Genomic DNA, 56761 nt, shown 5'->3' with positions numbered 1-56761 from the left:
CCTGGCCATGCTGTTCGCGGGCGTCGCCCTGATCGCCGCGCTGCCCTTCACCGCGCCGAAGTCCCGCAAGTGGTACGGCATCGTCCTGTCCTTCGCCGTGTTCACCGGGTGGATCGGCGTCAAGACCGTCGACGACATCGTGCACACGACCCCGGCGGCCTCCTGGGCGCGCGAGCTGGCCCCGCTCGTCCACCAGCTCCAGCTCGCGGACGCCGAGAAGGGCCGCGTCGAGGTGGTCCCCGCCCGCTCGCACCGCGAGGCGTCCGCCCTCGCCCCGTACGTGAACCTCGCCCGGGGCTGGAACCGGCAGGCCGACATGGAGCGCAACCCGCTCTTCTACGACGACACGCTCAACTCCGCGAACTACCACGAGTGGCTCCAGCGCTGGGCCATCCGCTACGTCGTGCTGCCCAAGGGCGAACCGGACGGCGACGGCGGCCAGCGTGAACGCGAGCTCGTCCAGCGGGGCATGCCCTACCTCCGGCAGATCTGGGGCGACGCCAACTGGCAGCTCTTCACGGTCACCGACCCCACCCCGCTGGCCGAGCCGCACGCCGTCGTCGACCTGGCCGAGCAGGGCGAGATGACCATCGAGGTGAAGGAGGCGGGCCGCATCCTCATCCGCATCCCGTACTCGCCGTGGCTGAGCGTCGTCGACGAGAAGGGCAAGAGCCTCAAGGCGCCCCAGGAGACGAAGGCCTCCAAGCACCGCGCGAACGGCACCCCGAGGACGTACGACAACCTCAACGGCTGTCTGATGCCGACGGAGGAGACCGCGGCGGGCGACACCTGGACGGAGCTGCTCGCCCCGAAGCCGGGCACCTACCGGCTCGCGGCCCCCTACCAGCTCCCCCGGGGAACCCCGTGCCCGGAGGAACTGCGCTGAGCCCCCGCCCCGCACCCGAGGGCCTGTCCGACAACGCGGACAGGCCCTAGAACCGCTCGAAGGGCCCGCAGTAGGGCAGGCCCGCGTCCTGCGGCCGCCCGTCGCGGAAGAAGCGGACGAGCAGATCGCAGAAGTCCTGGGGCCGCTGGAGATGGGCCAGATGGCCGCACTCCCTGATCGTGGTGAACCACGCGCCCGGCAGGTCCGCCGCCACCGAGCGGACCATGTCGGGCGTGGTGAGCGTGTCGTGCTCGCCGGTGAACACCAGGTACGGGACGGCGGGAACGGGCGCCCGCCGGTACCACTCGTGGGCCAGCAGCCGCCGGTTCCGCTCGACGGTCACGGTGACGTCGTGCGGGCTCTGCGCCGCGAACTGCTGGTACATCAGCCGGGTCAGGGCGGCGTGCTTGCGTACGGTGCGGTCGCCGGGCGGCGGCACGAAGCACCGGACGAACTCCTCGGCGGTCTCCTCCACGCGCCCCTGCTCCAGGAGCTCGACCCAGCCCACGAGCGCCTCGGCGAACCAGCGCGGGATGTGGTCCGACATCCCCTGGACGGCGATCCTGCGCAGCAGCCGCGGATACCGCTGGGCCAGCCGGAGCCCGACCGCCCCGCCGTAGCACCCGGCGTACAGGTTCACCGGGCCGAGCCCCAGCTCGCGCAGCAGATGGCCCGCGCACTCGGCCAGGAAGTCGATCCCGTGCTCGGCCGGCAGGAAGTCCGCGTCCCCGAACCCGGGCAGATCCACCGTCACCACGGTCCCGAGTTCACCGAGCCGGCGCTCGTGCCGCATCCACGAGTACCGGGTCTGGTCGGACCCGCCGAGCACCAGCAGCGGCTCCGTGACGGGGGAGCCGTGGCGGGCGACCCGTGCGGTGTACCCGTAGCCCTCCCACGAGAGCCGGTACTCCGCCACTTCCGTGGACGCCCCGCCTCCCGGCACGGGGGCGAGAACGGGGACCGAGGAAGCGACAGAAGGCACAGCGAACTCCCGAGAGGGACGAGACCACCGAAACTCCCAACTCGTACACGGCTCCCGGGTGCGGTGCCCGCAATGTCACACGAAGGTGGGCGCTGCACCACACGAAGGTGGGCGCGGCGCGGCACCCGGGCCACGCCGCACCCTCGCCTCAGCTCACCTCACCTCACGGGGAACGCCACGTCGCACACCGGGTCGCCGGGACCGGCCGCGTCCCAGTCGGCGAAGTAGATCTCCCGGCAGGGGCCGTCGACGGACAGCCCCCGCTCGCCGGCCCAGACCTCGACCGCCTCGAACGCGGCGAGGATCTGCGGATGGGCGACCTGGGCCTTGGTGATGCGGGTGAAGGCGATGCGCCGGGCCGGTTCGACCCGCACCCCGGCCCCGGTGGCCCGGCCCTGCCGCTCCGCCCAGGCCCGTGCCGCGGCCTCGTCGGCGACCGGCACGCACGCCTCCGCGGGGCCGTCGCTCTCCATGCCGACCTCGGCGTGGTAGACGACGAACGGCGGCCCGGTGACGCCCCCGGCCTCGCCCGCGCCCTGCTCCAGCCGTCCCAGCGAGCCGGGGATCCACACCGGCAGCTCGGGCGCCAGGACGTGCCGCCTCTCGGTCAGCACGACCTGCTCGGGCACCTCGGCGGTCTCGACGGCGAACTTCTCGTACATCTCGGAACTCCTCCCGGAAAGACGTCCACGGAGGTAACCGGCGAGCGCCCGCTGCGAGGCGAACCGCGCCTCGGCGTCGTCCCAGTACGCGGCGAGCAGCGAGGCCGCCCGCGGACCCGGCGCCTCCACCACGTCCGCGATCCGCGCCAGCGGCATGTCCAGCTGGCGCAGCAGCGCGACGAGCCGGGCCCGTTCGGTCTGCCCGGCGCGGTAGTAGCGGTAGCCGCTGACCGCGTCGACGTACGCCGGGGTCAGCAGCCCCAGCCGGTCGTACAGCCGCAGCGCCTTCGCCGAGAGCCGCGCCCGCGAGGCGAACGCGCCGATCGTGAGCAGATCCTCGTCCACCCTGTCATCCTCCGTCACCGGGCGCCTTCCGCCCGGTGACAGGGACGCTCCCCCTTGCCCCAGGGGCAAGGTCAACGCCAGGGGCGAGGTGTCAGCCGATCGCCTTCTCGACCGCGGAGACCAGCTCGGCGGCCTCCGGCTCGGTCTGCGGCGAGAAGCGGCCGACGACCGTGCCGTCGCGCCCGATCAGGAACTTCTCGAAGTTCCAGCGGATGTCGCCGGAGTGGCCCTCGGCGTCGGCGGTGCCCGTCAGACGCTCGTACAGCCCGTGCCGCGCGTCACCGTTCACCTCGACCTTCTCGGTCATCGGGAAGGTCACGCCGTAGGTCGCGGAGCAGAACTCGGCGATCTCCTCGGAGCTGCCGGGCTCCTGGCCGAGGAACTGGTTGCAGGGCACGCCGAGGACGGTGAAGCCCTGGTCGGCGTACCGGGCGTGCAGTCGCTCAAGACCCGCGTACTGCGGGGTCAGCCCGCACTTGGAGGCCACGTTCACGATGAGGACGGCCTTGCCCGCGTACTGGGACAGGGCGGCGGAGCCCCCCTGGAGGGCCCCGATCTCGACGTCGAGCACGGAGGAAGCGGTGTTGTCAGTAGTCATAAGCGGATGCTAACTCCGGTAGGTGGCGCCTCAGCCGGTCCCGTCGGTCCGCCGGTGGCCCTGCGCTGTGACAAGCACCTCACCGGCCGCCGTCCGCGAGTAGAGCACCGACCGTCCCGCCCGCCGCCGCTCCACCAGCCGGGCGTCGAGGAGCACCCGCAGATGGCGGCCGACCGATCCGAGGCCCTGCCCGGTCACGGCGACCAGCTGGCTGGTGGACAGGGGCGAGTCGAGACGGACCAGGACCCCGGCCCTGGCCGTCCCGAGCAGCGCCCCGAGGCTCTCGGGCACGACCGCGCCCGCCGTGTCGGCCAGCGCCCCCGAGCACGGGTAGACCACGGCGTACCGGGCGGGCTCCTCCCAGGACACCCATCCGGCCGTCGGCGTGACGGGCACGAAGAGGAGCTGGGCGCCGGAGATCTCGCGCGGCGGGTACTCGTGCAGGTTGACCTGGAGGCGGTTGTCGCCGAGCCAGCGCGTGCCGGGCCGCAGCCCGTCCAGCGCCGCCGCCCAGCCGCCCTGGCCGAGCCGCGCGGTCCGCGCCACCACATCGGCCTCCAGGATCCGCCTCCGCCGCTCCCAGTCGGGGCGTACGGACTCCTCCCAGACGGCGGTGAACAGTGCGGCGGCCCGCTCCGGCAGGTCGTCGCGGTCCGCGAGCGCGGCGGGCAGCGGACCGCCCACCGCGCGGACGAGATGGCCGCGGGCCGCCCCGGGCGGGACCTCCCGCACCCGGGCGACCTCGGCCTCGAAGGTCTCGTCGCCGTACGGGGTCGGGGTGAGGAAGTCGGCGATCCACTCCCGGCCGAGCCCGCAGCGCACGAGCAGCGCGGTGACCGGGTCGGCGGCGAGCCGGGCGCGGTACGCCGGCAGATGGGCGTCCAGCCAGGCGCGTTCACCGGGGTGCGCGGCGGTGCCGACGTGCAGCAGTCTCAGGGCGGCGAACATCTCCGCGAGCGGTGACAGCACGAAACGGCTCCCGGCCAGGGTGTCGGCGTTCACCTGCCACCAGCCCACGCCCGCCCCCTCGCCCTTGATTCCCGGCCGCCGGCCTGCCTGCCCTTGGCTTGCCTGTCCCCGGCCGGCTTGTCCCGGCCGGGGCGCCTTGCCTGTCTCCGGCCAGCCTGCCTGGTTGTCCTCGGCCTGCCTGGCCTGCCTAACCTGCCTGGCCTGCCGGCCCGCCCCCGGCTCGTGTCACCGGACGTTTCGTTCCTGTGCGAAACAGTATCGGCCGCCCGTGCGCCCCCGCAGACTCCGCGGATGCGCAGCTACTCCGAGCTCTTCCGCACGCGGGAGTTCACCCCGCTGTTCCTGTCCTCCTGTTTCCGGACCACCGCCTCGACGGTGAGCGGTCTGGCCCTCGGCACCCTCGTGTACCGGGCGACCGGCTCGCCGCTGCTCACCGCGCTGAGCATGTTCGGCCCCTCCCTGGTCCAGGTGATCGGCGCGTCCACCCTGCTCTCGGCCGCCGACCGGCTGCCCCCGCGCGCCACGACGGCGGGCATCTCGTTCCTCTTCGGGCTCGGTACGGCGGCCATGGCGATCCCCGGTCTCCCGGTGGGGGCGGTCTTCGCGCTGCTCCTGTTCCTCGGGCTCGTCCAGTCCTTCGGCGGCGGGGTCCAGTGGGGCCTGCTGACCGAGATCCTCGCCAAGGAGGGGTATCTGCTGGGGCGTTCGGTGTTCAACATGATGAGCGGGATCGCCCAGATCACCGGGTACGCGACCGGTGGCCTCCTCGTCGCCCTGCTCTCCCCGCGCTCCACGCTCCTGCTGGCGGCCGGACTGTATCTGGCGGCGGCCGTGACCGCCCGGTTCGGCCTCACGCCCCGGGCGCCCCGGGCCCTCGGCCGCCCGTCCGTCGCCCGGACCTGGCGGGCCAACGCCCGCCTCTTCGCCTCCCCGGAGCGCCGCACCCTCTATCTCCTGCTCTGGGTGCCGAACGGGCTGGTCGTCGGCTGCGAGTCGCTGTACGTGTCGTACGCCCCGAGCCGGGCCGGCGTCCTGTTCGCCTTCGCGGCCCTCGGCATGTTCGCCGGGGACGTGACGACCGGGCGCCTGCTGCCGCCCCGGATCCGGGCCCGCCTGGGCATCCCGTTCCTGCTGCTCCTCGCGACCCCGTACCTCTTCTTCGTCCTGCGTCCCGGCGTGGCCGTGGCGGCCGCGCTCGCCGCCCTCGCCTCGGTCGGCTTCGGGTCGAGCCTGATCCAGCAGGAACGCCTGGTGGCCCTGATCCCCGACGAACTCAGCGGCCACGGCCTCGGCCTCCACACGGCGGGCATGATCACCATGCAGGGCGTGAGCGCGGCCCTGGCCGGCGGGATCGCCCAACTCGTCACGCCCGCCACGGCGATGACGGTGATGGCCGCCGCCTCGGTCGCCGTGACGCTGACCCTGGCCCCCGCACTGCTCCGCCACCGCACCGCGTCCCCCGAGGACCAACACCCGGAGCCGTCCACGGCACATGGACGACAATCGGAGGTGAACTCTCCCTGAACCAGGGAAAGTTGTACGACTCGGCTCACAACTACCCCTCCCCTGGGGGTGTCGAACGGGATGCCTGCGCACGTGTTCCCGGCGTGAACGTCCGGAGCGCGCCAGTGGGAGTCCACGGCCCCGGAACGGCACGTACGCCTGACCGCCGGGGCCGCCGAGCCGCACGAACCCAACGAGGGGGAACCATGTCCAGTCGTCGTACCACCGCCCTTCCGAGACTGCTGGCGCTGGCCGCCGCCACGGCCGCCGTGTCCGCGGCCGTCGTGGCCCCGGCGGCGAACGCCGCGACCGCCGCGACCACCAGGAGCGCCACCGCGGTCTCCACCGGCCAGAAGCTCTACTACACGGCAGCCGCCGGCCAGACGAACCACCTGAAGATCTCCTGGGCTCTCGGCGCGACCGACCCCGACTCCCAACTCTCCGACTACATCTACACGTTCGACGACACCGTGCGGATCTCCCTCGGCGCGGGCTGCGTCCGCCCCGCCTCCGGGGACACCACCCAGGCGGTCTGCACGGTCACCGAGCCGAACACCTCCGCCTCCGACCTCGACACCCTGATCGTCAGCCTGGGGGACGGGAACGACACCGCGACCGTGGACCCCGGCAACCGCGGCTACTCCCGCATCTACGGGGGGACCGGCAACGACACCCTCACCGGCCACGGCCGTGACGTCCTCTACGGCCAGGACGGCAACGACCACCTGTCCGGAGGCGGCGGCGCCTACGGCGAGGGCGCGTTCGGCGGCGCGGGCAACGACACCCTCACCTCCTGCGGCTACACCTGCCACGGCGGCTCGGGCAACGACGTCCTGAGCGGCGGTGTGAGCGAGGCCGACGGCAGCTACGTCGACCAGGACAACGGCCTGTACGGCGACGACGGCAACGACACGATCTACGGCAACGCGGGCGCCGACCTGATCCAGGGCGGCCGCGGCAACGACCGCCTCTACGGCGGCCCGGGCAACGACAAGATCTACGGCAACAGCGGCAACGACCTGCTCCACGGCGGCTCCGGCGCGGACACCCTCTCGGGCGGCCCGGGTTCGGACCGCGTCTACCAGAACTGACCGGGGCCGGCACCCGGTCCCCGGGCCACGCCGGAGCGGAGGGCCCGACGCGAGCGTACGAGGGTCTCCCCGGGCGCCGGTGTGCCCCCGCACGCTCTGTCCGGCGTGGCCCGGCGGGTGGAACGATCCCGGTGCCCGGTACCGGCGGGGGCACGCCTTTGGCCGCCGTGGAGATGTGAGCGGCGGCGCGTGCCTGTTTGCTGGTCCGAGAGCGGCGTCACCACTACGAGCAACAGGGAGCCGGACATGGCAATCGTGATGTCGATGCACTGGGCGGAAGCCACACCGGAGCAGTACGACACGGTGCGGGACGCCGTCCGGTGGGAGGAGATCCCGGCGGCCGGCGGACAGATGCACGTGGCCTGGTTCGACGCGCAGGGCCTGCACGTCACCGACGTCTGGGAGTCCCAGCAGGCGTTCGAGGCCTTCTTCGCCGAGCGCCTCGCCCCCGCCATCCAGAAGGCCGGCCTCCCCGGCGAACCCGACGTCTCCTTCAACCCGCTCCACCGCCGCTACATCGCCCCGGACATCAGCGGCGCCGCGTAGGACCCTGCCGTCGGGAGAAACGCGGCGGAGCGCGGTTGTCGTGACGGCGGGCCGGTGCCTGGTTCACCATGGGGTGTGCGATTCGATTCCGTTCCCATGCCGGCCACCGTCGAGGTCCGTCCCCGTGACAGCCGCGGTTATCCCGTGCCCGCCATCACCCCGTGGGAGGGCGAGCAGCCCCAGTTCGCGCTCACCGACTACGAGCGCAGCGCCGAGTGCGCGCGGCAGCGGCTGTGCTCGGTGTGCAACACCCTGATACCCAGGGGTCCCGTGTGGCGGGTGGTCGGTGCCGCGGAGAGCGCGGCGATCGGCGAGGCGCTCGCCGCCGGGCGGCCGTACCGGAACATGGCGGCGACCCTGGAGGCCCCGGGTCATCGCGCGTGCATGCTCTACGCCTCGATGGTCTGCCCGTATCTGGCACGGCCCAACGCGCGCCGGGGGCTGACGGCCGAAACCCCGGACGACATGACCGCGCATGTCGTCCGGGGTGCCGTCCGTGGAGAGATGGGTGCCGTGGTGGGCTACGGCGACTACGAGTTCGCCGTCACCAGGACACAGGTCCTGTTCCGCTTCCTCGACGTGGTCGAGTACCTGCCGCACGACACGGCCGACCAGCATCTGGAGGAGCTCCGGGCCGAACTGGCCCGTTCCGGCGGCCGGCCGGGCGACGGCCGGCCGCGGTAGCGGGCGGTCAGCCCCGGTAGGCGGGCAGCCCGGTGTGCGAGGAGACCTTCACGGGCGCTCCGAAACCGTGGGAGGTCCTGGTGATGGTGTAGGTGCCGTTCGGGGCCCGGAAGGCGATGGTCTTGCTGTTCGGCGACCAGGCGGGCTCGGTGTAGTCGGTGGTGGCGTGCGGGGTGACGTCCTTGACGACCGGGCCGGAGTTGCCGAACTCCTCGACGAAGAGGTGGTCGTGTCCGTGCACGGAGCGGACGAAGACGACGTCCTCGTTGTCGGGGGAGAGCGCGGGCTCGGACCCCTTGGCCAGCGAGTGGCCCTGCTGGCGCAGGTAGTCGTCGCGGATGTAGACCTCGCCGTCGTGGGTGTTCGCGTAGACGGCCATGCCGTAGTTGCCGCCCGCGTTCGGCCAGGTGTTGTCGGTCTGCGGGACGCCGCCCTCGCCCGGCTCGCCGTTCAGGCTGATCTTGGCCGGCGTGCCGTGGTTACTGGTGGCCTTGACCTTCTCCAGGACGGTCCTGCCGTGGATCTTGGCCGAGAAGATGAGGTTGTTCTTCGCGGGGATCTGGTTCTGCCGGTCGGCGGCGGCCACCTGCCAGGTGGGGTGGGACCAGGTCTGGGTGCCGGGGTTGGCGGCGACGGTGACGCGGTGGCTGCCGTCCGGGTCGGAGACGACGAGGTTGCCGTGCCCGTCGATGAACGCGGCCTTGCTGCCGCTGGGGTTCCAGGCCAGGTCACGGACGACGGTGCCGAAGTCGATCGACCGGCCGTTCACCAGGACGTGGCGCGTGCCGTCGCTGATGGTCAGTCCCCTGGGCACGGTGAGGGTGTGGGCGGAGGTGGCGGCGGCCACCATCGCGGCGCCGGCCCTGGCGCCGCCGGCGGAGGCCGGAGCGGCCATCGCGTTGGCGGCCGCGCCGCAGAGGGCGAGCAGTGCGGCGGCTCCCGCGGTGACGGCGGCTGCGGTGCTCCGACGGTTACGAGCGGACATCGAGGTTCCCCCAGAGATGTGTACGGCGCTGCGGAGAGAGTCGCGCGGGAACCGCCCGCCGGGACCGGAGCCGGTCCGCTCGACTTGCCGCCCTTCGCGATGAGGGAAGTCTTCCAACGCAGAGCGACGGATCTGTGCGTTCGCCGTCACAGCCGCGTAATAGCCCACGGGACCCCACCGGGCCGCGGCTCTCCCCGCGCCCCACGGAGCGGCCGCCGCTGCGGACCGCCCCGTGGGACAGCGTCGTACGCGCCCGGTGCCTCAGCCCTTGACGCTCTCGCTCTCCAGCACCGTGCTCGCGTCCCGCTGGCTCGGGATCGCCGCGAGCGCCCCCGTCGTGGCCGCCCGGCGCTGGTCGGCCGCCGCGCACAGATCACGGGCGGCGTCGTTGAAGCGGACGACGGACGGCGGGTCGGACGGGCCCAGCAGATGCAGCTTGAGCTCGGCGCGGGCCAGGGCGTACGGGTCCTTCTCGGGCTGCCGCACGGCTTCGAGCAGCGCGGGTACGCCGGAGGCGTCGGGAGTCAGGACGGCACCCGCCCTGACCGTGGGGAAGGTGTCGCGGAACTCCTGCTCGGGAAGACCGCTGGTGTTCGTGACGGCGTACGGCTTCTCGCTCGCCAGATAGTCGGAGATGACACTGGAGACATCGCTGACCAGTACGTCGGCGGCGTTGAAGCAGGCGTAGACGGTCGGGCGCGCCCCGATGACGACCTGGTGCTCCCACGCGGGGAACGAGGCCCAGTGCGCGGCCTCCCAGGCGGCGGTCGCGGCGGCCACGGCGGCCCCGCGCCCCGGCTCGGGGACGGTCTCGAGCAGCATCCGCTCCGCGTCGTCCGCGCTCGCCCGGAACGAGGACGTGGTCAGCCGGTCCAGTTCGGCGGTCCTGGCGGCCAGGTCCGCCGCGGCGGAGGGAGCCGGCCGCTCGGCGGCGTGCTCCGTGGCCCGCAGGGCGTTCGCGGCGCGGATCATCTCCTGGATGCGGAGGTCGGCGGCGCCCGCCCGGGGAATGACCGAGCCGGTCAGCGGGTGCGGCTTGTACAGGAGCCGGACCTTCGGGTCGGCCAGCAGGGCGCGGACGATGTTCTCGCCGGCCTCGATGATCGAGGTGTTGCCCGGGTTGCCGTCCCAGCCCTCCCAGGTGGGGGCGTAGAGGACCGTGGTGTACGGGCCGGCGGGCGCACCGGTGTGCGGCTCGATCGCGTCGAGCTGCGGGCGCCCGATCTCCACGACGTCCTTGTCGTCGACGCCCACGTTCGCCAGGGCGTACCGCTCGCGCGCCGCGGGACCGGCCACCCACACCTCGTCGTACGCCTTCGCGTACGGGTTGCAGCTGGACAGCTTGTCGCTCTCGCCGTGGTTGACGAAGGCGTGCTTGATGGTGGGGATGCGCAGCACCTGCGAGGTCTTGCCCGAGTTCGAGGGGTGGATCAGCATCTGCAGCGTGGACTGCTCCAGGCGCATCAGATCGGCGACTTTCGGCAGGCACACGACCGGGATGTCGGTGGAGGCGATCTGCTTCACCATGAAGCGCTCGCGCAGCACGATCAGCGGACGGCCCTCGATCCGGGCCAGCGGCTCCAGCCACATGTTCGCCTGGTACGCCGAACTCGTGCCGCCGGAGAAGTACATGCCCACCGTGGGCCGGTAGTCCGCGAGCCACTGCTCGAACCACTCCAGCGCCTGCTCGTCCGACACCGGCCGGCGTCCCGGCAGCAGCCGCAGCGCCAGTGTGCCGACGGCCACCGCGCCGAGGACCGCGGACACCGCGATGCCCGCGGCGGCCCACCAGGCCGAGGCGCCGGCCGCGTCGGTCAGCAGACCGGCCATCGAGGGCAGGGAGAACAGGAGGAGCCGCTGCCCGGAGCGTTGCATGAGCAGGGCCGGGGGAGCGGCGCTCAGCCCCAGGGCCGACGCGTCGACGTTCCGGGTCACCACGGGCAGGGTGCGGGTGCGGCGGACCATGATCGCGAGCGCCTGGCACGAGAAGTGCAGGGCGTAGAAGAGCATCAGACCGCAGATGAGGGCCAGGTACTTCGTCTCGTAGTCCTGGTCCTCGATGCGGATCAGGCCGGCCACCAGCAGCAGGTCCCGGACGACCTGGCGCACGAACACGGTGGCGTGCAGCTTGCCGAGGGTGGCGGCCGTACTCGGCTGCCAGCGGTGCATGGTGAAGTCCGCCGCCAGTCCCACGACGGTGGAGGCCACCAGCAGGGGGACGGCGGGGAGGAGGGCGCCCACCGCCTGTCCGGCGAACGACGATGCGAGCACCGTGGGCAGGAGGAGGCGGCCGGCTGCGACGCGCAGGCGAGCGGGCAGGTTTGATGCTGACACTTCGCGGGCTCCAGGCGTTTCAACATCCTTGAGCGTGCACCTGCTGACGGGCGCGGTCGGGTGATCACGATCCGGTAGGTGAACGGTAAGGGACGTTCTTACTTCGAGAAGGTGGTCGGACTTTACCTTCCGGATGGCCGGAATTCACCTGTGAGTCTGGCTTCATTTTCCTGTGAATCCGGCCCGCCGCGGCCCCGACCCGGGACGGACACCGGGGACCTCGGTCCTCCCTCGGGCGTGGATCCGGGAGCCGAGTAGTGCGTGTGCAGTACGCCGGACTGCCAGCAGGCGCACGACGACGGAACCGCGCCGGTCCAGGAGTCTTGTGGAAGATTCCCGAGACCAGATGTGGAGATCCCCTGTCATGACGTCCTTCCTCTACCGGCTGGGCCGGTCGGCCTTCCGGAAGCGCCGCTGGGTCCTGTTGCTGTGGGTGGCCGTCGTGGCCGTCGTCGGCTTCAAGGGCCTCACCGCGGCCGCCGGCTCCGACGATTCCTCGTCGATGCCGGGGATCGAATCCCAGAAGGCCTTCGACCTCATCGCCCAGCGTTTCCCCGGAGCCGCCGCGGACGGGGCCGGCGCGCGGATCGTCTTCGTCGCGCCTGACGGACAGAAGGTGACGGCCGCCGGCAACCGCGAGGCCATCGAGAAGACGGTCGCGGAGGCCGCGGCCGGCGGCCAGGTCGCGAGCGCGGTGGACCCGTTCCGGGCGAACGCCGTCAGCGAGGACGGGACCACCGCCTACGCGACGGTCACCTACAAGGTGACGGGCAAGGACCTCTCCGACGGCAGCAGGACCGAGCTCCAGCGGGCGCTGGGCGACGCGAGGAAGGCCGGTCTCACCGTCGAGTCCGGCGGCGACGCCGTCGCCGCGCAGACGGAGGCGGGCGGTATCGGGGAGGCGGCGGGCGTGCTGGTGGCCGCGCTCGTCCTGCTGGTGACCTTCGGATCCATGGCCGCGGCCGGACTGCCCCTGCTGACCGCCGTCATCGGCGTGGCCACCAGCATGATGGCCATCCTGGCCCTGAGCAGCGCCTTCGGCCTGTCGTCCTCGACGGGGACCCTGGCCACGATGCTGGGACTCGCGGTCGGGATCGACTACGCGATGTTCATCGTCTCCCGGTACCGGGAGGAGCGGGGCAAGGGGCACACCTCGCTGGAAGCGGCGGGCCGGGCCACCGGTACGGCCGGTTCCGCCGTCGTCTTCGCCGGACTCACCGTCGTCGTCGCCCTCGCGGGACTGTCGATCGTCGGTGTCCCCATGCTGACCAAGATGGGGCTCGCGGCCGCCGGAGCGGTCCTGCTGTCCGTGGTCATCGCGCTGACCCTGGTTCCCGCGCTGCTCGGGTTCTGGCCGGACGCGGTCCTGCCCCGGGCTCTGCACCGCCGGATCCGCAAGAGCCGTGGCGCCGGGGCGGCCACGTCCACGGGGGCGGCCAGCGTCTCCGGCGCGGCGGCCGGTCCCGGTGCGGGGGCCGGTCCCAGGGAATCGAGGTGGGCCCGCTTCGTGCTGCGTCGCCCCCTCCCCGTCCTCCTGCTGTCCGTCGTCGGACTCGGAGCGCTCGCCCTGCCCGTGGCCGATCTCCAGCTGGGCATGTCCGGCGACGAGGCCAAGCCCACCTCCACCACCGAACGCCGTGCCTACGACGACCTCGCGAAGGGTTTCGGCCCCGGCTTCAACGGCCCGCTGACCATCGTGGTCGACGCCCAGGGCGCCCCCGACGCGACCGGGGCGGTGAACACCATCGTGAAGAAGATCGCCGCGACGGACGGCGTCGTGTCCGTGTCCGAGCCCCGCTTCAACCAGGCCGGGGACACCGCGATCGTCTCCGCCACGCCGTCCACCTCGCCCACCAGCAAGCAGACGGAGAACCTCGTCCACACCATCCGGGGCGAGCGCGCGGGTCTTGAATCGGCCACCGACGCGACGTTCCAGGTCACCGGGACGACGGCGGCCAACATCGACGTCGCGCAGAAGATGCAGAGCGCGCTGATTCCCTACCTGGCCGTCGTCGTCGGGCTCGCCTTCCTGCTCCTGCTCGTCGTCTTCCGCTCCCTCGTGGTGCCGGTCAAGGCGGCCGTCGGATTCCTCCTGTCCGTCCTGGCCTCGCTCGGCGCGGTCGTCGCGGTGTTCCAGTGGGGCTGGGCGGCCGACCTCCTCGGCGTCGAACAGACCGGCCCGATCATGAGCATGATGCCGATCTTCCTCGTCGGCATCGTCTTCGGCCTGGCCATGGACTACCAGGTGTTCCTCGTGTCCCGCATGCGCGAGGCGTACGTCCACGGACAGAGCCCGGGCCGCGCCATGGTCACCGGATTCGGCCACAGCGCCCGCGTCGTCGTCGCAGCGGCACTGATCATGATGAGCGTGTTCTCCGGCTTCGTCACCGCCGGCGAATCGATGATCAAGATGATCGGCTTCGGACTCGCCATCGCCGTCCTCTTCGACGCCTTCGTCGTGCGCATGGCCTTCGTACCGGCGGTCCTGGCCCTCCTCGGCCACCGGGCCTGGTGGCTGCCCCGATGGCTGGACCGCGTGCTCCCCCGCGTCGACATCGAGGGCGAGGCGCTCACCCGCGCCGACGTCGAAGGCAAGGCACTCACCGGCGCCGACGTCGAAGCCGAGGCGACCGCCCACGGCGACACCCCCGGGGCGCAGCCCTCCGAGCGGTCACGGGAGACCGCCGGGATCTGAGCACACCCAGGGTGAGGGCCGCCGGCGACGTCGAGCGGCCCTCACCCGCCCGCACCGGCGGATGCCCCACCCACCGGCGGATGCCCCACCATGGAGCCGACAGCCACCGCAACCGGAGACCGCGATGCCCAGCACCGCCCGCCGTTTCGCTCTCGATCACCCGCGCGTCATGGACGCCGTGCTGATCACCTGCGTGCTCGCCTGCGTGGTCTCGGCGAGCTTTCTCGGTACCTGGTACATGGGCGAACCGATCCCCTGGTGGCCGGGGCTGGTCGTCGGCGTCGTCGCCACGACCGCCCTGCTGTGGCGGCGGACCCACCCTCGTCCGGTCGTCGTCGTCACAGGTGCCTGCGCCATCGCCGCGGTGAGCTTCGGCTACCTCACCACCATGCTGCTGCTCGCCCCCGTCGTGGTGGCGCTGTTCTGGCTCGCGCTCCTCGACGAGCGCCGGACCGCCCACCTCTTCGGTCTCGGCGTGATTGCGCTCATGGTCCCCGTCGCGATCCTTCAGGCGCCCCGCAACGCCAGCTTCATCATCGTGACGCTGAACCCGGCTCTGACCCTGCTCTTCCCCGTCGCCTGGGGCTCGGCCCTCCGGCTGCGCCGCGCGTTCACCGACTCGCTGCGGGCCCGTGCCGAACACGCGGAACACACCCGGGAGGAGGAGGCGCTGCGCCGGGTGGCGGAGGAACGCGTACGCATCGCGCGCGAGCTCCACGACGTCGTGGCCCACCATCTCACCCTGGCCAACGCGCAGGCGGCCACCGCCGCGCACCTCGTCCGCAACGACCCCGAACAGGCGGAGCGGCTGCTCACCGGCCTGAGCGGCACGACCGCCACCGCCCTGCGCGAACTGAAGGCGACGGTGGGGCTGCTGCGCCGCCCCGAGGACTCCGACTCACCCCTCCAGCCGGCCCCGAAACTCGAACAACTCCCCGCCATGGTGGCGGCCCTCGCGACCACGGGGATCGAGGTCGCGGTGACGACCGGGGGAGAGCCCCGGCCGCTCTCGCCCGCCGTGGACCTGACCGCCTTCCGGATCATCCAGGAGGCACTCACCAACGTCTCCAAGCACGCTGGTACCCGTACGGCACAGGTGGCGCTGACCTATACGGACGAGGTGCTGAAGATCGAGATCAGCAACGAACGAGGACATCCGGCCTCTACGACCCCTACGGCCCCTGCGTCTCCGTCAGCTCCGACGGCCCGGACGGCGAGGGCTGCCTCGGCAGCAGGTCCGACGGCCGCCTCGGCCCGGGCGGCCTCGACCACCCCGACCACCCCGACCACCCCCACGACCCCGTCGGCTCCGAAGAACCCTGGCCCGGCCGCCCCGAGGCCGGCGAACTCCGGGTTCGGACTCATCAGCATGCGCGAACGCGCCCTCTCCACCGGAGGCCGGTTCACCGCGGGCCCCCGCCCCGACGGCGGCTACACGGTCCTCGCCGAGCTGCCCCTCCACTTCTGATCCGGGAACCCCATGACCATTCGAGTGCTCCTCGCCGACGATCACGCCCTCCTCAGGGACACCTTCCGCATCCTGATCGACTCCGCCGGCGATCTGGAGGTCGTCGGTGAGGCGTCCGACGGCGCGGAGGCCGTCACCCTCGCCGGGACGCTCCGGCCCGACGTCGTGGTCATGGACATCCGCATGCCCGGCACCGACGGCCTGGCCGCCACGACCGCCATCTGCGCCGACCCCGCCCTCGCCCCCGTACGCATCCTGATCCTCACCACGTTCGAGACCGACGAGTACGTGGCCCGGGCGCTGCGTGCCGGAGCGAGCGGGTTCCTCGGCAAGGACGTCACGGCCGAAGCGCTCCTCGACGCGATCCGCACCGTCGCAGCCGGCGACGCGCTGCTGTCCCCGGCGGCCACCAAGATGCTCGTGAGCCGCTTCCTGGTCACACCCGAGCCGGCCGCCGGCACGGAGCTGCCGGAGCAGCTCGGTTCCCTCACCGCACGCGAACGAGAAGTGATGATCATGGCCGCGCGGGGCCTGTCCAACACCGACATCGCCGACGAGCTGTTCCTCAGCCCATTGACCGTCCGCACCCACGTCCAACGCGCCATGACCAAGCTCCACGCCCGCGACCGGGCCCAACTCGTCGTCGCGGCCTACCAGTCGGGCCTCGTCCAGTCCGGCCCACCCGCCACCCGTTGATGGTGGACGTAACGCACCACGGCTCTGCCGGGTCTTCGGGCAGGCGTTTCTAGTCGTCGAGCCAGGGGCCTCGGGTGATGTGCCGGTGAAGTCGCCCGTCCAGGCAGCTCACATGGGCCCAGACGAACTGTGTGCTCTGCTCTCCGGCCCGCGTGATCGCCAGGGTGACGCCGTCGCCGGAGTGGCCGACATCGGTGGTCTCCATACAGAACGCGCAGTCCACCGGCTCCTGGATGTTCATCCGACGACTGTAATCCGCACCAGGCGTCGCAGAAGGATCCGTCGGCTCTGGCGCTACCAAGCCGGTCGCGGATCTTGACGTTCCGTCGAGAGGTCCGCCGGGACACTGATGTCCGCGTCGGTCCGCCACAGATACCCCGGACTCGGCGGGTAGTCCTCGGCGTGTGGAGCCTGGGAGTGGAACCGCTGGGTGCGCGGGAGAGGTACTTCCACCAGCCTGCCGTCATGGATCATCCACAGGCCGAAGCAGTCGTCCTCCTCGTCATGGATCAGCACCTGTACATGCCCCGGGTCGGGCCACGGAAGCGATTCGAGATGCTTCAGGAGCCCGGAGCGTGCTCCCACACGGTTGAACTCGATGACCCATCCGCCGACGAACAGGTCGAGGGGTTCGAAGTGGCCGTACCAGCTGCGCGACTCGTCGGGACGGGTCAGGGGCTCCATGACCTCGTCCGCGTACTTCGCCAACACGATGACCTGCGCCATTCTGCTCATGCCGCAGTATCACTGCAGGAAGATCGTCACCAGCAAGCCCTTTTCGCCGCACCCACGCCTCGGCCGAGCCCGCGGCCGACTCCTTGCACTGGACGACGGTGTGGCTGCCCTGCCGGCGCAGCGGGCGCGTGACGCCTCGTATGTGCGCCCGGACCGCCCTCGTATGGCAAAGATTGTGTAGTGCGGCAATGCCCGGTTCCGCTCGCGGGTGGCGGATGTCCGCTCGACTAGCTGGGCGTTTGTCGCGAATTACGGGGGCGCGGCAGCGCGCGGCGAGTAAAGAAACCTTATTTACTTGAGCTTCGCCTGAGGGTGGAGTAATGCGCTCCGGTTCACGGCTACGGATTTCGTTGAGTCCCCCGCCGGGCCGTGGTTAGTATGAATGCACTCCCGGTTGATCAAGGCTTTCGCGAGGCCCCTGATTAACGGCGGAGTGGAGTACGTACTCGTCTGTGAATCGATTCTGTACATGTGCAGAATGACCGGTCCCCGGGCTCTGCTCGGCGGGGCCGGCATCGGACATCCGCGAACTGCCGTCGGAGCGCGGCGTCACGCCGCATGCCGCCGACGGCATTCAGTACTCGAAAGGAATCCATCATGAACGGCAAACGTGCCGTTTCCGCCGCGGTGATCGCGGCTCTCGCCGCGGGCGGTACCGCGGCGCTCACCGCCTCCAGCGCGTCGGCCGCCTCGCTGCCGCACCAGAAGACCGCGGCCCAGCACTCGGTCGCCACCGCTCAGGTCATAGGCAAGGGCGTGCAGCCGCAGTTCCTGCACGCGATCGCCCAGAGCGTGGCCGCGGCGACCGTCGTGAAGACCGCCGAGTACACCGTGAAGGTGGCGACCAAGCTGAAGTCGTCCAGCGACTCCTCGTCATCGAGTGAGTCCTCGTCGTCCTCCAGCGGCGGTCCAGCCATCAGCGGCAAGACACTGCACGGCGTGATCCCGGGCGACACCGCCTACGACGTCAAGTGAGCGAAGGCGTCGACGGTTCCGGGGCTTCGCGTGACGCGCGGAGCCGTGCGATCCCATGGCGTCGGACGACCACCGACGCCGCGTGACCTGCAGCGCCGGCTGACCTCCGGCGCAGGGGGAAGCGCCACGACATCGCCTGACCAGCGGTAGGACGTGGCGTGCGGCATCGACCGACCATCGATGCCGAGTGACGTGAGCCACCACCCGAGCGGTGGTGCGAAGTGACGTGCGGTGTCGTGCCACCACCGATGCCGATCGATCTCCCCCGTGCCGGGGCGGGGCGCCCCGCCCCGGCACGCAGTCTCACGCGTATCCACCACCCTCATTGACTTCGATCAACCTGGATGTGGACAGCGATGAGAGTTCTCCCGCGCCCACGCGCCGCAGAGGACGTACCCCGGACGGCGGGCGGGGCGCTTCCCGCGAACGTACGGATCAGCGCGCTGACGGCGCTGGCGGCCGTGACCGTCTACTGCTTGTGCTGCCTGGTGTACAACGCGCCCGGATCCCCCGCGAAGGACCGCGCCAAGGGACCCGTCACGGCCTTCATGGAACCGTACTTCTGGCAGGACTGGCAGCTCTTCGGCCCCACTCCCGGCAGCAGCGACGACCTCATATACCTACGGACCCGGATGAAGCTTCCCGGCTCCGGCCAGGTCGTCGAGTCGAGCCCTGTCGAAATCGAGCAGGCCATTGACAGATCGCCGCACGATTTCCCGGTGAACCCGACGAAGCTTCCCGGCGTACTCCTCGCATTCGACGCGGCGGCCAATCGCTACGCAGGAATCGCCGTCAAATTCAAGAAGCTCCCGGCGGCCAGGCGCGACGCCGCCCGAAAAATACTCGACAAGCAATTCGCGCCCGACTTCGAAGAAATGCGGCGCTTCTTCTCCGCGCAGGCGAAGACGCTCTATCCGAACGCTCGGATCATCTCTGTGCAGGCCACCTTCAAGAACCGTCCCATCATTCCGTTCTCGGAGCGGTACGAAGTGCCCAGACCCCAAGAGCACCAGCAGGGAATTCTGGCGACATCGTGGATGGACTACGTCCCGGGAGTTGCACGATGAGCGGCACGATCGCCCTGCTGGGCAGGGGATGGGGGGCCGGCACGGAGCGGCTGGACGCCGTCGTACTCCGCTTCGCCACCCGGAAGCACCGGCTGATCGGGACGGCCCTGCTACGCGTCGTCATCGGCTTCGCCACCATCCTGTACTGCCTGTCCGACTACTCGAAGCGGCGCTTCCTGTGGGGGCCCGAGTCCTACAATTCGATCTCCACGGCGAGGTCCGCGCTGCCACGCTGGGGTTTCTCGCTCTTTCTGTGGGGACATTCCACGGTCTGGTTCGAGATCGTCTTTCACGCCGTGATCCTGGTGTCCGCCGGATTCATGATCTTCGGCGGCCGTGTCCTCACCCTGGCGCAGGCCGTGCTGATGTGGTCGCTGCACAACAGGAACCAGGACGTGCTCGAAGGCGGCGACAACCTGGCCCAGATCCTCGTCCTCTTCATGGTCTTCACCGTCTCCAACGCCTACTTCGCCGTCGGCGCGAAGCGGCGCAGAGCCAGGATGCGGGAGCTGGAGCAGCCGACGACGTCCACCGTGCTGCACAATCTCGCCGCCTTCCTGATCGTCTTCCAGACGGCCGTGCTGTACTTCGCCGCCGGCTACTGGAAGATCACCGGCAAGGTGTGGCAGGACGGCGTGGCGATGTACTACATCAGCCACATCACCGGCTTCCAGATGTCGGCGACGTACACGCACCTGATGAGCAACGCCTTCCTCACCACCGCCACCAGCTACTTCACGATCTTCATCGAGCTGGCGTTGCCCTTCGCGATCCTGTCCGCCCGTTCCTGGGTCCGGAAGGCCAACACCCTGGCCCTGGAGGGCATGCACCTGGGCATCATGACGTGCATGGGTCTGGTGTGCTTCGGGCTGTTGATGATCGGCGCGGACTGCACGTGCCTGCGCGACGAGGACTACAGGTCGATCGCGCGGCGCTACCGGTCCGTCAAGGACCGCCTCGCGCAGCACGGTAGGTCCCTGCAGGCGGCGCGCGGCATGACATCCGTGGCGATGGCGGCGGACGGGGACGGTGCGGCCGGTGCCTGAGAAAGCGGGAACACCCGCGGAACCCCGCCGCACGGGACAGCCGGCGGCCGACCTGCTGTTCAGGTTCCTCACCGCCGAGCGCGCACAACGGGAGGTGCTCGCCCCGCGAGTCGTCGCCGCCGTGGGAGGCGAGCGGCTCGACCGGATCCTGGACGGCACCCGCGAACGCGTCGGCGAGATCACCGGGGTACGGGACCATCCCGACGGGCTGGTGATCGAAGGCACCAGGGGGCGTGCCCTCGCCTTCGCCACCACACGCGACGGCCAGGTGCTCGACGGGCTGCTGATCGCCCCGGGCCCGTACCGCTTGCCGCGGCTGCGCGTCCCGCACGGGGCGCGAGCCGCCCTGGTGTGGACCGTGTGGGTGCTGCTGCTCGCCGCCCGCATCGACGCGTGCTGGCAGGCCCCTTCCCGCATCGCCTGGTGCGGCCGTCTGCTCATCGTCGCGGCCGGCTACCTGCTCATGGAGGGCTGGCAGAGCCCGGCTCGGCTGCCGTGGTGGATACGCCGGCCCGTGGAAGCCGGCGCACTGGTGGCCCTTGCCTCCGCTTGCCGGCTGCCCGGGCTGCCCACGTCGGGCGGCGGTGAGGCCGAACCGGTGGTGGGCGTGGCCCTGCTCGCCGGCTTCGGATGGTTCCTGCTCCGGGCGCGCCGCCATCGCTGGGGGACCGCCGTGTCCCGGCCTCTCACCTTCCCCCTGCGGAACGGGGAGTGGTACATCGCGCAGGGCGGCGGGGCCCGCCTGAACCATCACGCGTCCTTTGCCGAGCAGCGCGGCGCCCTGGACGTGATCCAGGTCGGCCGGGGCGGTGCGCGCGCACGCGGCACCGGCCTGCGCGGGGAGAACGAGAGCTATCTCGTGTACGGGCAGAGCCTTTACGCCCCCTGTGACGGCACGGTCGTCTCCGCCGCCGATCACCTCGACGACCAGGAACCCGGCACGATCCGGTACCAACCCCCCTACGGGAACCACGTGTTCATCGACACCGGCGCCGAGATCGTCAAGCTCGCCCACCTGCGCCGCGGCACCGTGACGGTGAAGACGGGCGATCCCGTGCACGCCGGGCAACTGCTCGGCGAGGTGGGCAACTCCGGCAACAGCACGGAGCCCCACCTGCACATCCACGCCGAACGCGACGGCCTCGGGCTCGATCTTCGGTTCACGGGCGTCAGCGGCCCGCTGTGCCGGGGCCGGACCGTGCGCACGTAGGCCTCGGCCTCCTTCACCACCACGGCGGGCAGCGCGCCCGATCAGCCGCGCCGCCCGCCGAGCTCCGCGGGCCGTCCAGCCCTGCCCTGCCTAGCCCTGCCCTGCCGAGTTCCGCGGGCCGTCCAGCCGTGCCCCGCCCCGCCCTGCTCAGCTCCGCGTGCCGCCCTGCCCTACCCCGCCCTGCCCAGCTCCGCGCGCCGTCCAGCGCCTCGTCCCGAAGGGACCCCTTCTTGTCCTTCCTCGCCCGAATACGTCCCGGGCGTCGCCTGCGCCCTTACGTCGCCGCGGCGGCCTGTTCCGCGCTCCTGGGCACGGCGCCCCTCGCCACCGCCCACTCCGCCGACCTCCGCCACCCCCTGGCCGGGTCCCGGCCGGCGTACGCCACCGCGGCCGCCGACGCAGGGCCCGTCCCCGGCGATCAGCACGTCAGCGCCCGCCTCTACCTCAACTCCCGCGACCCGCAGGGCCTCACCGACCTCCTGCGTGACATCAGTGACCCGCACAGCCCCCACTACCGGCACTACCTCACCCCGCAGGAGTACCAGCGGCGCTTCGGCCCCACGGCCGCGCAACTCGCCGATGTCAGCGCGTGGTTGCACGCCTCAGGGCTCACCGTCACCCGGCGCACCACCCACTACGTGAAGATCACCGGCACCGCCGGCGCGGTGCGACGGGCCTTCGGCGCGAGCCTGCACCGCTACCGCACCGGCCGCGGCACGAGCCAGGCCCCCGCCGGCGACCTCAGCGTGCCCGCCTCCCTGGCCACCACCCTGCTCGGCGTGTCCGGTCTCTCCACCCCCGGCGCTGCCCGGCCCCTGTCGGCCCCCACCCCAACCCCTGCCCCCGCCCTCGGTGTCGCCGCCGACGGCGCGGTCTGCTCCGGCCACTTCGGGCAGAAACCCGCCACCGGATTCCCCCAGGCCCACGGCAAGATCCCCGCGTACGCGCCCTGCGCCTACCTTCCCGCGCAACTCCGCCACGCCTACGGTGCCGGCACGACCCGCGGCGCCACCGGGCGCGGCTCCACCATCGCCATCGTGGACGCCTACGGGTCCCCGGACATGCCCGCCGACGCCGACCGCTACGCGAAGATCGCCGGCGACCACGCCTTCAGACCACACCAGTACCGCCAGCACGTCACCCCCGCCGACTGGCACGTCAGCGACGCGTGCGCGCCCCCGGGCACCTGGGCCGGCGAACAGGCCCTCGACATCGACCTCGCCCACGGCCTCGCCCCCGACGCGGACATCCTCTACGTCGGCGCCGACTCCTGCCTCGACAACGACCTGATGGACGCCGAGTCGTACGTCATCGACGGCCGCCGGGCGGACGGTATCTCCAACTCGTGGGCAGAGATCGTCCACTCCGAGCCCGGACACCTCACACCCGCCCTCATCGATGCGTGGGACCTGCTGTTCGAGCAGGCCGCAGCCGAAGGGATCGGCGTCTACTTCGCGGCCGGCGACTGCGGCGACTCCTCACCCGACGCGGCCCGGACCGGCGTCAACTGCGATCCCAAGACCACCCGGGCCCAGGCCGACTTCCCCAGCGGATCCCCGTGGGTCACCTCGGTGGGCGGCACGACCCTCGCCCTCGACCGCCACGGCGACTACGCCTGGGAGACCAGCATGGGCGACGAGCTGTCCATCCTCACCGACAACGGCACCGCCTGGGGACCCGTCCCCGGGGTCTTCACCTTCGGAGGCGGAGGGGGCGCGAGCGACTTCCCGCAGCCCTGGTACCAACACGACCGGGTCCCGGGGCGCACCGGACACCGCACCACCCCCGACGTGTCGCTGGAGGGCGACGGGGCGCTGCCCGTCCTGATCGGCCTCACCGACGCCGGAACCTTCCACCTCATCGGATTCGGCGGCACATCGGCGGCCGCCCCTGCCTTCGCCGCCATCCAGGCCGACGCGCAGCAGGCCTGCGGACACCGGCTCGGCTTCGCCAACCCGCTCCTGTACGCCCTCCCGCGCGCCCACCTCTTCCACGACATCACCGATCAGCCGGCCGAGGCCGGGACACCACCTTTGACCGTGGTACGCGACGAAGGCCCCGACACCGACACCTCCACCGGCGAACAGCGCTACCTGCTCTACACGCTCGGCCACGACTTCGGCCTCCATGCCCGCCCCGGCTACGACGACGCCACGGGTCTAGGCTCCCCCACCCCGGCCTACCTGCGCTGGTTCCAGCACACCAAGGGCACCCTGAAGTGAACGCCGCCGCCTTCGCCATCGAGGTCGTGAACCTCGATGGCTTCGGCGCCTTCTCCATCAAGGAGCCTGAGATCTCTAGCAGTTGGTCGAAGCCTTCCTGGCCCAGGGACGCGCACTCGTCTGCTGGCGACGCCTGTCACAGCCGGTCCGAGCCCTCGCCCTCCCGCAGTAACCATTCCCGGACCGAAGGAGCACGGTCAAAGAGCTGGCTGACCTGCATGCCTTCTTCGCGTGAGGTCACCTTCGGCAGCGGGCTGAAGTCGTCAGGAAGCACGTCCAGCAGACTCCTCACGCGGTCTCCCGCGCGCAGAGTGATCAACAGTTCGCACCGTAGCTGACGTGGAACGTCAGGGCGGTGGGACAGGCTGTGCCACAAGGCCGGCCACAGGTAGTGGGTGCCGCCGGGCTCCGCATTCGCCTGCACCCAGAACGGGTCCAACCGCCGACTCAGGCCGAGGTCACACGCCCGCTCCTCCAGCCTGAACAGCGAGGCCGAATCAACGGCTTTCAGCTCGCGAGGCAGCAGTTGATCGAAGTCCATCGCCCCATGCTGCCCGACGACACCTCACGACGAGGAGTCGATCCCAAAGTGTCGTTGACGTCATCCGAGGTTGTGGTGATTGCGCCTCCAAAACATCCAGAAGGCCAGGAGCGCCACCGTGAGTATCAGCGCAAAGTTGAGAGCGTCCACGATCATGAGGACGGGGTGCGGCGCGTCCAGCAGACCGGGCACCTTGGCGCCGATCATCTCCACGCCCATGAGCAGGGGAAGCCAAGCGGAGAAGAAGCGCCTGCCCTGATCGGGACTTGCTCCCTTTTGAACCTTGGCCCGGTCCCACCACCAGGCGCCGAGACTCGCGAGGACTAACGCGCACCCCAGCGCCACTACGGACCAGTCCATGAAGCTGAGCATCACATCTCCCTTGGTCAGAAGGGGGATTGTCCTCTTGAGGGTGCCCCCACGCAATGATCCAACCGGGCTGCTGGCGGACGGGTAAAGAGCGCAGCCGAGGCTTGACCAGTAGAGAAAGCTGTAACTCAGTCGGTCGCGCGAGGCTGTCGTGTCCCGCTTGATGCTTGGAGGCCTGGTTTCGACGGGAGTTGGACGCCGTTGCCGGAAGCGCGAAACTCGTCCAGCAACTCGAAGAACAACTCCAGGGCAGGCCTGCCGGCCTGTTCCGCCGCGCGCTCGATCTCCACTGCCCAGCCCAGCGCGCTGGGGAACTGCATGCCCAGTCTGGTCCACAACCAGGCAGCGAACGGTCCCTGGCTCCCGGTGGAGAAGTCGGAGTCTTCATCGATGCCGTGGACACTCAGGGCCGCTTGGTATCCGAACAGCACGGACTCCAGATGCAGAAGCGAGCCCCCGCGCACCCACACGCCCGGACGCAGGCGTATTTGGTCCAAGAAGCCGTACACGTCGGTCAGCTCGCTCAGGTGGGTGGGATTTCGCCTGGCCTGCCCTGGCTCCTCTGTCATGCGGGGCACCTTAGCGACCATTCAGACGGTCGCCGCAGGTGGACCGCTGTCGCAAGGCTTGAAGTCTGTTGTGCATGAGTGAAGTTCGACGCCGCTGCGGTGAGCGAGAGCTTGGCGTCGCCTGCGGACCGGTGACGCGAATCCGCCGGGTGGTGCTGGTTCGTCATCGCGCTCGTCGCATCCCTCGGCGCGAACGTCGCCACCGCCGGGCTCCTCGACCTGGACCAGGTCCCGGCCCGGCTCCGCATCCTCGTCGCGGGCCGGCCCGCGGTCGCCTTCCTGGGCGGCACGCTCCTCGCCCACTCGACTCCAACGCCGCACGAGAAGACCGAGCACGCGGAGGACCAGAAGGACGCGCACGAAGTCGTACCAGAGCTCCCGCGCAACCGGCACCCGAACCGATCCCCACTCCGCCCGCCGTATCCGTCCCGGCCGCTCTGGTCGAGCACGCACGCAAGGTCGCCGCCGAACACCAGACCCGTATCCTCGGGCACTCGCAGATCAGCATCACCATGGATGTGCACACGCACGTCGTGCAGGACACCCGGCGCGAGGCCATGAGCCACATGGATCGGCTGCTCAGGAAACGGCGGCCTGGTCGTGAGCGACCGCCCGCGTTGCTGTCGGAAGCAGATGTCAAGGGCCCCGGACCATGATCGGTCCGGGGCCTTCTCCCTTGTGCCCCCCGGCAGGATTCGAACCTGCGACCCCCGCTTCAGGAGCGAGGTTGGTATGTGCTTGGGTGACCAGCGGCTTCGTCGTCTCTGGCTCATCTGGCGCCGAGTACCGTACCGTCCCGCGGTTCCCCGTGAGACCCCGTCCGTTCTGGCACGAGAGTGGCGCGCTATCCGCGGGGGTCGGGGACTTGCTTCCAGCCGTCGATCGACTTGGTCACGAACAGAACTCGATAGACCTCGCGGGTCCACACAGCGGCGCCCTCCCCGTACTCGGGGAGTTCCTCGAACGCTTCTTCTGCCGAGTCGTAGCTGTACTTCCGACCCTTCGCGTCCTTGATCATCCACTCTCTGCCGGGCAGCCCTGCTAGGTCGTGTTTTTGAAGTCGGTAGCCCTGCGGGGCGGCCGGCCGGGGAAGGTACGTCCGGCTATCCAGATGGTGAGGTCGTGGGCGATGCGGTTGATGCTGCTCGCGGTGGTGACTTCGTGCTCGCGGCGTGAGCTGTCGCGGCGGACGATCTCGTAGCCACCCTCATCCAGTACGGCGACTGAGGCGAACCACACGGGTTCGTCCTCGTCTGGCTGGACGACCACGAAGGTGTTGTCGGTGTCGTTGAGGTCGTCGATCAGCATGAACAGCGCGTCCTCGGACGGGTCATCGATGCGGTCGCCGTTTTCGCTGTCGGCGCCGTAGTACTTAGCCGCCACCGTGCCTCTCTCTCGCTCGCTCTGGCCGTGTCAGCATCGCACGCACGACCGACGGCTCCGGTCGGTCACAACCATTCACCGATCGCGGCGATCAGGACGGCCGCTTCGAAGCGGACGGCGAGTTTGTCGAAGCGGGTGGCCACTGCCCGGTTGCGCTTGAGCCGGTTGATCCCGCACTCGACGGCGTGCCGGGCCTTGTAGTCCTCGCGGTCGAAGACCGGTGGCCGCCCGCCAGCCTTGCCGCGCTGTTTGCGGTGGGCGGACTGGTCGGCGGGTTCGGGGATCGTGCAGCGGATGCCTCGCTTTCGTAGGTAGGCCCGGTTGGCGCGGGAGGAATACGCTTGTCGCCGCGCACCCGCAGTGGCCGGACGCGGGGCCGACCAGGCCCGGTGCGAGGAACGCGGATGCTGTCCAGGACAGCGATGAACTGAGGACTGTCACCGCGCTGACCTGCGGTCACCAAGAACGCCAGTGGCCGTTGGCCCTGTTCACAGGCGAGGTGAATCTTGGTGGTGAATCCACCCCTGGATCGCCCAGTCCATGGTCGTCGGGCTCGCTGCGGATGCCGCCCGGGGGTTCCTTCTGGGCCTGGCTGTTGCGACGGGCGCCTGCGGCGTGTTGATGGACCCGGCAGATCGTGGAGTCGACGTTGACCTCCCAGGTGATCAGCCCCTTCGCATCCGCGCGGGCCTGCAGACTGGTCAACAGCGCAGCCCAGGTGCCGTCTCGCTGCCAGCGTCGGAAGAGTCCGTAGACCGTCTGCCACGGCCCGTACTCCGACGGCAGATCTCGCCACGGCACACCGGTCCGCACCCGCCACCGAATCCCATCGATCAGCCGCCGTCGACCAATTGAGGGCCTGCCCAACACCGCGACCGGCAACAGCGGTTCCAGCACCGCCCACTGCTCGTCCGAAAGATCCCCTCGCCCCACACCGAGATCATCACGGCGTGAGATGAGGGACTGGGCCCACTTTCAAAACACGACCTAGTCCCATGGCCACGACGATCTTTCCTCCCCATTGGTGTGGGCGAGATCGTAGCCGCTGTGGCCGCATCCTTATCAGCTCGATCGCAGGAAGCTATAGACGCCGCTCGACCAGTCCGGCGCTTCGGCCGACGGTCCGCCGAGGCCTGGTGCTGACCGCCATTGTTCGCGCCTGTTGGTGTCAGCCGCTGATGTCAGTCCGCCTTCCCCGATTAGCTGTTAAACGGTCCCGCTTCTCCAGTGACCGGCGCTGCTTCAGCGCAGATGGAGGTCGGATGTCGGTGGCAGGGACTAATGTCCGTGCTCGCCGTCGATGGGAGAGCTGTGAACACGCGCGTGTACTGGTCAGGAGTTCGGGAGCGCGTGATCGCAGTGGAGGAGGCCGAGCGTCGAGCCCGTGGCCGGGGGCCTTCTCGATACCCGATCTTCGAACCCGTCCTGACCCTCGCGGAGATCGCCGAGGTGGAAGCACAGTTCGGTGTCGCGCTCCCCGACGAGTACCGCACATTTCTGGCGGAGGTCGGAGCCGGTGGCCCCGGACCGGCACTTGAGCTCACGTCGTTGCGCCGAATCGACGCGAAGTGGGGATGGGTCTGGGACAACGACGAGGACCATCCCCTTCTGCTGGACCCCAGTGGACCGTTCGTCGAGACGGAAGACTGGGCCGACCAGCAGATAGCAACCCTTCGTGCCGCCGGGTACGAACCCACCACCCGCGACGAAGACGACGACTATCTGGGCGACTACCGCAAGGCCTTCGGCGACGTCGGCGAGGATGTCTGGTTCCTGGAACGAGTGCGGGGTGCAATCCCCATCAGCGACAACGGATGCGGGATGAGTGGCTGGCTCATCGTCGTCGGCCCGTACCGCGGCGAACTCCGCGACCGGGACTGCGCGTACAACCCACCCTTCGAGCCGTACGTCGATGCAAACGGAAACCGTCACACCTTCCATAGCTGGTACATCGAGTGGCTCGAGCAACGCGAGAGGGCAGCTCGATGATCAAGGCCTAGTAGCTCTGCCCCGCCTCACGATGATCGACCTCGCCGACCGCGAACCTCAGCGCCGCTGCCCCTCGGGCGGTGTCTCTTTCGGATCATGCCTAGACAGCGTCGTCCTCTGCCCGCACCCAGGCCAGTTGCGCGTCGCTCAGAGGGGGGTCGAACCCTTCTGGGAACATCAGCATGAGTGGTTGCGGCCACACACTCTCGGGTCCGTGCTCTTGGCAGTCCAGGGCGATGAGATGCGGCCCTTCCCCACAGGACTCGTGCGAGTAGAAGCGTTCATGGGCCTGGCAGAAGTACCCGAACCTTGAGCAGCTGTCCTCGTCGCTCGGCTCGTAGAAGCCTGGATCACGCACGATCTGGGTCACCGGCTCCTGCCGATTGAACCGGGGGATGGGCCGGGGGTCACACCACAGCAGTCGGGGAGGGAGCATGCGCTCATCCTGTACCGAGGCCGTGCCCTTCGGATCACCGGGTGATTGGTCTGGTCATGGCGCTGACCGATGTGCTGTCGTCGCGGATTGAGCCGCTGCTTTCAGACCGGACTCCGCGACCCGGTGATCCGGAAGAGACGGCCTGGCCGACCTTGTGGCACGCGTGTGGCACGGTCGTGATCACAGCAAAGGGCCAGTTCGAGAGGATCAAGCCTCTGAACTGGCCCTTTATCGTGTGCCCCCGGCAGGATTCGAACCTGCGACACCCGCTTTAGGAGAGCGGTGCTCTATCCCCTGAGCTACGAAGGCGTGTGGATCGTGCGATCCGGTAGCTAGCGTAGCGGATCGTGGGTGGGGGCTGGGAAGGTTCCCGTTCGTGCAGGTGGGGTGGGGTCGGTCAGGTGGTGGGGAGGGGGGAGAGGGACGGGCGGGTCAGGTGGAGCATGCGGGTCAGCCAGAGGGTGGCGGGTGCCTGGGGGGACGGGCGGCCGGGGGCCCTCCCGCCGGAGTCGCGCCTTTCGCCGGGCCGGCCCTCGAAGGGTGCCGGGGCGGAGGGGGAGCGGGGCAGAGTCGTCGTTCCGGTGATCATCGACAGCATCAGCGCGGCCGCCGTGCCGACGTCGACGTCCGGGAGCAGTGAGCCGTCGTCCCGGGCCCGGGCCAGGATCGTGTTCAGGGCGCCGAGCCAAGCGGAGTGGCAGTGGAGTGACGGATCGTCCGGGGTCCTGATCTCGTGGGTGAGGCGGATCCCCGCGCGGACGGTCGCGTCGGTCTCCAGCAGGCCTACGAGGGCGTGGGCCATGGCGGTGGCTATCTCGAAGGCCGGGGCCTCCAGCCGGGTCAGGCTCGCGAGCGCGGCACCCGAGGTGGCGCAGGCCTCCGCCTGGACGGCTCGGGCGATGTCGGACTTGGCCGCGAAGTGGAAGAACAGGGCCCCCTTGGTGACCTGCGCGCGGGCGCTGATCGCGGACAGGGTGGCCCGTTCGTAGCCGGACCGGTCGAACACCGCCGAGGCGGCCCGGATCAGGTTGCGCCTGGTTCGCTCGGACCTCTGCTGCCTCACCACGACGAGACCACCCGGACGCTCCTTGTCGTTCGGCTGCCGTTTGTCCTGCCGCCAGCGACGCTAGGAACCCGCTTTTGGATCTGTCAACGGGGCCCCGTCCGTACAGATCATCTTCACGCCACTCCGGCAACTCCGCCGTCTTCAGAGGTGGTTGAAGGGCGGAAGGTGAATGGCGTGCGGTTCAGGTGCGGCGCACCCTGCTGAAGCGGCCCGCGATGTGCAGGTCCGCCTCGATACGGGCCGCCGTCGCGCGGAGTTCGGGCAGTACGTCGTCGACGCACGCCTCCACGGTGCGGCGGCCGGTGTGCATGGCGACGTTCACCGCGGCCACGGTCCGTCCGTCCCGGTCGCGCACCGGAACGGCGAGGCACCGCAGTCCCTGCGCCAACTCTCCCTCGACCAGGGCGTATCCGTCCGTCCGGACCCGGTCCAGTTCGGCCCTGAACCGCTCCGGGGCGATGACGTCCGCCCGGGAATCCGCACCGGCCGTGCCCCCGGCCAGTGCCTCCGCCGCCCGGGTCTCCGGAAGATCGGCCAGGATCGCCCGGCCCACGGCGGTCGCGTACGCGGGGAGCCGGGTGCCCACGGTGACGTGGACGCTCATGGCGCCCCGGGCCGAGACGTGCCCGGTGTACTGGATCTCGTCGCCCGCCGGCACCGCGAAGGACACCGAGTCCTGCAGCCGCTGGGACAGCTCGGTCAGGTACGGGGCTGCGATCTCCGAGAGCGAGGCCCGCGAGAGCGGCGGGAAGCCGAGCCCCAGGACCCGGGGGGTGAGACGGAAGACGCCGTCGTGCGTGGTGACGTAACCGAGGTGTTCCAGCGTGATCAGGGCGCTGTGGGCGCTCGCGCGGGAGAGTCCGGTCGCCCGGGCCACGGCCGCGAGACCCAGTTCGCCCCGCCCCTCGCCGAAGGCCGTGATCACGGTCAGGCCCCGCACCGGCGACTCGACGAACTCCCACCCCGGCTCCATGGACCGCTCCGGGCCGGCCGGGCCCGCCGGGTCCTCCGTCGGCCCCGGCGTCGGGCTCGGCGTCGGGCTCGGGCCCGGTGCGGCCCGTACGTCCAGTACATCCGGTGCCTCCAGCGCCCGTTCCATCGCGGCCACCGCCGTCCGCAGACGCGGCAGCAAGGCGTCGCGCAGACCGGCGGCATCGTGCCGGCTCGTATGGCTGACCACGTTCACCACGCACGCGATACGCCCCGCCTCCCGTACGGGCATCGACAGGGCGACGAGGCCCGGTTCGATCAGCTGGTCGTCCAACGCCCATCCCACGCGGCCCGCTTCCGCCGCGCGCTGCTCGAAGTCGTCTCCCACGGTGGGGCGTTGGGCGGCCGGGAAGGCGGAGTCGTCGGACCCCGTCTCGTACGGCCTGCTCCGCGCGGGTACGGCGGGGAAGCCGCGGTCCTCCGGATCGGCCGTGCGGCGCTCGCGCCAGCGCGCCCACTCCTCCTCGGTCCACTCGGACGCGAACAGGGCTCCCGGCGCGGTGCGTTCGGCGGGGAGGAGGTCGCCGACGCGGAAGCTCAGGGACATGGCGCGGCGCCGGGTCGCCTGGTGGATGAAGCGGACGCCGTCCCGGTCGCGGACCGCGAGGGACACCGACTCGTCGAGGTCGTCGGCGAGGGCGTCGGCCAGCGGGTCCAGGACGCGGGGAAGCCGGAGGGCGGCGAGGTAGGCGTTGCCGAGTTCCATCAGGCGCGGGGCCAGGACGGCGTCCCGGCCGTCGAGGCGTACGTATCCCCCGCGCGCGAGGGCCGCGGTGATCCGGTCCACGGTGGAGCGCGCGAGCCCGGTGGCCCGTTCGAGTCCGCTCGGACTGGCCGCCCCGTCCGCCTCGGTCAGTCTCCGCAGCACGGCGATCCCGTGGATCAACGGCGTGATCGCCTCCTCGGGCACGACGGACCCGGCGGCGGTCGCCGGCCGGACGACCGTGCGGCCTGTGGATGGCAAAGGCCTCGATGACATGGGCTCTCCGATGGGGCTCCCGGAGGAGCCACGGTAGGTCCGGCCCGCCCCCGAAGCAGGACGGCCGCTCGGGAAGGAACACGGGCACGGGCATCGGACTCTTCGTCGGTCCGCCGGGCGCGCCCCCGGCTCGTCCGTCCGAGGTCAGCGGCGCGTCACGTACACCCGATAGTTCCCCGCCGCGTCCGCCGACGCGACCTGGACGGTGATCCCCGCCTTGGCGGCCTTGAAGGTCTCGCCCGGGGAGAAGGGGGCGTCGGAGAGTTCCGCCTGGACGTTGGGGGAGCGGGTGCACCCGCCGCTGTCGGGATGGGAGTCGTACACGGTGATGGGCCCGTTCCCGGTGTCCACGTCCGCGTCGACCTTGTAGACCAGGACGCCGGGACGGCAGACGGCGTCGTCGTTGCCCGCGCGGGTGCGCAGTTCGAGTACGTACCCGCTGCGGGAGCTCACGGGTATGACGACGAGCTTCGACCCGCCCCGCCGGGCCATCGGGGTCAGCGTGTACTCGCCGGTGCCGTGCGCCATCACACAGCTGACCTGGGAGGAGTCGAGCCAGCCGAGCTTCCACTTGTGCCAGCCGAGCAGGTCGTTGTCGGCCCCCCAGTCCTCGCTCATGATGTCCCAGTGGCCGACCGCTCCGCCGCCGTCCTGGGTGTAGAGGTCGGGCAGGCCGAAGGTGTGGCCGTTCTCGTGCGGCAGGACGCGGTAGCCGGTCTCCGCGTACGAGCCCGAGCCGTCGTCCTGGCGGCTGTAGACGAAGGACGCGTTGGCGACGGGGACGCCGTCGGCCACCGGCGCCTCGGTGTTGCCGGCGAAGGTCACGGACAGCACGGTGTCCAGGGCGGAGGGCCCGGCGTTCGGTGTGACCAGCACGTTCAGGATGTCGTACGAGCGGAAGTCGACCTCGGGATCCGCGGTGGCCACGATGTCCTGGACGAGTTCCCGGTACCCGGGGTCGAAGGGCGCGCCGCGCTCTATCCCGTACGCCTTGAACGGCTTGGGCATCCGCAGCCAGTGCCGGACGGGGGCCTCGGGGCGGTAGTCGAGGCGGCCGTAGGACGCGGTGCGGAACCAGTCCTGCGTCTTCGGGAAGAACTCGTCGTAGCGGTCGAGGGCGCTGCCCTTGCCGGGCGCGTCGGAGAAGTCGACCATCAGCGTCAGGGCCCGGAGCGTGCCGGTGGAGCGGGCGTATCCGGGGGCGGTCGGGATTCCCTCGCCCATCTGGACCTGCGACGGGCCGCTGATCATGCAGGGGCCGAGCGCCGTGGAGCGGGCCAGCGCCGCGGAGCCCGCCGTGGCGGAGCCGGCCGTCAGATGTCCGGTGCCGGCGGAGGTGCTGACCGCCAGCGTCAGAACGGTCACCGTGGCCAGCGCGGCCACACGGCGCGGGCGTATGCGGCGGCTGGACGGCTGCATGCAGGGGCCCTTCGCTCCACGGCAGCCACCGGTGTCCGACTGCACCCTTTCGATCACCCTGAGTCGCCGACGCGCCGGGCGCGCGCTGGGTGAGCCCGATCGGGTTCATTCGCGGGAGCGGCGGCGAAGGGGCGCCGCGGGGAGGGAGCGAGGGGTGGGCAGGGGAGGGAGCGAGGGGTGGGCAGGGGAGGGTGGAGGAGAGCAGGGGAGAGCGGCGGAGGGCAGGAATCCGGGGCTGCGGGGGCAGGGGGTGGGGCAGGAATCCGGGGCTCCGTGGGCAGGCGAGAATCCAGGGCTGCGGGGCAAGCGCGGGCAGGAAATCCGGAGCTGCGGGGGCAAGCGCGGAGCCGGAGTAAGGGGCTCCGCGGGCGGAGTCGGTGTCGGAGTCCGGGGCTCCGGGGTGGCTCGTAGTCCCGGAGAAGTTGATGTGATGCAGGTCACACTCATCAGTTCCGGATCAGGGAAATAACCGGGGATCGTTTCCCCGTTTAGCCATACGTCCGAGCGAAACGGGGACCGAATCCCCGGATCGCATGCAGACCCCGAGACACTTCGAGGAGTACACCGTGCAGACCGCGACCCCCGTGCAGCGAGTGACCCGGCCCCGTGCCGACGCCCTGCGCAACCGGGAGCGGATCGTCGCCGCCGCCCGCGAGATGTTCGTCGAGTTCGGCGCCGAGGTGCCGTTCGACGAGATCGCGCGCCGGGCCGGTGTCGGCAACGCCACGGTGTACCGCAACTTCCCCGACCGTGACGCCCTCGCCCGCGAGGTCGTCTGCTCGGTCATGGACCGCACCTCGGAGTGGGTCGAGGCGGCGCTCGCCGCGGACGGCGACGCGTTCGAGGCGCTGAGCGGCTTCGTGCACTTCGCCGCCGACGAGCGGATCGGCGCCCTGTGCCCGATGCTCTCCGAGGGCTTCGACCAGAACCACCCCGACCTGGTCGCCGCGCGCGACCGGATCACCGAACTGATCCAGCGGCTGATGGCCCGCGCCCGCGAGGCCGGACAGCTGCGCCCCGACGTCGAGCTGGGCGACCTCATGATCGCCGTCAGTCAGCTCACCAGGCCGCTGCCGGGCACCGCGTGCCAGGGCATCGACCGCTTCGTACACCGTCATCTCCAGCTGTTCCTGGACGGTATGCGGGCTCCGGCCCGCTCCGAACTGCCGGGAGTGGCCGCCGACCTGGAGGGACTGCGACGAGTGTGACCGACCCGCCCGGAGCCGTGACCGATCGGCCGACGGCCGATGAGTCCGGCGCGGGAGATCCGTCAGAACTCATGACCCTTGCTCATATCGACAACTTCACGCAGCCCGTGCGGCCCGCACGGCTCACCCACCACAGACCACTCACCCAGCACATGCGACGCACGCGGCTCATGTAACCGGGTGTGAGGCGCCCTCGTCCCGGGGACGAGCCGCGCCGAAGCCGTCTCCCGGCCGTCACCGTCGACGAGCCGTCCCCTTTCCTTTCCTTTTTTCGTCACGAAGTCCCGGAGTGGGTACCCCCATGTCTGAAACAGGCACGTCCACAGCAGTGCAGGACCCGGTGTCCGACGCACACAGCAACCGCTGGAAGGCACTCGCCTTCATTGCGCTGGCCCAGCTGATGGTGGTGCTCGACGCCACCATCGTGAACATCGCGCTGCCCTCCGCCCAGCACGACCTCGGCATCTCGGACGGCAACCGGCAGTGGGTCGTCACGGCCTACGCCCTCGCCTTCGGCGGTCTGCTCCTCTTCGGCGGCCGTATCGCCGACCTGTGGGGCCGCAAGCGCGCCTTCGTCGTGGGCCTCGTCGGCTTCGCGCTGGCCTCCGCCCTCGGCGGAGCGGCGCAGAGCGGCGCGATGATGTTCGGCGCCCGCGCCCTTCAGGGTGTGTTCGGCGCTCTGCTGGCGCCCGCCGCGCTCTCGCTGCTCGCGGTGATGTTCACCGACGCCAAGGAGCGCGCCAAGGCCTTCGGCATCTACGGCGCGATCGCCGGTGGCGGTGGCGCGATCGGCTTCATCCTCGGCGGTGTCCTCACCGAGTACCTGAACTGGCGCTGGACCTTCTTCGTCAACATCCCGTTCGCGATCATCGCCGCCGCGGGCGCGTACTTCGTCATCCGTGAGCCCGAGGGCGGCCGCAACCGCTCGCCGCTCGACATCCCCGGCGTGGTCCTGTCCACCCTCGGTCTGGTCTCCCTCGTCTACGGCTTCACCCACGCCGCGACCAACGGCTGGAGCGACTCCCTGACGATCGGCCTGTTCGTCGCCTCGGCGGTGCTGCTGGCCGCGTTCGTCCTCACCGAGTCCAAGGTCAAGGCCCCGCTGCTGCCCCTGCGTGTCGTCACGGAACGCAACCGCGGTGGCGTCTACCTCTCCCTCGGTCTCGCGATCATCGCGATGTTCGGCACGTTCCTCTTCCTCACGTACTACCTCCAGATCGTGAAGGGCTACTCGCCGATCTCGACCGGCTTCGCCTTCCTGCCGATGGTCGCGGGCATGATCACGGGCTCCACGCAGATCGGTGCCCGTCTGATGACCCGGGTCGCGCCGCGGCTGCTGATGGGTCCCGGCTTCCTGGTCGCCGCGCTCGGCATGCTGCTTCTGGCGCAGCTGGAGATCGGTTCGTCGTACGCCACCCTGGTGCTGCCGGCGATGGTGCTGCTCGGTCTCGGCATGGGTACGGCGTTCATGCCCGCCATGTCGCTGGCCACGTACGGCATCGAGCCGCGTGACGCCGGTGTCGCCTCGGCGATGGTCAACACCTCGCAGCAGGTCGGCGGTGCGATCGGTACGGCCCTGCTGAACACGATCGCGGCCTCCGCGACCACCGCGTACATCAAGGACCACATCGCGGGCGCCGGAACCAAGGCGCAGCAGCAGCTGGTCCAGGCGGAGGGCATGGTGCACGGCTACAGCAACGCGATCTGGTTCGCGGTCGGCATGCTCGTGGCCGCCGCGGCGATCGCCTTCACCCTCATCAACGCCGGCCGTCCGGAGACCTCCGCGGTCGTCGGCTCGGGTACCGGCGAGGGCGCGGAGGACGAGCTGAAGGTGCCGGTCATCGCGCACTGACCCGACGGCCGCCCCGTACTCCGGTACTCCGCGGCCGCCCCGTACGACGCACTCCGGTACTCCCGTACTCCGGTACTTCGCAGCCCGTACCTCGTACTCCGGTACTCCGGTACACCGCAGCCCGTACGACGGTGCTTCGCGTACGGACGGGGAAGGGGACGCCTCGTCCGTACGATCCCCGGGACCGCCCCGGCTCCACGCATCACGGAGCCGGGGCGGTCCCGCGTCGTCCTCCGCGCGGGCGGGACGCGGCCGTCAGCGCAGCCAGGGCAGATCCGCCCCCGCGTCCTTCGGCTGGAGCCCCTCGGCGATGATCCGCATGGCCTCGCCGAACGCCTTCCGCTGGTCCGGGCCGAGCCGGTCGAACAGGGCCTGGCGTACGGCGGCGACATGGCCCGGAGCTGTGCGCCGCAGCACTTCGTAGCCCTCGTCGGTCAGGACGGCGAACTGGCCCCGCTTGTCGGACGGGCAGTCCTCACGGCGTACCCAGCCGTTCTTCTCCAGCCGTGCGACGGCGTGCGAGAGCCGCGAGCGGGTGATCTTCGCGTTCATGGCCAGCTCCGTCATCCGCAGCCGGCGGCCCGGCGCCTCCCCGAGCTGCACGAGCAGGCCGTAGTAGATGTGCGGCATGCCCGCGTCACGCTGGAGCTGGCGGTCGAGGTGGTCCTCCAGGAGGGTCGTGGCGTGCATGTACGCGCGCCAGATGCGCTGTTCCTCGTCGGTGAGCCAGCGCGGCTCTTCAGCGGGAGCGGGTGCCTTGTCCATGTACTCCACTGTACGAGCCTCTCCTTGAAACTTAAACAAACCAGCCGTAGTCTCGGATGAGAACTTGAGACTTTAAGCAGCTGCCCAAACTGCTTCAAAGATCAAGCACTGCCGCCGTACGATGGAACTCTCTGGAGGGAGCAGCCATGTCCGCCGCCACCGAGGAACGCCCCGCACCGGAGCGCATGCCCGCCCTCTATCTCAGTCATGGTGCCCCGCCGCTCGCCGACGACCCGGTCTGGCCCGGCCAGCTCGCCGCCTGGTCCGCGGGCCTGCCTCGCCCCAAGGCGATCCTCATGGTCTCGGCCCACTGGGAGGAGGCCCCGCTCGCCCTCGGCGCGATCGAGACGGTCCCCCTGGTGTACGACTTCTGGGGCTTCCCCGAGCACTACTACCAGGTGACCTACGCGGCCCCCGGTGCCCCCGAACTCGCCGCGTCCGTACGCAAGCTGCTGCGCTCGCCCGGCACGCCGGTGCAGGACATCCCGGACCGCGGACTCGACCACGGCGCGTACGTCCCCCTCAAGGAGATGTTCCCCGAGGCCGACATCCCGGTGCTCCAGATCTCCATGCCGACGCTCGACCCGGTCCGGCTGTTCGAGATCGGACGGAAGCTGGCGCCGCTGCGCGACGAGGGCGTGCTGATCGTCGGCTCCGGGTTCTTCACGCACAATCTCGCGGCCCTGCGCCACACCGGCGGGGGAGTCCCCGCCTGGTCGAGCGAGTTCGACGACTGGGGGCACCGCGCGCTGGAGGCCGGTGACGTCGACGCGCTGCTCGACTTCGAGCGCAAGTCCCCGGCGGGCCGGCTCGCCCACCCGCGCACCGAGCACTTCGCCCCGCTCTTCGTGACCATGGGCGCGGCGGACGCCGTCGGCGGGCTCGACGCCCAGCGGTCCGTGATCGACGGATTCTGGCTGGGGATGGCGAAGCGGTCGGTGCAGTTCGGCTGAGCCGCCGGGTGAGCGGGTCCTGGATCGGCCGGGTGGCCGGGTTCGGGTTCGGCTGAGTGGCTTGTGCGGTCGGGGCCGGGCCGGTGTGCGGTTCGGCCGGTGGAAGCCCCCGTGTCCGGGAAAGTGCTGGACACGGGGGCGCGGCGTACCTCGGAATCGCCTGTGAATCCGTGTCCGTGGCAACCTTCGGGCCGCCCGGTCCGTCTTCAGGTGTGGGGAAGCAGCCGCGGACGACGGTGTTCCGGCGTGAAGGCGATGGTGTCGAACGTGATGGGCGTCTCACGTACGTAGAGGTCGTACGGGTCCGTGAGCGCGTCGGGGGCGGTGGCCGCTCCCGGCCTGACCTGCATATCTGTACGTTCTGACCGGATTGGCCCTGCTGTGTGGTGCGACAGGGTACTGCATGATCAGAAAAATCCAGGTGCGGGTTGGGAATTCTGTCCTGATTCCAGTCGTTGTTTCCATCAGATGCCGGGCACCCGGGAGGGTGAAACCGGATGTCCAGGACCACCCGCAAGCCCACCACGCAAGGGAGCACGCATGGCAACCCGTGCCGTCGCCCGTCGTCAGTCCGCCACCGGCGGGACCGCCGACGCGGCACGCAGTGTTCGCGCCGGAGGCGGCGAAATCGCCGATCGCGACCTGGTCGGCATGTACCTCGACGAGATCGCGCGAACACCGCTGCTCGACGCCGCCAAGGAAGTCGAGTTGTCCCAGGTCATCGAGGCGGGTGTGTTCGCGCGGCAGATCCTCGACGGTGAGGCGGAGGCCAAGGCGGACGCGTCCCGTGAGGAACTGGAGGCGCTGGTCGCCGACAGCGAGCGCGCCAAGGACGTCTTCATCCGCTCCAACCTGCGGCTGGTCGTGGCCGTGGCGCGCCGGTATCCGCGCAGCGGCCTGCCCCTGCTCGACCTGATCCAGGAGGGCAACGCCGGACTGGTGCGCGCGGTCGAGAAGTTCGACTACCGCAAGGGCTTCAAGTTCTCGACGTACGCCACCTGGTGGATCCGCCAGGCCATCACCCGTTCCATAGCCGACCAGTCCCGCACGATCCGTCTCCCCGTCCATCTGGTCGAGGAACTGGGCCGGATCCGCCGTGTGCAGCGCGAGTTCAACCGTGAGAACGGGCGCGAGCCCGAGCACGCGGAGATAGCCGCCGAGCTCGGCACGACACCCGAGCGGGTGGGCGACGTACTGGACTGGGCGCGCGACCCGGTCTCGCTGAACATGGCCGTGGACGACGAGGGCGAGACCCAGTTCGGCGACCTGCTCGAGGACACCTCGGCTGTCTCGCCCGAGCAGTCGGTCCTCACGCTGCTGCGCAGCGAGGAGCTGGACGACCTGATCGGCCACCTCGACCAGCGCACCGCGTCCATCATCAAGATGCGGTACGGCATCGAGGACGGCCGGGAGCGGACGCTCACGGAGGTCGGCAAGGAGCACGGGCTCACTCGCGAGCGCATCCGTCAGATCGAGAAGCACGCCCTGCTGGAACTGAAGAAGCTGGCGCGCGACACCGGATTCGACGCGGCGGCGTAGCGGGTACGGGGGCCGGCTGAGGAGCGCTCCGAGCGCGCTCCGACGCTCCCGGGGTGGGTCGAGTGGGCGGGGTGAGTGGGCCGTACGGGTGCATTCGCCGCGCGGGCACGGAACCCGCCCCGCCCAGTCCGCACACGGGCGGTCGTGGCACGTTGGCCACAAGTCGACCAGACATGGCCACGTAAGGCCGCTTCAATGGGGCGACCCCTGGGAACAAGACTTCAGGGTCCACGCTTCGGGCCCCGTCCGAGCGGCGGACAGCGAACGGAAGCACCGACCGCAAGCATCGACCGGCACCACCGAGCGGAACCACCGAGCAGACGTACCTGACGGCAGCGGACCGCTCCCAAGAACCGAGTCCCGACGCACACCCCCCCCGCGCCGGGACTCTCCCAGAGTCGAGCTTCGGCGCCTCCCCCCCCCGGCGCCGGAGCTCGACTCCCTTGCGTTGCGGGGCACCCGGCGGAGGTACGTGCGTTCCGGCGCGGTCGGACGGACGGGCGTTCCGGGGCGCGCGGAGGTGCGGCGGGCGTGCGGCGGGCGCGTGGCGGAGGCGCGGCGGACGCGGGGCAGAGGTGCGGTGGACGCGGGGCGCACGGGGCCGGCCGGGTCGTGGGGCGGTACGAGAACGGGCCACCCCGAACCTGAACCCCGGGGTGACCCGGTGGCAGATTGTGCCACAGCGGCATAACCTGCCGTCGCCGACGGTCCACCGGGTGTCACCGCCCCGTGGTGCCCCGTGACGTCCTGCCGACGGTCAAGCGCCGTCAGTCTGCGGCACTTCCCCCGCCCGGCTCAGCCTTGCACCCAACACCCTTACGTAATCCACAAGTTCTCGCGGTTCCCGGACCGTGAAGTCGCAGCCCACCATCGCGATCCGCACCGCCAGCCAGTCCACCGAGTCGCTGGAGGAGGCCCGCAGCCGACAGCTGTGCTCGTCGACCGCCTCGGGCGCGCCGACCCAGGCGGGCACACGCGCCGCGACGAACTCGGCCGGGGCGGCGAACACGACGTCGAAGGTGTAGGTGTCCTGGCGCCGGTACATCGACCGCCGCAGGAACTCGGCCGCGTCCCCTTCCGGCAGCTCCCGCGGGGTGAACCGGGCGCCGGTCGCGAACGGCTCGGTGACCCGGTCGACGCGGAACGTCCGCCAGTCGCCGCGGTCCAGGTCGTACGCGACCAGATACCAGCGGCGCCCGGTGGAGACCAGCCGGTACGGCTCGGTCAGCCGCCGCGACGGAGTGCCGTCCCCGGAGCGGTAGGCGAACCGCAGCCGTTCCGGTCCCGCGATGGCCGACGCCATCACCGTCAGTGTCTCGGGCGCGATGCTGGCCCCGTCCCCGCTGGTCAGCGGGGTGGTCGCGGCCTGGAGCACGGACACACGGCGGCGCAGCCGGGACGGCAGCACCTGCTCCAGCTTCGCGAGGGCCCGCACCGAGGCCTCGTCGACCCCCGCGACCGCGTGCCCGGCACCGGCCCGCAGGCCCACCGCGATGGCCACGGCCTCCTCGTCGTCGAGGACGAGCGGGGGCATCGCCGTGCCGGCCACCAGCCGGTAGCCGCCGTCCGCGCCCTTGGTCGCCTGCACCGGATAGCCCAGCTCGCGCAGCCGGTCGATGTCCCGGCGGACCGTACGACGCGACACCCCGAGCCGCTCGGACAGCTCGCCGCCGGGCCACTCGCGGGGCGTCTGGAGCAGGGAGAGGAGCTGGAGGAGCCTCGCCGGCGTATCCGTCGTCATGCCTTCCAGGGTGCCGGAGAACTAGGACATGGTCTGACCTAATCGGCCTTTACGTTGGTCGTATGACCTCCACCGACACCCCCGAGACAGCGCTCGGCAGCCCGGCACCGGGCGCCGCGGCCGACCGACGGCGCTGGTTCGCCCTCGCCATCGTGATGACCGCGGCCTTCATGGACCTGGTCGACGTCACGATCGTCAACATCGCGATCCCGTCGATCCAGCGGGACGCGGGCGCCACCTTCAGCCAGATCCAGTGGATCACCGCGGGCTACGCGCTGGCCTTCGCCGCGGGGCTCGTCACCGGCGGCCGGCTCGGCGACATCCACGGCCGCAAGCGGCTCTTCCTCCTCGGCGTGGCCGGCTTCACGGTCGCCTCCGCGCTGTGCGGTTTCGCGGTGAACCCCGAGATGCTCGTCGCCTCGCGCATCCTCCAGGGCGCCATGGCCGCGATGATGGTGCCCCAGGTCCTGTCGATCGTGCACGCCACCTTCCCGGCGCACGAGCGCGGCAAGGTCTTCGGACTCTTCGGCGCGATCGTCGGACTGGGCGCGGTCTCGGGCCCGCTCCTCGGGGCGCTGCTCACCGAGTGGAACCTCTTCGGCCTGGAGTGGCGGCCGATCTTCCTCATCAACCTGCCGGTCGGTGTGGTCGCGCTGATCCTGGGCCGCCGCTTCATCAGCGAGTCCAAGGCCCCGAAGGCGCTCAAGCTCGACCTCGTCGGCGTCGCCCTCGTCACCCTCGGCCTGCTGATGCTGCTCTATCCGCTGACCCGCGGCCGCGAACTGGGCTGGCCGCTGTGGGGCTACCTGTCGATGGCCGGCTCCCTCGCGGTCTTCGCGGCGCTGGTGGCGTACGAGAGGCGCAAGACGGCGCGGGACGGTTCCCCGCTGGTCGAGCTGTCGCTGTTCAAGGTGAAGAGTTTCGCGGCGGGCATCGCCGTACAGACCGTCTTCGGTGTCGCGCTCGGCATCTTCTTCCTGGTCTGGACGCTGTACATGCAGATCGGACTGGGCTGGAGCCCGCTGCGGGCGGGCCTGACCGGTGTGCCGTTCTCGATCGCGGTCTCGGCGGCGGCGGGCATGTCCGTGCAGCTGCTCGTGCCGCGCTTCGGGCGCAAGGTGCTCCAGGCGGGCGCACTGGTCATGGCGATCGGTGTGCTGCTCTACATCTGGGAGTCCGACCGCTACGGCATGGGCATCGCGTCCTGGCAGATGGCCCTCCCGCTGGTGGTCATGGGCGCGGGCATGGGCTTCATCGTGGCGCCGCTGACGGACGCCGTGCTCTCGGACGTCCCGCGCGAGCACTCGGGTTCGGCCTCGGGGCTGATCAACACCGTGCAGCAGATGGGCAACGCGCTCGGCCTCGGCCTGGTCTCGGTCCTCTTCTTCGGCGAGATCGGCGACCGCCTGACCGCCGCCCAGGTGGGCCCGGCCTTCGTGAACGCCTTCCAGCACGCGCTGGGCTGGGTCGCCGCCGTGCTGGCCGTCATCTTCCTGCTGATGTTCGCCCTGCCGAAGCGCCCGGCCCAGCACGTGGAGGGCGCCCAGGACGAGCCGGTCACGCAGGACCAGGGCCAGGATCAGGACCAGGGGCCCGGGCCGGATCAGAGCCAGAACCAGGACGAGCTGATTCCCGCGGGCCAGGGCTGAGCCCCGCGCGACAGGGCGGTGCTCTCGCGGGCCGGGGCCGATCCCCGTCCCGCGTCCGCCCTCATCCGCGTGACACGGAGGTCCGAACGGGGAGGGGCCCGGCACCCGAGGTGCCGGGCCCCTCCCCGTCTCAGCCCAGTCGTGCCGCCCGGCGCTCCATCGCGTCCCGGGCCGCGTCCTCGGACGCGTACACCTCGCACATGTGCCGCCGGTCCGGGGTCGCCGTGTGCTCGACCTCCCACAGGGAGATCTCCCGCCCGTCGCGCAGCAGGAACGCGTGCTCGTAGAGCGAGAAGCAGAGCCCGGCCTGCCCGGCCCGGCAAGGACGCCCGAAAGCCTGGGTGATCTGGTGCGCGAACGCCTCCCGGAGCAGCAGGGAGGTGAGATCGGCGTCCGGCCGGTCCGGATTCTCCGCGCGCCGCAGAAGCCGCCGCGCGTGATCCGCCGAGTCGTCGGGCACGTAGGTGTGCCGCGGCTCCGGGATCGACGACAGCTGCACGAAGACCGGCAGTTCGAAGTCCGGCGCGTCCGGCGGCAGCGGGAGCCGGGCCGTGGCGGTCCGCAGCTCCTCCTCGTCGACATACACCTCGTGCTGGGCGTCGCGGCCCGTCGCCGTGTTGTGCACCAGCTCCCACAGCGTCACGGCGGAACCGTCGGCGAGCAGCCAGGTGTGCCGGTACGTCTCGCGGTGCAGCCCCGCGCTGTGGTGCGCGGAGTGCAGCGAACTGTCGTGCGCCAGCGCGCAGTCGAGCCGCCGTATCGCCTCGTCGGGCAGCTCGAACGAGTTCAGGGCGCGGCCAAGAAGTCGTGCGAGATGCTCCTCCGGAGACTCGGGCGACTCGGGTGGTTCGTACGCTGCTGTCTCGTACGGAACGCTCAAGGTTTCTCCCGGCGTTGCTGCATGTCACCTTGTGGGTGCATACCGTAGCCCCTCGGTCGGACATCATGTCCGCGAACCGAGAAAACGTGCGGACGGAAAACGGGCGGGCCGCGCGACGAGTTCCCCCGCGGCTCGCGGGAACCTCAAAAGGCCCTCGTCAGAAGGCACTTCCAGCGGTTCAAGTGTCCCGCGAAAGGTTCCGGCCGTCGCCCCCATTGTCCGGCAAGGCGCCCTTGCCGCACCAGTTCCCGGCCGCTACGAACTCCCCCGTCCAGCCTCCCCGTACAGCTCCTCGTACGACGGCCACGCCCCGCCCGCCCCGTCCACCGGCTCCGCCGCGCGCACCGCGCGCACGATCGCGCGGGTCACCAGGTCCGCGCCCGCCGCGAGGATCTCGTTGAGCGCCAGGGGGTTGCTGGCGGCGAGCGGCCGGTCGCCCGTGGCCAGCGCGAACACCGTGTCCCCGTCGTTCAGCAGATGCACCGGCCGTACGGCCCGCGCGATCCCGTCGTGCGCCGTACCCGCGAGCTTCTGCGCCTGCGCCCGGGTCAGAGCGGCGTCGGTGGCGACGACGGCGAGCGTGGTGTTCAGTGGCGGCGGCGCGTTCCTCGCGGCGGCCTCCGCGAGCCGCAGCCGGGCGGCCTCGCGTACGGCGGCGGACGGACCCGCCGTACGTCCCCGCGCCAACTCCCCGTACAGCGCCCCCGTTTCCGGCTCCACCACCGAGCCCACCGCGTTGACCACCACCAGCGCGCCCACCGTGACACCGGACTCCAGCACGGCGCCGGCCGTCCCGACCCCGCCCTTGAGCTGCCCGACCACCGCCCCCGTGCCGGCGCCCACGGAGCCCTCGCGCACCGGGGCGCGCAGCGGGCTCGCGTCGGCCGCGCCGACCGCGGCGGCTCCGGTGGAGGCGTCCGGCCGCGCCCGGAAATCGCCGCCGCGCCCGAGATCGAAGACGCAGGCCGCGGGCACGACGGGGACGACATGCGTCGGGTCCGGGCCCACCCGCACCCCGCGCCCGCGCTCCTCCAGCCAGGCCATCACACCGGACGCCGAGTCCAGCCCGTACGCGCTGCCCCCGGTCAGCACCACCGCCTCGATCCTCTGGACGAGGTTGCGCGGATCGAGCGCGTCCGTCTCCTTGGTGCCGGGCCCGCCTCCGCGCACGTCCACGGCGGCGATCACGCCCCCCTCGGGAGCGAGCACCACCGTCGTCCCCGTGAGCCAGCCCTCCCCGCTGCGCGTCGCGTGCCCGACCCGCAGCCCCACGACATCTGTCAGAGCGTCAACCGTCATGCGCCCAGTCTTCCCCGGCCGCGGCCCCGAGGCCCCTCTCTGCGCCGCTCCCTACGCGCCTTCCACCGCTCCGGTCGCCGCCTCCGGTGTCGCCGTCCGCGTGGTCATCACCACCCCGGCCGCCACCGACAGCGCGGAGACGACGCCGGCGGTCAGTACCGCCCAGTCGCCCAGGAAGGTGCACAGGATGACGAGCAGGGCGGTGGCCGGCAGGACGACCTGCTGGGCGATGCCGACCTTGAAGTGGCGGGAGTGCAGGCCCCAGACGGCGAGGAAGTACAGGGCGGTCGGCAGCGTCACCGCGGCGGACGCCGAGAGCGCCGAGATGTGCGCCGTGCCGACCGTTTGCTCCACCGCGACCTCGAGTCCCGCGCCGATCGCGGCGGCCGACGAGAAGATCAGATAGTGGCCGTACCCCCACAGGAAGGCCTGTCCGCTGGAGCGCAGATGGCCGTGGATCGGGACCACGAAGTAGATCCACCAGGCGGAGAACACGATCAGCAGGCCGCCCGCCGCGATGGGCAGCAGCTCGCCGAGCGCGTCGTGCTCGTCGACGGCCGACTTCACCGCGACGGTGGCCGCGGCGATCGTCTCGCCCAGCACGATGATCGTGAACAGTCCGTACCGCTCGGCGATGTGGTGCGGATGCCAGGACGTGGTGAAGTCCTTCTCCGCGTAGAGCGGGACGCACAGCTCGGCGAGGGCCACCACCAGGAAGACCCACGGGCGGCCCGCCTCCGGGGCGAAGAGCAGGCCGAGCCAGCCGATCTGGCACAGCAGCACGCCGCCCGCGTACCGCAGGGCCGTGGTTCTCTCGGTGCCCTCGGTGGACCGGGCCACCCGCAGCCACTGCGCGATCATCGCGAACCGCATGATGGCGTAGCCCAGCCAGACGACCAGGAAGTCGTGGTTCTCGAACGCCTTCGACACCCCGGCCGCGAGGACCAGGACGCCGGCGATCTGCACCAGCGTGACCACCCTGTAGAGCACGTCGTCGTTGTCGTAGGCCGAGGCGAACCAGCTGAAGTTCATCCACGCCCACCAGATGGCGAAGAAGATCATCGCGTAGTCGAGGATGCCCTGGCCCGCGTGCCCCTGCGCCACGGCGTGCACCAGCTCGGAGCCCGCCTGGGCGATGGCCACCACGAAGCACAGGTCGAACAGGAGCTCCAGCGGTGACGCGACGCGGTGCTCCTCCTCGCGGCCGCGGGCGGTCATCCTGCGCAGCGGCCAGTGGCCCGCGGACCGTGGTGAGGAGGGGGGTTCCGGAGCGGAGCGGGAGGTCATGGGGCCAAGCACAGCAGAAAAGTCCCGCGAACGCCCGGCTCGGCCGCCCGCGCCCGCGGCGTACGCTTGGAGCATGAGCCCCGCCCCCGCCCCCGAACCGCGTGATCCGAAGCCGGCCCTGGTCTTCGACGATCCGCTGAACCAGCAGTCCTCGGACGATACGGACCGCGGGTGGGGCGAGCGGGCCGACGGCACCGGTGACAGCGCCGCCGACCTCAGGCGCTTCCTCGACGAGAAGCCGCCCCACCACATCTGAGCCCGGCCCGGGGTGTTCCCGCCCCCGGGATCGCGGCCTCCGGCCCCGGCGCGACGGCGCCCGCCGTGCCGGCGGGCCCGCGCACCCGGCTCCGCCGTCAGTACGGGCGGTGTCCCTGACCGCGCTGGGCGATCAGTTCGTTGCGGATCTCCTTCAGCACCTCCAGCTCGGTCACCTCGATGACCTCCCGCGTGCCGTCCTTCGCCTTCTGGCGCTCCGCCTGCCGGGCCAGGAACTTGGACATCGGCAGCACCATCAGGAAGTACACGACGGTGGCGGTGATCAGGAACTGGAGCGAGGCGCCCAGCACCGAGCCCCACATGATGCGGATGCCCGTGGCGTTCGCCCCGGTGCCCGTGCAGGGGCTCTCCAGGCAGGAGTAGTAGCTGTCGAGGTTCTTCGTGCCGACAGCGCCGATGAGCGGGTTGATGATCCCCTTCACCACGGAGTTGACGATGTTGGTGAAGGCCGCGCCGATGACCACGGCGACAGCGAGGTCGATGACGTTGCCCCGCATGATGAAGGCCTTGAAGCCCTCCCAGACACCGGGCTGATGATTGTCGCTCACTAGGAGGCCCCTCCGCGCAGGTTGTGGAACAAACAGCTCCGCAACCTACGGCAGGTCCTACCCGGACCGGTGAACTGGGTAGCTCGTGCGAGGGACTTGAGACGGTTTCGTCGTTCATCGCAAGGTCACCGCCAGCCGTGACGTCGTGCCCGCGCCCGCCAGCCGCACGGCCGTCGCGCGGGGAACGGAGAGGACGACCAGCGCCCCGGTGCCGGTGGCGCCGACGTCCGGGACCCCGGTGACGCGCGCCCCGGCCGCGACCACCCGCACCTCGCCGCCGGCGTCCGCCGCGACCACGTCGACCCGGTCGCCGGGGCGCAGCAGGCTCACCGTCGCGCCGTCGGCGATCCGGACCGGCGCCCGCACCGTCCCCGCCGCACCCGGACCGCGTACGCGCGAGGCGGTGGAGGCGGACGCGGAGGCTGCCGGGGGGCCGGACACCGGGTGCCCGCGCCCCCGCCCGTCGTCCCCGGGGCCGGCCGCCACGAGTGCGGCGGCCGTCATGGCCAGGCAGGCGGCCGCCGCCCGCCTCCTGTGCCGGGTCAGCAGGCGCAGACGATGGCGCGCGCCCCGCACCCGCACGGGCGCGAACTGCGGCACCTCGCGGGTCGGAGGAGTGTCCGCGCCCGGCGGACGGATGTGCTGGGAGAGCTGTGCCATGGTGACCACCACCTGCGACGAGGGACCGGCTTGCGCTCCCACGATGAGCTCTCGCGGCCGAACCCGTGGGCGCCCGTGGACAAGCGGCGCCCTGTGGACAGCTCCCTCACCCGAACGGGAGGTTCCGCCCTTGTTCAGGCCGGGGTCACGGCAGCTCGAAGCCCGGGTCCATCCCGCCCAGCGCGTTGGTGCACAGGCAGTCGCGTGATCCGTTCGCCGGCAGTGCCGCGACCGCGTCGAAGAGCACGCCCCGCAGCCGGTCCACGTTCGCGGCGAACACCTTCAGCACCTCGTCGTGCGAGACGCCCTCACCGGACTCGGCACCCGCGTCGAGATCGGTGACCAGCGTCAACGACGTGTAGCAGAGCTCCAGTTCGCGGGCGAGCGCGGCCTCGGGGTGCCCGGTCATGCCGACCACCGACCAGCCCTGCGCCTGGTGCCAGAGCGATTCGGCCCGGGTGGAGAACCGCGGACCCTCGACGACCACGAGCGTGCCGCCGTCCACCGGCTCCCAGTCGCGTCCCCGCGCGGACTCCAGGGCGACCTCGCGGCCCACGGGGCAGTACGGGTCGGCCAGCGACACGTGCACCACGTTCGGCACCGTGCCGTCGGGCAGCGGCAGCCCGTCGAAGAAGGACTGCGACCGGGCCTTCGTACGGTCCACGAACTGATCGGGGACGAGCAGGGTGCCGGGCCCGTACTCGGGGCGCAGTCCGCCCACCGCGCAGGGCCCGAGGATCTGGCGGGCGCCGACCGAGCGCAGCGCCCACAGGTTCGCCCGGTAGTTGATCCGGTGCGGCGGCAGATGGTGGCCGCGGCCGTGACGCGGCAGGAAGGCGACCCGCCGCCCGGCGATCTCGCCGAGGAAGAGGGAGTCGCTCGGCGGCCCGTAGGGGGTGTCCACCCTCAGCTCGGTCACGTCGTCGAGGAAGGAGTAGAAGCCCGAGCCGCCGATGACGCCGATCTCGGCCGGGGCCGTCGGCCGCCCGCCGGCGGCCGGGGTCTGTGGGTTCTCCGTGTTCGCCATGAACGGCACCCTACGGGCTGCCCCGGACGGCGGAGACGGGCGGGAACGCCGAAGACCCCGTCGTCGTGCGACGACGGGGTCCCGTGGAACGAGCCCTGTGAGGCCGGGTCGCCCTGCGGCGGGGCCGCGCGGCGAGGCCTGGTGGCCACGGCGGACCGGGGCCGCGGCCCCTGCGGACCGTGGGTCCTTAAGCGGCGGAGCTGCCGGCCGAGCCGGTGCCCGACGACTTCGCGCCCGAGGACGACGAGCCGGACGTCGACGACGAGGACTTCGTGTCCGAGGACGTGGACGACGACGTGGTCGTCGACGGCTTCGACGCGGGCGAGCTGCTCGACGAGGAGCCGCGGCTGTCGTTGCGGTAGAAGCCGGAGCCCTTGAAGACAATGCCGACGGCCGAGAACACCTTCTTCAGGCGGCCGTTGCAATTCGGGCATTCGGTCAGGGCGTCATCGGTGAACTTCTGCACCGCCTCGAGGCCCTCGCCGCACTCGGTGCACTGGTACTGGTAGGTCGGCACTTGTCTTCCTCCTGGCACTCTCACTCAGTGAGTGCTAACGACGGTCCATACTGACGTATTCCGCGAGATCAGTCCACTGTCACCGGCACGCGGTGACCGACGCCACGTGCGACGGCGCGGCTCGGGGTCTCCGTGGCGAGACGCGACCTCAGGGTCACGAGGGTCGCCAGGGCCAGTGCGGTACCGGCCATCGGGACCAGGAACCCCGCGCCGTCCCACAGCCTGTCCTCCAGCTGTCCCGCCACCGTGACGGCCGCCGCCTGGCCGAGCGCCACGGCGCCGGTGAGCCAGGTGAAGGCCTCGGTGCGGGCGCCCTGCGGGACGAGGCTCTCGACCAGCGTGTAGCCGGTGATCAGGCTCGGAGCGATGCACATGCCGACCACCAGACCGAGGCCGGCGAGCACGATCACCGAGTTGGCGGCCCACAGTCCGGAGGCGGCCAGCGCGAGGGCGGCGTACCCGAGGACGAGACGCCGCTGCGGGGCCACCTTCCAGGCGACGGCGCCGCAGACGATGCCCGAGAGCATGTTGCCGGCCGCGAAGACGCCGTACAGGACACCGTTCAGGCCGGGCTCGCCGATCGACTGGCTGTACGCGGCCAGCGAGACCTGCATGCCGCCGAAGACCGAGCCGATGCCCAGGAAGGTCATGACAAGAACGCGCACCCCGGGGATCCGCAGGGCGGAGACGTGCTCCACGCGCGCGTGCCCGGCGGCGGTGACCGCGGGCTGCGTGCTCCTCTGCGCGGCGAACAGCAGACCGCCGACGAGGGTCAGCGACGCCTCGGTCAGCAGGCCCGCCGCCGGGGCGACGGCCGTGCACAGCGCCGTGGCGAGCAGGGGGCCGAAGACGAACGTCAGCTCGTCCGTGACGGACTCGAACGCGGCCGCGGTCGGCATCAGGGGCGAGTCCTGGAGCTTGACGCCCCACCGGGCCCGCACCATCGGGCTGATCTGCGGCACGGAGGCGCCGGTCGGCACCGCGGCGGCGAAGAGCACCCACAAGGGGGCGCCCGCCAGCGCGAGCGCGGTCAGGGAGAAGCCGGCCAGGGCGTGCACGAGGACGCCGGGCAGCAGGACGGCCCGCTGTCCGTTCCGGTCGGCCAGACGCCCGGTGAAGGGCGCGAACAGCGCCATGGAGACACCGGTGACGGCCGCGACCGCGCCGGCGGCACCGTAGGAGCCGGTGGTGTGCTGCACGAGCAGCACGATGGAGATCGTCAGCATGGCGAACGGCTGACGGGCGGCGAAGCCGGGGAGCAGGAACGTCCAGGCGCCGCGGGTGCGCAGCAGCTGTCCGTATCCCGGGCGGGAGGTGACCGTGGATGCCACGGCCCGTGCCTTTCTGCCGCCTGGTAGCGCGCCCGTGCGGGGGCGCCGAGAGCTGTCCTCTTGCGCGGATCTGCGGTAGATACCGGCGCCCCCTGCGGAAGGACGTCACGGCCGCCATACGGTCGCGCCAGCTCTGCGTCAGGCAGAGTTGGTTCGATCAAGGTGTGCGTTCATCGTACAGGGGGTGACCCTCGGGCCGGGCCTGTGAAAAAGAGCACGATGTGGTCGCACGCCTGTGAATGCCCCCCACTTCTTCCGGATTCATGTTCGAAGTCACGTAAGAACTTCGCCGGACCGGTCACAGACCCGTTCGGTGCTGTGTCCGGTGTTCCGTCCCGCCGTCCCCGACGCCCAGCCAGTCGGCGAGCTTGCCGCCCTGGCCCACCGCGCGCAGCCGCCGCTCGGTCGCGTCGCGGACCGGGTCCGTCGCCACGACCAGCAGTTCGTCGCCGAGACGCAGCACCGTCGTCGGCGCGGGCACGAAGGACTTCGCCTCGCGGACGACGAGCGTGACCGCCGCGCCCGGGGGCAGCCGCAGCTCGCCCACCTCGACACCGTGCATCCGCGACCCCTTGGGGATCGCGACGGACAGCAGATGGCCGCGCAGCCGCTCCAGGGGCGCCGACTCGATGCCGAGGTCGGCGGCGCCGGTGGACTCCCCGAGACGGAGCTTGCGGGCCAGCCACGGCAGGGTCGGACCCTGGACGAGGGTGTAGACGACGACCAGGACGAAGACGATGTTGAAGATCCGTCTGCTCCCCTCGATGCCGCTCACCATCGGGATCGTCGCCAGGATGATGGGCACGGCGCCGCGCAGCCCCGCCCAGGACAGCAGTGCCTGCTCCTGCCACGGGATGCGGAACGGCAGCAGGCTCGCGACCACGCTCAGGGGCCGCGCCACCATCGTCAGCACCAGGCCGATGAGCAGGGCCGGGACGATGTCGTCGCCCATCTCGTGCGGGGTGACCAGGAGTCCGAGCAGCACGAACATGCCGATCTGGGCGATCCAGCCGAGCCCCTCGGCGAAGCCCCGGGTGGCGGGCCAGTGGGGCAGTTTCGCGTTCCCGAGCACCATGGAGGCGAGGTAGACGGCGAGGAAGCCGCTGCCGTGGGCGAGTGCGCCGGCGGCGTAGGCCGCGACGGCGATCGCCATCACGGCGATGGGGTACAGGCCGGAGGCCGGCAGTGCCACGTGCCGCAGTCCGTACGCGCCCAGCCAGCCGACCGCGAGACCTATGGCGGCGCCGATGGCCAGCTCCAGCGCTATCTCGCCGATCAGCGCGTACCAGTGCTCCACCGGGCCCGCCGTGGAGAACGCGACGACCAGGATGACCACCGGGGCGTCGTTGAAGCCGGACTCGGCCTCCAGGATGCCCGTCACGCGCGAGGGCAGGGGGATCTTGCGCAGGACCGAGAAGACGGCCGCCGCGTCCGTCGAGGAGACGACCGCCCCGATGATGAGCGCCTGGTGCCAGTCGAGGCCGATCAGCCAGTGCGCGGCCGCGGCCGTGACGCCGACGCTCACCGCGACGCCCACCGTCGCCAGCGCGGAGGCCGCCGGCAGGGCCGGTCTGATCTCCCTCCACTTCGTGCCGAGACCGCCCTCGGCCAGGATCACGACCAGGGCCGCGTACCCGATGACCTGGGTCAGTTCGGCGTTGCTGAAGTGGATGTCGCCGATCCCGTCCTGGCCGATCGCGACGCCGATCCCCAGGTACACGAGCAGGGTGGGAAGCCCGCTGCGTGAGGAGATCCGGACCGCCGCCACCGCGAAGAGCAGGACGAGCGAGCACACGAGCAGGAGCTGGTTGAGGTGGTGGACAGTCAGGGGCTGTTCCTTTCTCGCCGATCCGGTCCGCCGGTGCGGCGGCCGGATCCCGGCACCGGAAGCCGGCCACTTCAGTGCAAGTACTTCGTTACCTTACCTAACTCTTGACGCTTTCTTGACGTTCCCGGGGGCAAGATCGAACAGTCGTGCTTCCCGGTTTCCCACTCCGCGTCAAGGCGCGGTTGGCCCTGCGCCTATGGTTGCCCCAGCACTCCGTGACCGCCTGCCGCTCGCGTTAGGACAGCAAGGACAGCGATGCCCCCCAACACCACCGCCTCTTCCGGCCAGCAGCCCGGCAAGTCCGGCAGGAAGAAGGGGCGCAAAGCCCGACTGTTCTTGATTGTCCTGGTTCTCGCCATCATCGGAGGCCTTGCCTTCGGCGCGTACTGGAGCGTCAGCACGGTGCGCGCCTCCTTCCCGCAGACCAAGGGCTCCATCCAGCTCGACGGCCTGTCGGGCCCCGTGACGGTGCAGCGCGACGGCAACGGGATCCCGCAGATCTACGCCTCGTCCGACGAGGACCTGTTCATGGCCCAGGGCTTCGTCCAGGCGCAGGACCGGTTCTACGAGATGGACGTGCGCCGCCACATGACCTCGGGCCGGCTGTCCGAGATGTTCGGCGGCGGGCAGGTCAAGAACGACGAGTTCCTGCGCACCCTCGGCTGGGACCGGATCGCGAAGAAGGAGTACGACACCAAGCTGTCGCCCTCCACCAAGAAGTACCTCCAGGCCTACTCCGAGGGTGTCAACGCCTATCTGAAGGGCAAGAGCGGCAAGGACCTCTCCCTGGAGTACGCGGCGCTCGGCTTCACCAACGACTACAAGCCGACCCGGTGGACCCCGGTCGACTCGGTGTCGTGGCTCAAGGCGATGGCCTGGGACCTGCGCGGCAACATGCAGGAGGAGATCGACCGCTCCCTGATGACGAGCCGCCTCGGCCCGAAGCAGATCGCGGACCTGTACCCGGAGTACCCGTACGGCCGGAACAAGACGATCGTCCGCGAGGGCTCGTACGACAGCGTCACCGGAACGTACGGCCCCACCGCCTCCACCTCGACGACCACGGCCGGCACCGGGCTCGCGGGCAACACCGCGGCGCCCACCGGCTTCCAGAGCCAGCTCTCGGGGCTCTACAAGGTCCTCGACGGCCTGCCCACCGCCGTCGGCGTGAACGGCAACGGCATCGGCTCCAACTCCTGGGTCGTCGCCGGGAGCCACACCATCACCGGCAAGCCGCTGCTCGCCAACGACCCGCACCTGTCCGCGTCGCTGCCCTCGGTCTGGTACCAGATGGGCCTGCACTGCACCGCGATCTCCGCCAAGTGCCAGTACGACGTCACGGGATACACCTTCGCGGGCATGCCCGGTGTGGTCATCGGCCACAACGCGGACATGGCCTGGGGCATGACCAACTCCGGGGTCGACGTCACCGACCTCTACCTGGAGAAGGTCACCGGCGACGGCTACACGTACGACGGCAAGGTGCTCCCCTTCACCACCCGTAAGGAGACGATCAAGGTCGCGGGCGGTGCCGACAAGACGATCGTCGTCCGGCAGACCCAGGACGGGATGCCGCTGCTCTCCGACCGTGACGACGAACTCGTCCAGGTCGGCAAGAAGGCCACGGTCGACTCCGGGGCGCCCGACCGCGGCGACGGCTACGGGATAGCACTGCGCTGGACCGCGCTGGACCCGGGCAACACCATGGACGCCGTCTTCGCGATGGACAAGGCGTCGAACTGGTCCGAGTTCCGCAAGGCGGCCGCCTCCTTCCAGGTGCCGTCCCAGAACCTGATCTACGCCGACGGCGCCGGCGCGAGCGGCAACATCGGCTACACGCTCCCCGGCAAGATCCCCACCCGCGCCAAGGGCGACGACGGCTCGCTGCCCTCGCCCGGCTGGGACTCCAAGTACCGCTGGACCGGCTACATCAAGCAGTCCGCGCTGCCCTACGAGTACAACCCCAAGCGCGGCTACATCGTGACCGCCAACCAGGCGGTCGTCGAGCCGGACAAGTACCCGTACACGCTCACCACCGACTGGGGCTACGGCACCCGCAGCCAGCGGATCACCGATCTGATCGAGGCGAAGACCAAGGGCGGCGCCAAGATCTCGACCGATGACATGCGCCAGATGCAGCTGGACAACAGCAGCGAGATCGCCAAGCTCATCGTGCCCAAGCTGCTCAAGATCGACGTGCCCGACAAGGACGTCCGCGACGCGCAGAAGCTCCTGGAGGGCTGGGACTACACCCAGGACGCCGACTCCGCCGCGGCCGCCTACTTCAACGCCACCTGGCGCAACATCCTCAAGCTCGCCTTCGGCAACAAGCTGCCCAAGGAGCTGCGGGTCAAGGGCCAGTGCCTGTGGGTCGAGCCCGCCGACAACACCGGTCCCGCGGACGAGGACCAGCTGGTGCGCGAGTGCGGCGAGCGCGAGCCCGACCAGGCGCAGCCGGACGGCGGCGACCGCTGGTTCGAGGTGGTCCGCAAGATCATCGACGACGAGCACAACGACTGGTGGAAGCTGCCGGGGACGCGTACCCAGGACGCCTCCACCAGCCGGGACAAGCTGTTCGCCCGGGCCATGACGGACGCCCGCTGGGAGCTCACCGCCAAGCTCGGCAAGGACATCGACACCTGGAACTGGGGCCGGCTGCACCGCCTGTTCCTGAAGAACCAGACGCTCGGCACCGAAGGCCCCGACTTCCTCCAGTACATGCTCAACCGCGGCCCCTGGAACCTCAGCGGCGGCGAGGCGACGGTCAACGCGACCGGCTGGAACGCGGCGGGCGGCTACGGCGTGGTCTGGGTTCCCTCGATGCGGATGGTCGTCAACCTCGGGGACCTCGACAAGTCCAAGTGGATCAACCTCTCGGGCGCCTCGGGGCACGCCTACAGCGCGCACTACACCGACCAGACGGAGCTGTGGGCCAAGGGAGAGCTCCTGCCGTGGGCCTTCAGCAAGAAGGCCGTCGACGACAAGACGAGCGACACGCTGGTCCTGAAGCCCTGAAGCCTCGGCGGTCCCGCCGCAACAGGTGCCTGACGGAAGAAGCGGCCCTCCACGCACGCGTGGAGGGCCGCTTCGCGTTCGCCGCCTGCCGGCGGAAGCCGACCGGCGCCCGGCGGCCGTCAGCGGAAGCGGCGCACTCCGGAGGGGGTCACCACCGCGTGGACGGGCCGGTCGTGGGCCTCGGCCGGCACCCGGTCCACGACCTCGGTGTCGTACAGGAGCACCACGAGCGCGGGACCGGCCCCCGAGCGCTCCAGCCGGGCCAGGACGCGGTCGTACGAGCCTCCGCCGCGCCCCAGCCGCATCCCGCGCGCGTCGACGGCGAGGCCGGGCAGCAGGACGGCGTCGGCCTCCTGGACGGCCTCGGGCCCCAGCCGCTCGCCCGCGGGCTCCAGAAGGGCCATCCTGCCGCCGTGCCGGACCTCCGCCAGGGACTCGGGCCCGGTGTACGCGCCCCAGTCCAGGTCGTTGTCCGGCAGCAGGACCGGCAGCAGGACACGCGCCCCGCGCGCGCGGAGCGCGTCCAGGAGCGCGAGCGTTCCCGGTTCGCTCCCCACGGAGACATAGGCCGCCACCGTGCGGGCCCGCGCCAGTTCGGGCAGTTCCAGGGCGCGGGCTGCCAGGGCCTCGGTGGTTTCCCGCACGTCACCGGCCGTCAACCCGTTTCTCACCCGCAGGAGTTCCCGTCGCAACGTTCGCTTGTCAGGATCCGGTTCAGGTCCGGCGTTTCTCACAGGTGGCTCCTGTAGTTCTCTTGATCCGCTCATATGATCTTGAATCATCCGGAGTCACAGATTCTGCACATAGCCACCGGTTATGGTTGCGGACATGACTGAGTCGCACCCCAGGATCACCAAGGCTGTCATTCCCGCGGCCGGCCTCGGCACCCGGTTCCTGCCGGCCACCAAGGCCACTCCCAAGGAGATGCTGCCGGTCGTCGACAAGC

At 70.8% G+C, this 56761-nt stretch carries 50 protein-coding genes, 1 tRNA gene and 3 pseudogenes (1 of these 54 cut by a window edge); 23 read left to right on the top strand and 31 right to left on the bottom strand.

Annotation, left to right across the window (positions count from 1 at the left end):
• On the top strand, positions 1 to 886 hold the 3' end of the coding sequence (locus ACFWI4_RS28900) for an MFS transporter (protein ID WP_387201913.1). 1094 nt of this gene lie to the left of the window's left edge; the window shows 886 of its 1980 coding nt (coding positions 1095-1980); its start codon lies beyond the left edge, outside the window; it ends in the stop codon at positions 884 to 886.
• 46 nt (positions 887 to 932) lie between these two features.
• Here the strand turns inward: ACFWI4_RS28900 and ACFWI4_RS28895 are convergent, their stop codons facing one another.
• The 4 genes from ACFWI4_RS28895 to ACFWI4_RS28880 form a co-directional block, all read right to left on the bottom strand.
• The gene (locus ACFWI4_RS28895; protein WP_387201910.1) at positions 933 to 1868 is read right to left on the bottom strand and encodes an alpha/beta fold hydrolase; all 936 of its coding nucleotides are present in this window, start codon (positions 1866 to 1868) and stop codon (positions 933 to 935) included.
• Between the two features lie 158 nt (positions 1869 to 2026).
• Positions 2027 to 2875: a MerR family transcriptional regulator gene (locus ACFWI4_RS28890; RefSeq protein ID WP_387201907.1), complete on the bottom strand. Its 849-nt coding sequence runs from the start codon at positions 2873 to 2875 to the stop codon at positions 2027 to 2029.
• Positions 2876 to 2966: 91 nt separating this feature from the next.
• On the bottom strand, positions 2967 to 3473 hold the full coding sequence (locus ACFWI4_RS28885; protein WP_387201904.1) for a glutathione peroxidase: 507 nt from the start codon (positions 3471 to 3473) through the stop codon (positions 2967 to 2969).
• Positions 3474 to 3503: 30 nt separating this feature from the next.
• The gene (locus tag ACFWI4_RS28880) at positions 3504 to 4490 is read right to left on the bottom strand and encodes an ArsR/SmtB family transcription factor (RefSeq protein ID WP_387201901.1); all 987 of its coding nucleotides are present in this window, start codon (positions 4488 to 4490) and stop codon (positions 3504 to 3506) included.
• A gap of 243 nt (positions 4491 to 4733) precedes the next feature.
• On the opposite strand from ACFWI4_RS28880, the gene ACFWI4_RS28875 reads away from it, so the two are divergent.
• From ACFWI4_RS28875 to ACFWI4_RS28860, 4 genes are all read left to right on the top strand, one after another.
• Positions 4734 to 5966 (top strand): MFS transporter, encoded by a 1233-nt coding sequence (locus ACFWI4_RS28875; protein WP_387201898.1) that lies wholly within the window; start codon positions 4734 to 4736, stop codon positions 5964 to 5966.
• Between the two features lie 185 nt (positions 5967 to 6151).
• Positions 6152 to 7036, top strand: a complete 885-nt coding sequence (locus ACFWI4_RS28870) for a calcium-binding protein (RefSeq protein ID WP_387201895.1) — start codon at positions 6152 to 6154, stop codon at positions 7034 to 7036.
• 246 nt (positions 7037 to 7282) lie between these two features.
• Positions 7283 to 7582: a hypothetical protein gene (locus tag ACFWI4_RS28865; RefSeq protein ID WP_387201893.1), complete on the top strand. Its 300-nt coding sequence runs from the start codon at positions 7283 to 7285 to the stop codon at positions 7580 to 7582.
• A gap of 96 nt (positions 7583 to 7678) precedes the next feature.
• Positions 7679 to 8266, top strand: a complete 588-nt coding sequence (locus tag ACFWI4_RS28860; protein WP_387201890.1) for a hypothetical protein — start codon at positions 7679 to 7681, stop codon at positions 8264 to 8266.
• A 7-nt stretch (positions 8267 to 8273) separates the two neighbouring features.
• On the opposite strand, the gene ACFWI4_RS28855 is transcribed toward ACFWI4_RS28860, so the two are convergent.
• Both ACFWI4_RS28855 and ACFWI4_RS28850 read right to left on the bottom strand, forming a co-directional pair.
• Positions 8274 to 9251: a TolB family protein gene (locus ACFWI4_RS28855; protein ID WP_387201887.1), complete on the bottom strand. Its 978-nt coding sequence runs from the start codon at positions 9249 to 9251 to the stop codon at positions 8274 to 8276.
• Between the two features lie 261 nt (positions 9252 to 9512).
• Positions 9513 to 11585 carry a hypothetical protein gene (locus ACFWI4_RS28850; protein WP_387201884.1) on the bottom strand — a complete coding sequence of 691 codons (2073 nt, stop codon included), beginning with the start codon at positions 11583 to 11585 and terminating at the stop codon, positions 9513 to 9515.
• A gap of 364 nt (positions 11586 to 11949) precedes the next feature.
• Between ACFWI4_RS28850 and ACFWI4_RS28845 the strand changes: the two genes are divergently transcribed.
• The 3 genes from ACFWI4_RS28845 (at position 11950) to ACFWI4_RS28835 (ending at position 16444) form a co-directional block, all read left to right on the top strand.
• Positions 11950 to 14280, top strand: a complete 2331-nt coding sequence (locus ACFWI4_RS28845) for an MMPL family transporter (RefSeq protein ID WP_387201881.1) — start codon at positions 11950 to 11952, stop codon at positions 14278 to 14280.
• Between the two features lie 124 nt (positions 14281 to 14404).
• A complete protein-coding gene (locus tag ACFWI4_RS28840) occupies positions 14405 to 15748 on the top strand; it encodes a histidine kinase (protein WP_387201878.1) in 1344 nt (447 codons plus the stop codon).
• Between the two features lie 12 nt (positions 15749 to 15760).
• A complete protein-coding gene (locus tag ACFWI4_RS28835; protein WP_387201875.1) occupies positions 15761 to 16444 on the top strand; it encodes a response regulator in 684 nt (227 codons plus the stop codon).
• A gap of 49 nt (positions 16445 to 16493) precedes the next feature.
• On the opposite strand, the gene ACFWI4_RS28830 is transcribed toward ACFWI4_RS28835, so the two are convergent.
• Together ACFWI4_RS28830 and ACFWI4_RS28825 are read right to left on the bottom strand one after the other, a co-directional pair.
• On the bottom strand, positions 16494 to 16685 hold the full coding sequence (locus ACFWI4_RS28830) for a hypothetical protein (protein WP_387201872.1): 192 nt from the start codon (positions 16683 to 16685) through the stop codon (positions 16494 to 16496).
• 53 nt (positions 16686 to 16738) lie between these two features.
• On the bottom strand, positions 16739 to 17179 hold the full coding sequence (locus ACFWI4_RS28825) for a hypothetical protein (RefSeq protein WP_387201869.1): 441 nt from the start codon (positions 17177 to 17179) through the stop codon (positions 16739 to 16741).
• Positions 17180 to 17776: 597 nt separating this feature from the next.
• On the opposite strand from ACFWI4_RS28825, the gene ACFWI4_RS28820 reads away from it, so the two are divergent.
• The 5 genes from ACFWI4_RS28820 to ACFWI4_RS28800 all read left to right on the top strand — a co-directional run bounded on the left by ACFWI4_RS28820 (position 17777) and on the right by ACFWI4_RS28800 (position 23699).
• On the top strand, positions 17777 to 18154 hold the full coding sequence (locus ACFWI4_RS28820; RefSeq protein WP_387201866.1) for a hypothetical protein: 378 nt from the start codon (positions 17777 to 17779) through the stop codon (positions 18152 to 18154).
• 344 nt (positions 18155 to 18498) lie between these two features.
• A complete protein-coding gene (locus ACFWI4_RS28815; RefSeq protein ID WP_387201863.1) occupies positions 18499 to 19221 on the top strand; it encodes a DUF5819 family protein in 723 nt (240 codons plus the stop codon).
• Complete coding sequence (locus tag ACFWI4_RS28810; protein WP_387201860.1) at positions 19218 to 20267, top strand: hypothetical protein; 1050 nt, start codon at positions 19218 to 19220, stop codon at positions 20265 to 20267. Before ACFWI4_RS28815 ends, ACFWI4_RS28810 begins: the two co-directional genes overlap by 4 nt.
• Positions 20260 to 21477 carry a M23 family metallopeptidase gene (locus tag ACFWI4_RS28805; protein ID WP_387201857.1) on the top strand — a complete coding sequence of 406 codons (1218 nt, stop codon included), beginning with the start codon at positions 20260 to 20262 and terminating at the stop codon, positions 21475 to 21477. The genes ACFWI4_RS28810 and ACFWI4_RS28805 overlap by 8 nt, the downstream gene beginning before the upstream one ends.
• Positions 21478 to 21707: 230 nt before the next feature.
• Entirely contained in the window at positions 21708 to 23699 is a 1992-nt protein-coding gene (locus ACFWI4_RS28800) for a protease pro-enzyme activation domain-containing protein (RefSeq protein ID WP_387201854.1), read from the top strand.
• 136 nt (positions 23700 to 23835) lie between these two features.
• Here the strand turns inward: ACFWI4_RS28800 and ACFWI4_RS28795 are convergent, their stop codons facing one another.
• The 3 genes from ACFWI4_RS28795 to ACFWI4_RS28785 form a co-directional block, all read right to left on the bottom strand.
• Positions 23836 to 24240, bottom strand: coding sequence for a hypothetical protein (locus tag ACFWI4_RS28795; protein WP_387201850.1), 405 nt, complete (start codon positions 24238 to 24240; stop codon positions 23836 to 23838).
• A gap of 60 nt (positions 24241 to 24300) precedes the next feature.
• The gene (locus ACFWI4_RS28790) at positions 24301 to 24612 is read right to left on the bottom strand and encodes a hypothetical protein (protein ID WP_387201847.1); all 312 of its coding nucleotides are present in this window, start codon (positions 24610 to 24612) and stop codon (positions 24301 to 24303) included.
• Between the two features lie 125 nt (positions 24613 to 24737).
• Positions 24738 to 25178 carry a hypothetical protein gene (locus ACFWI4_RS28785; protein WP_387201844.1) on the bottom strand — a complete coding sequence of 147 codons (441 nt, stop codon included), beginning with the start codon at positions 25176 to 25178 and terminating at the stop codon, positions 24738 to 24740.
• A 109-nt stretch (positions 25179 to 25287) separates the two neighbouring features.
• On the opposite strand from ACFWI4_RS28785, the pseudogene ACFWI4_RS28780 reads away from it, so the two are divergent.
• Positions 25288 to 25660 (top strand): annotated as a pseudogene (locus tag ACFWI4_RS28780) (DUF2637 domain-containing protein); the annotation flags it as partial.
• Positions 25661 to 26022: 362 nt separating this feature from the next.
• On the opposite strand, the gene ACFWI4_RS28775 reads toward ACFWI4_RS28780, so the two are convergent.
• The 3 genes and pseudogenes from ACFWI4_RS28775 to ACFWI4_RS28765 form a co-directional block, all read right to left on the bottom strand.
• Positions 26023 to 26196: a hypothetical protein gene (locus ACFWI4_RS28775; protein WP_387201841.1), complete on the bottom strand. Its 174-nt coding sequence runs from the start codon at positions 26194 to 26196 to the stop codon at positions 26023 to 26025.
• A gap of 23 nt (positions 26197 to 26219) precedes the next feature.
• A complete protein-coding gene (locus tag ACFWI4_RS28770; protein ID WP_387201839.1) occupies positions 26220 to 26561 on the bottom strand; it encodes a hypothetical protein in 342 nt (113 codons plus the stop codon).
• Between the two features lie 65 nt (positions 26562 to 26626).
• Positions 26627 to 27494 (bottom strand): annotated as a pseudogene (locus ACFWI4_RS28765) (IS5 family transposase).
• 354 nt (positions 27495 to 27848) lie between these two features.
• On the opposite strand from ACFWI4_RS28765, the gene ACFWI4_RS28760 reads away from it, so the two are divergent.
• On the top strand, positions 27849 to 28550 hold the full coding sequence (locus ACFWI4_RS28760) for an SMI1/KNR4 family protein (protein ID WP_387201836.1): 702 nt from the start codon (positions 27849 to 27851) through the stop codon (positions 28548 to 28550).
• Between the two features lie 672 nt (positions 28551 to 29222).
• Here the strand turns inward: ACFWI4_RS28760 and ACFWI4_RS28755 are convergent.
• The 4 genes from ACFWI4_RS28755 to ACFWI4_RS28740 all read right to left on the bottom strand — a co-directional run bounded on the left by ACFWI4_RS28755 (position 29223) and on the right by ACFWI4_RS28740 (position 33440).
• Positions 29223 to 29295: transfer RNA gene (locus ACFWI4_RS28755), tRNA-Arg, on the bottom strand.
• Between the two features lie 88 nt (positions 29296 to 29383).
• On the bottom strand, positions 29384 to 30052 hold the full coding sequence (locus tag ACFWI4_RS28750; protein ID WP_387201833.1) for a ScbR family autoregulator-binding transcription factor: 669 nt from the start codon (positions 30050 to 30052) through the stop codon (positions 29384 to 29386).
• Between the two features lie 181 nt (positions 30053 to 30233).
• A complete protein-coding gene (locus ACFWI4_RS28745) occupies positions 30234 to 32021 on the bottom strand; it encodes an IclR family transcriptional regulator C-terminal domain-containing protein (protein ID WP_387201830.1) in 1788 nt (595 codons plus the stop codon).
• A gap of 144 nt (positions 32022 to 32165) precedes the next feature.
• The gene (locus ACFWI4_RS28740; RefSeq protein WP_387201827.1) at positions 32166 to 33440 is read right to left on the bottom strand and encodes a M6 family metalloprotease domain-containing protein; all 1275 of its coding nucleotides are present in this window, start codon (positions 33438 to 33440) and stop codon (positions 32166 to 32168) included.
• A 566-nt stretch (positions 33441 to 34006) separates the two neighbouring features.
• On the opposite strand from ACFWI4_RS28740, the gene ACFWI4_RS28735 reads away from it, so the two are divergent.
• Entirely contained in the window at positions 34007 to 34648 is a 642-nt protein-coding gene (locus tag ACFWI4_RS28735) for a TetR/AcrR family transcriptional regulator (RefSeq protein WP_385395432.1), read from the top strand.
• Positions 34649 to 34949: 301 nt separating this feature from the next.
• A complete protein-coding gene (locus ACFWI4_RS28730) occupies positions 34950 to 36500 on the top strand; it encodes an MFS transporter (RefSeq protein ID WP_385395435.1) in 1551 nt (516 codons plus the stop codon).
• Between the two features lie 255 nt (positions 36501 to 36755).
• On the opposite strand, the gene ACFWI4_RS28725 is transcribed toward ACFWI4_RS28730, so the two are convergent.
• Positions 36756 to 37265 carry a MarR family winged helix-turn-helix transcriptional regulator gene (locus tag ACFWI4_RS28725; RefSeq protein WP_387201823.1) on the bottom strand — a complete coding sequence of 170 codons (510 nt, stop codon included), beginning with the start codon at positions 37263 to 37265 and terminating at the stop codon, positions 36756 to 36758.
• 146 nt (positions 37266 to 37411) lie between these two features.
• Between ACFWI4_RS28725 and ACFWI4_RS28720 the strand changes: the two genes are divergently transcribed.
• Positions 37412 to 38218: a dioxygenase gene (locus tag ACFWI4_RS28720; RefSeq protein WP_387201819.1), complete on the top strand. Its 807-nt coding sequence runs from the start codon at positions 37412 to 37414 to the stop codon at positions 38216 to 38218.
• Between the two features lie 206 nt (positions 38219 to 38424).
• Here ACFWI4_RS28720 and ACFWI4_RS28715 read toward each other — a convergent pair whose 3' ends face one another.
• Positions 38425 to 38568, bottom strand: coding sequence for a hypothetical protein (locus ACFWI4_RS28715; RefSeq protein WP_387201816.1), 144 nt, complete (start codon positions 38566 to 38568; stop codon positions 38425 to 38427).
• A gap of 190 nt (positions 38569 to 38758) precedes the next feature.
• Here ACFWI4_RS28715 and ACFWI4_RS28710 point away from each other — a divergent pair, with 190 nt between their 5' ends.
• Complete coding sequence (locus ACFWI4_RS28710; RefSeq protein ID WP_385395446.1) at positions 38759 to 39757, top strand: RNA polymerase sigma factor RpoD/SigA; 999 nt, start codon at positions 38759 to 38761, stop codon at positions 39755 to 39757.
• Between the two features lie 757 nt (positions 39758 to 40514).
• Here the strand turns inward: ACFWI4_RS28710 and ACFWI4_RS28705 are convergent.
• Entirely contained in the window at positions 40515 to 41498 is a 984-nt protein-coding gene (locus ACFWI4_RS28705; protein WP_387201811.1) for a helix-turn-helix transcriptional regulator, read from the bottom strand.
• A 62-nt stretch (positions 41499 to 41560) separates the two neighbouring features.
• Here ACFWI4_RS28705 and ACFWI4_RS28700 point away from each other — a divergent pair, with 62 nt between their 5' ends.
• Entirely contained in the window at positions 41561 to 43147 is a 1587-nt protein-coding gene (locus ACFWI4_RS28700) for an MFS transporter (RefSeq protein ID WP_387201808.1), read from the top strand.
• Between the two features lie 130 nt (positions 43148 to 43277).
• On the opposite strand, the gene ACFWI4_RS28695 is transcribed toward ACFWI4_RS28700, so the two are convergent.
• The 3 genes from ACFWI4_RS28695 to ACFWI4_RS28685 form a co-directional block, all read right to left on the bottom strand.
• A complete protein-coding gene (locus ACFWI4_RS28695; RefSeq protein ID WP_385395455.1) occupies positions 43278 to 44027 on the bottom strand; it encodes a DUF6227 family protein in 750 nt (249 codons plus the stop codon).
• 255 nt (positions 44028 to 44282) lie between these two features.
• A complete protein-coding gene (locus ACFWI4_RS28690; RefSeq protein ID WP_387201805.1) occupies positions 44283 to 45326 on the bottom strand; it encodes a P1 family peptidase in 1044 nt (347 codons plus the stop codon).
• Between the two features lie 51 nt (positions 45327 to 45377).
• A complete protein-coding gene (locus ACFWI4_RS28685; RefSeq protein ID WP_387201802.1) occupies positions 45378 to 46613 on the bottom strand; it encodes a low temperature requirement protein A in 1236 nt (411 codons plus the stop codon).
• A gap of 73 nt (positions 46614 to 46686) precedes the next feature.
• On the opposite strand from ACFWI4_RS28685, the gene ACFWI4_RS28680 reads away from it, so the two are divergent.
• Positions 46687 to 46869, top strand: a complete 183-nt coding sequence (locus tag ACFWI4_RS28680) for a hypothetical protein (RefSeq protein WP_385395464.1) — start codon at positions 46687 to 46689, stop codon at positions 46867 to 46869.
• Between the two features lie 97 nt (positions 46870 to 46966).
• Here ACFWI4_RS28680 and ACFWI4_RS28675 read toward each other — a convergent pair whose 3' ends face one another.
• The 6 genes from ACFWI4_RS28675 to ACFWI4_RS28650 form a co-directional block, all read right to left on the bottom strand.
• Positions 46967 to 47386 (bottom strand): MscL family protein, encoded by a 420-nt coding sequence (locus ACFWI4_RS28675; RefSeq protein WP_385395657.1) that lies wholly within the window; start codon positions 47384 to 47386, stop codon positions 46967 to 46969.
• 165 nt (positions 47387 to 47551) lie between these two features.
• Complete coding sequence (locus tag ACFWI4_RS28670; RefSeq protein ID WP_387201799.1) at positions 47552 to 48097, bottom strand: hypothetical protein; 546 nt, start codon at positions 48095 to 48097, stop codon at positions 47552 to 47554.
• A 145-nt stretch (positions 48098 to 48242) separates the two neighbouring features.
• Positions 48243 to 49124 carry an S-methyl-5'-thioadenosine phosphorylase gene (locus tag ACFWI4_RS28665; protein ID WP_387201796.1) on the bottom strand — a complete coding sequence of 294 codons (882 nt, stop codon included), beginning with the start codon at positions 49122 to 49124 and terminating at the stop codon, positions 48243 to 48245.
• 187 nt (positions 49125 to 49311) lie between these two features.
• A complete protein-coding gene (locus tag ACFWI4_RS28660; protein WP_387201793.1) occupies positions 49312 to 49641 on the bottom strand; it encodes an FmdB family zinc ribbon protein in 330 nt (109 codons plus the stop codon).
• Positions 49642 to 49709: 68 nt separating this feature from the next.
• Positions 49710 to 50972: an MFS transporter gene (locus tag ACFWI4_RS28655; RefSeq protein ID WP_387201790.1), complete on the bottom strand. Its 1263-nt coding sequence runs from the start codon at positions 50970 to 50972 to the stop codon at positions 49710 to 49712.
• A gap of 298 nt (positions 50973 to 51270) precedes the next feature.
• Positions 51271 to 52848 (bottom strand): potassium/proton antiporter, encoded by a 1578-nt coding sequence (locus ACFWI4_RS28650; RefSeq protein ID WP_387201936.1) that lies wholly within the window; start codon positions 52846 to 52848, stop codon positions 51271 to 51273.
• A 207-nt stretch (positions 52849 to 53055) separates the two neighbouring features.
• On the opposite strand from ACFWI4_RS28650, the gene ACFWI4_RS28645 reads away from it, so the two are divergent.
• Entirely contained in the window at positions 53056 to 55815 is a 2760-nt protein-coding gene (locus ACFWI4_RS28645) for a penicillin acylase family protein (RefSeq protein ID WP_387201787.1), read from the top strand.
• Positions 55816 to 55934: 119 nt separating this feature from the next.
• Here the strand turns inward: ACFWI4_RS28645 and ACFWI4_RS28640 are convergent, their stop codons facing one another.
• A complete protein-coding gene (locus tag ACFWI4_RS28640; RefSeq protein WP_387201784.1) occupies positions 55935 to 56582 on the bottom strand; it encodes a 5-formyltetrahydrofolate cyclo-ligase in 648 nt (215 codons plus the stop codon).
• Between the two features lie 61 nt (positions 56583 to 56643).
• Between ACFWI4_RS28640 and ACFWI4_RS28635 the strand changes: the two are divergent.
• Positions 56644 to 56761: pseudogene (locus ACFWI4_RS28635) on the top strand (UTP--glucose-1-phosphate uridylyltransferase); the annotation flags it as partial.

It is taken from the genome of Streptomyces sp. NPDC127038 (assembly GCF_042725875.1).
Taxonomy (GTDB): Bacteria; Actinomycetota; Actinomycetes; order Streptomycetales; family Streptomycetaceae; genus Streptomyces.
This window is presented reverse-complemented; position numbering and strand designations above follow the sequence as displayed.

Coding starts and splice junctions, on each gene's coding strand:
- ACFWI4_RS28885 (WP_387201904.1), bottom strand. CDS start 3,473: ATGACTACTGACAACACCGCTTCCTCCGTGCTCGACGTCGAGATCGGG.
- ACFWI4_RS28875 (WP_387201898.1), top strand. CDS start 4,734: ATGCGCAGCTACTCCGAGCTCTTCCGCACGCGGGAGTTCACCCCGCTG.
- ACFWI4_RS28870 (WP_387201895.1), top strand. CDS start 6,152: ATGTCCAGTCGTCGTACCACCGCCCTTCCGAGACTGCTGGCGCTGGCC.
- ACFWI4_RS28865 (WP_387201893.1), top strand. CDS start 7,283: ATGGCAATCGTGATGTCGATGCACTGGGCGGAAGCCACACCGGAGCAG.
- ACFWI4_RS28860 (WP_387201890.1), top strand. CDS start 7,679: ATGCCGGCCACCGTCGAGGTCCGTCCCCGTGACAGCCGCGGTTATCCC.
- ACFWI4_RS28855 (WP_387201887.1), bottom strand. CDS start 9,251: ATGTCCGCTCGTAACCGTCGGAGCACCGCAGCCGCCGTCACCGCGGGA.
- ACFWI4_RS28845 (WP_387201881.1), top strand. CDS start 11,950: ATGACGTCCTTCCTCTACCGGCTGGGCCGGTCGGCCTTCCGGAAGCGC.
- ACFWI4_RS28840 (WP_387201878.1), top strand. CDS start 14,405: ATGCCCAGCACCGCCCGCCGTTTCGCTCTCGATCACCCGCGCGTCATG.
- ACFWI4_RS28835 (WP_387201875.1), top strand. CDS start 15,761: ATGACCATTCGAGTGCTCCTCGCCGACGATCACGCCCTCCTCAGGGAC.
- ACFWI4_RS28830 (WP_387201872.1), bottom strand. CDS start 16,685: ATGAACATCCAGGAGCCGGTGGACTGCGCGTTCTGTATGGAGACCACC.
- ACFWI4_RS28825 (WP_387201869.1), bottom strand. CDS start 17,179: ATGAGCAGAATGGCGCAGGTCATCGTGTTGGCGAAGTACGCGGACGAG.
- ACFWI4_RS28820 (WP_387201866.1), top strand. CDS start 17,777: ATGAACGGCAAACGTGCCGTTTCCGCCGCGGTGATCGCGGCTCTCGCC.
- ACFWI4_RS28815 (WP_387201863.1), top strand. CDS start 18,499: ATGTGGACAGCGATGAGAGTTCTCCCGCGCCCACGCGCCGCAGAGGAC.
- ACFWI4_RS28810 (WP_387201860.1), top strand. CDS start 19,218: ATGAGCGGCACGATCGCCCTGCTGGGCAGGGGATGGGGGGCCGGCACG.
- ACFWI4_RS28795 (WP_387201850.1), bottom strand. CDS start 24,240: ATGGACTTCGATCAACTGCTGCCTCGCGAGCTGAAAGCCGTTGATTCG.
- ACFWI4_RS28790 (WP_387201847.1), bottom strand. CDS start 24,612: ATGCTCAGCTTCATGGACTGGTCCGTAGTGGCGCTGGGGTGCGCGTTA.
- ACFWI4_RS28785 (WP_387201844.1), bottom strand. CDS start 25,178: ATGACAGAGGAGCCAGGGCAGGCCAGGCGAAATCCCACCCACCTGAGC.
- ACFWI4_RS28775 (WP_387201841.1), bottom strand. CDS start 26,196: ATGATCAAGGACGCGAAGGGTCGGAAGTACAGCTACGACTCGGCAGAA.
- ACFWI4_RS28745 (WP_387201830.1), bottom strand. CDS start 32,021: ATGTCATCGAGGCCTTTGCCATCCACAGGCCGCACGGTCGTCCGGCCG.
- ACFWI4_RS28740 (WP_387201827.1), bottom strand. CDS start 33,440: ATGCAGCCGTCCAGCCGCCGCATACGCCCGCGCCGTGTGGCCGCGCTG.
- ACFWI4_RS28730 (WP_385395435.1), top strand. CDS start 34,950: ATGTCTGAAACAGGCACGTCCACAGCAGTGCAGGACCCGGTGTCCGAC.
- ACFWI4_RS28725 (WP_387201823.1), bottom strand. CDS start 37,265: ATGGACAAGGCACCCGCTCCCGCTGAAGAGCCGCGCTGGCTCACCGAC.
- ACFWI4_RS28720 (WP_387201819.1), top strand. CDS start 37,412: ATGTCCGCCGCCACCGAGGAACGCCCCGCACCGGAGCGCATGCCCGCC.
- ACFWI4_RS28715 (WP_387201816.1), bottom strand. CDS start 38,568: ATGCAGGTCAGGCCGGGAGCGGCCACCGCCCCCGACGCGCTCACGGAC.
- ACFWI4_RS28710 (WP_385395446.1), top strand. CDS start 38,759: ATGGCAACCCGTGCCGTCGCCCGTCGTCAGTCCGCCACCGGCGGGACC.
- ACFWI4_RS28705 (WP_387201811.1), bottom strand. CDS start 41,498: ATGACGACGGATACGCCGGCGAGGCTCCTCCAGCTCCTCTCCCTGCTC.
- ACFWI4_RS28700 (WP_387201808.1), top strand. CDS start 41,561: ATGACCTCCACCGACACCCCCGAGACAGCGCTCGGCAGCCCGGCACCG.
- ACFWI4_RS28690 (WP_387201805.1), bottom strand. CDS start 45,326: ATGACGGTTGACGCTCTGACAGATGTCGTGGGGCTGCGGGTCGGGCAC.
- ACFWI4_RS28685 (WP_387201802.1), bottom strand. CDS start 46,613: ATGACCTCCCGCTCCGCTCCGGAACCCCCCTCCTCACCACGGTCCGCG.
- ACFWI4_RS28680 (WP_385395464.1), top strand. CDS start 46,687: ATGAGCCCCGCCCCCGCCCCCGAACCGCGTGATCCGAAGCCGGCCCTG.
- ACFWI4_RS28675 (WP_385395657.1), bottom strand. CDS start 47,386: ATGCGGGGCAACGTCATCGACCTCGCTGTCGCCGTGGTCATCGGCGCG.
- ACFWI4_RS28670 (WP_387201799.1), bottom strand. CDS start 48,097: ATGGCACAGCTCTCCCAGCACATCCGTCCGCCGGGCGCGGACACTCCT.
- ACFWI4_RS28665 (WP_387201796.1), bottom strand. CDS start 49,124: ATGGCGAACACGGAGAACCCACAGACCCCGGCCGCCGGCGGGCGGCCG.
- ACFWI4_RS28645 (WP_387201787.1), top strand. CDS start 53,056: ATGCCCCCCAACACCACCGCCTCTTCCGGCCAGCAGCCCGGCAAGTCC.
- ACFWI4_RS28640 (WP_387201784.1), bottom strand. CDS start 56,582: ATGAGCGGATCAAGAGAACTACAGGAGCCACCTGTGAGAAACGCCGGA.